44 protein-coding genes and 1 pseudogene (2 of these 45 only partly in view) are annotated in these 57,671 nt (G+C 66.0%); 14 read left to right on the top strand and 31 right to left on the bottom strand.

Translation table 11 applies throughout. The annotated features are described in order from the left end of the window. Both creD and AC1G9C_RS02390 read right to left on the bottom strand, forming a co-directional pair. On the bottom strand, positions 1-1,290 hold the 5' portion of the coding sequence (gene creD / locus AC1G9C_RS02395) for a cell envelope integrity protein CreD (RefSeq protein WP_480409351.1). It extends 54 nt beyond the left edge of the window; 1,290 of the gene's 1,344 nt are visible here — the first part of the coding sequence; its start codon is at positions 1,288-1,290; its stop codon lies beyond the left edge, outside the window. Positions 1,291-1,472: 182 nt separating this feature from the next. After that, positions 1,473-2,048 (bottom strand): phage infection protein, encoded by a 576-nt coding sequence (locus AC1G9C_RS02390; protein ID WP_480409350.1) that lies wholly within the window; start codon positions 2,046-2,048, stop codon positions 1,473-1,475. Positions 2,049-2,284: 236 nt separating this feature from the next. Here AC1G9C_RS02390 and AC1G9C_RS02385 point away from each other — a divergent pair, with 236 nt between their 5' ends. Together AC1G9C_RS02385 and AC1G9C_RS02380 are read left to right on the top strand one after the other, a co-directional pair. Then, positions 2,285-3,916 carry a VRR-NUC domain-containing protein gene (locus AC1G9C_RS02385; RefSeq protein ID WP_480409349.1) on the top strand — a complete coding sequence of 544 codons (1,632 nt, stop codon included), beginning with the start codon at positions 2,285-2,287 and terminating at the stop codon, positions 3,914-3,916. Beyond that, the gene (locus AC1G9C_RS02380) at positions 3,913-6,222 is read left to right on the top strand and encodes an ATP-dependent DNA helicase (protein ID WP_480409348.1); all 2,310 of its coding nucleotides are present in this window, start codon (positions 3,913-3,915) and stop codon (positions 6,220-6,222) included. Before AC1G9C_RS02385 ends, AC1G9C_RS02380 begins: the two co-directional genes overlap by 4 nt. An 11-nt stretch (positions 6,223-6,233) precedes the next feature. Here the strand turns inward: AC1G9C_RS02380 and AC1G9C_RS02375 are convergent, their stop codons facing one another. From AC1G9C_RS02375 to rloA2, 7 genes are all read right to left on the bottom strand, one after another. After that, positions 6,234-6,653, bottom strand: a complete 420-nt coding sequence (locus AC1G9C_RS02375; RefSeq protein WP_480409347.1) for a phage infection protein — start codon at positions 6,651-6,653, stop codon at positions 6,234-6,236. Between the two features lie 195 nt (positions 6,654-6,848). Continuing rightward, a complete protein-coding gene (locus AC1G9C_RS02370; RefSeq protein ID WP_480409346.1) occupies positions 6,849-7,346 on the bottom strand; it encodes a hypothetical protein in 498 nt (165 codons plus the stop codon). Positions 7,347-7,558: 212 nt separating this feature from the next. Beyond that, complete coding sequence (locus AC1G9C_RS02365; protein ID WP_480409345.1) at positions 7,559-9,217, bottom strand: ATP-dependent nuclease; 1,659 nt, start codon at positions 9,215-9,217, stop codon at positions 7,559-7,561. Positions 9,218-9,533: 316 nt separating this feature from the next. Continuing rightward, the gene (gene creC, locus AC1G9C_RS02360; protein ID WP_480409344.1) at positions 9,534-10,958 is read right to left on the bottom strand and encodes a two-component system sensor histidine kinase CreC; all 1,425 of its coding nucleotides are present in this window, start codon (positions 10,956-10,958) and stop codon (positions 9,534-9,536) included. A gap of 3 nt (positions 10,959-10,961) precedes the next feature. Continuing rightward, positions 10,962-11,648 (bottom strand): two-component system response regulator CreB, encoded by a 687-nt coding sequence (gene creB / locus AC1G9C_RS02355; RefSeq protein WP_445582195.1) that lies wholly within the window; start codon positions 11,646-11,648, stop codon positions 10,962-10,964. 498 nt (positions 11,649-12,146) lie between these two features. Then, positions 12,147-14,177: a methyl-accepting chemotaxis protein gene (locus tag AC1G9C_RS02350; RefSeq protein WP_480409343.1), complete on the bottom strand. Its 2,031-nt coding sequence runs from the start codon at positions 14,175-14,177 to the stop codon at positions 12,147-12,149. A gap of 275 nt (positions 14,178-14,452) precedes the next feature. Continuing rightward, positions 14,453-14,965 (bottom strand): retropepsin-like aspartic peptidase RloA2, encoded by a 513-nt coding sequence (gene rloA2, locus AC1G9C_RS02345; RefSeq protein ID WP_480409342.1) that lies wholly within the window; start codon positions 14,963-14,965, stop codon positions 14,453-14,455. A 165-nt stretch (positions 14,966-15,130) separates the two neighbouring features. Here rloA2 and AC1G9C_RS02340 point away from each other — a divergent pair, with 165 nt between their 5' ends. Continuing rightward, the gene (locus AC1G9C_RS02340; RefSeq protein WP_480409341.1) at positions 15,131-16,021 is read left to right on the top strand and encodes an acyltransferase; all 891 of its coding nucleotides are present in this window, start codon (positions 15,131-15,133) and stop codon (positions 16,019-16,021) included. 128 nt (positions 16,022-16,149) lie between these two features. Here AC1G9C_RS02340 and fdhA read toward each other — a convergent pair whose 3' ends face one another. The 7 genes from fdhA to glyA form a co-directional block, all read right to left on the bottom strand. Then, the gene (gene fdhA / locus AC1G9C_RS02335; protein ID WP_457788169.1) at positions 16,150-17,349 is read right to left on the bottom strand and encodes a formaldehyde dehydrogenase, glutathione-independent; all 1,200 of its coding nucleotides are present in this window, start codon (positions 17,347-17,349) and stop codon (positions 16,150-16,152) included. A 198-nt stretch (positions 17,350-17,547) separates the two neighbouring features. Next, positions 17,548-18,411, bottom strand: coding sequence for a formyltetrahydrofolate deformylase (gene purU, locus AC1G9C_RS02330; RefSeq protein WP_122110102.1), 864 nt, complete (start codon positions 18,409-18,411; stop codon positions 17,548-17,550). 145 nt (positions 18,412-18,556) lie between these two features. After that, positions 18,557-19,186, bottom strand: coding sequence for a sarcosine oxidase subunit gamma (locus AC1G9C_RS02325; protein WP_122110103.1), 630 nt, complete (start codon positions 19,184-19,186; stop codon positions 18,557-18,559). After that, a complete protein-coding gene (locus AC1G9C_RS02320; protein ID WP_480409340.1) occupies positions 19,179-22,196 on the bottom strand; it encodes a sarcosine oxidase subunit alpha in 3,018 nt (1,005 codons plus the stop codon). Before AC1G9C_RS02320 ends, AC1G9C_RS02325 begins: the two co-directional genes overlap by 8 nt. Then, the gene (locus AC1G9C_RS02315) at positions 22,193-22,519 is read right to left on the bottom strand and encodes a sarcosine oxidase subunit delta (RefSeq protein ID WP_021445212.1); all 327 of its coding nucleotides are present in this window, start codon (positions 22,517-22,519) and stop codon (positions 22,193-22,195) included. Before AC1G9C_RS02315 ends, AC1G9C_RS02320 begins: the two co-directional genes overlap by 4 nt. Positions 22,520-22,574: 55 nt before the next feature. Further along, positions 22,575-23,825: a sarcosine oxidase subunit beta family protein gene (locus AC1G9C_RS02310; protein ID WP_122110105.1), complete on the bottom strand. Its 1,251-nt coding sequence runs from the start codon at positions 23,823-23,825 to the stop codon at positions 22,575-22,577. Between the two features lie 66 nt (positions 23,826-23,891). Then, positions 23,892-25,145, bottom strand: a complete 1,254-nt coding sequence (gene glyA / locus AC1G9C_RS02305; protein ID WP_480409339.1) for a serine hydroxymethyltransferase — start codon at positions 25,143-25,145, stop codon at positions 23,892-23,894. Positions 25,146-25,502: 357 nt separating this feature from the next. On the opposite strand from glyA, the gene AC1G9C_RS02300 reads away from it, so the two are divergent. After that, the gene (locus tag AC1G9C_RS02300) at positions 25,503-26,501 is read left to right on the top strand and encodes a GlxA family transcriptional regulator (protein ID WP_122110257.1); all 999 of its coding nucleotides are present in this window, start codon (positions 25,503-25,505) and stop codon (positions 26,499-26,501) included. Positions 26,502-26,598: 97 nt separating this feature from the next. Here AC1G9C_RS02300 and AC1G9C_RS02295 read toward each other — a convergent pair whose 3' ends face one another. The 8 genes and pseudogenes from AC1G9C_RS02295 to AC1G9C_RS02260 form a co-directional block, all read right to left on the bottom strand. Then, positions 26,599-27,303, bottom strand: coding sequence for a methyl-accepting chemotaxis protein (locus AC1G9C_RS02295; RefSeq protein WP_480410381.1), 705 nt, complete (start codon positions 27,301-27,303; stop codon positions 26,599-26,601). A 201-nt stretch (positions 27,304-27,504) separates the two neighbouring features. Next, positions 27,505-28,482, bottom strand: a pseudogene (locus AC1G9C_RS02290) (cache domain-containing protein); the annotation flags it as partial. A 106-nt stretch (positions 28,483-28,588) separates the two neighbouring features. Beyond that, complete coding sequence (locus AC1G9C_RS02285) at positions 28,589-30,046, bottom strand: sodium:solute symporter family protein (protein WP_122110259.1); 1,458 nt, start codon at positions 30,044-30,046, stop codon at positions 28,589-28,591. Positions 30,047-30,283: 237 nt separating this feature from the next. After that, the gene (locus AC1G9C_RS02280; protein ID WP_158603111.1) at positions 30,284-30,430 is read right to left on the bottom strand and encodes a hypothetical protein; all 147 of its coding nucleotides are present in this window, start codon (positions 30,428-30,430) and stop codon (positions 30,284-30,286) included. Between the two features lie 75 nt (positions 30,431-30,505). Next, on the bottom strand, positions 30,506-31,717 hold the full coding sequence (locus tag AC1G9C_RS02275; RefSeq protein ID WP_480409338.1) for a M24 family metallopeptidase: 1,212 nt from the start codon (positions 31,715-31,717) through the stop codon (positions 30,506-30,508). 235 nt (positions 31,718-31,952) lie between these two features. Then, on the bottom strand, positions 31,953-32,942 hold the full coding sequence (locus AC1G9C_RS02270) for a GlxA family transcriptional regulator (RefSeq protein ID WP_122110261.1): 990 nt from the start codon (positions 32,940-32,942) through the stop codon (positions 31,953-31,955). A 36-nt stretch (positions 32,943-32,978) separates the two neighbouring features. After that, entirely contained in the window at positions 32,979-34,355 is a 1,377-nt protein-coding gene (locus tag AC1G9C_RS02265) for an L-serine ammonia-lyase (RefSeq protein WP_480409337.1), read from the bottom strand. A 794-nt stretch (positions 34,356-35,149) separates the two neighbouring features. Then, on the bottom strand, positions 35,150-35,449 hold the full coding sequence (locus AC1G9C_RS02260; RefSeq protein WP_480409336.1) for a hypothetical protein: 300 nt from the start codon (positions 35,447-35,449) through the stop codon (positions 35,150-35,152). 230 nt (positions 35,450-35,679) lie between these two features. Between AC1G9C_RS02260 and AC1G9C_RS02255 the strand changes: the two genes are divergently transcribed. Beyond that, a complete protein-coding gene (locus AC1G9C_RS02255; RefSeq protein WP_480409335.1) occupies positions 35,680-36,720 on the top strand; it encodes a threonine aldolase family protein in 1,041 nt (346 codons plus the stop codon). A 105-nt stretch (positions 36,721-36,825) separates the two neighbouring features. Here the strand turns inward: AC1G9C_RS02255 and AC1G9C_RS02250 are convergent, their stop codons facing one another. Further along, entirely contained in the window at positions 36,826-39,639 is a 2,814-nt protein-coding gene (locus AC1G9C_RS02250; RefSeq protein ID WP_480409334.1) for an autotransporter family protein, read from the bottom strand. Between the two features lie 260 nt (positions 39,640-39,899). Further along, positions 39,900-41,003 carry a glycine-betaine demethylase subunit GbcB gene (gene gbcB / locus AC1G9C_RS02245; protein WP_480409333.1) on the bottom strand — a complete coding sequence of 368 codons (1,104 nt, stop codon included), beginning with the start codon at positions 41,001-41,003 and terminating at the stop codon, positions 39,900-39,902. A gap of 324 nt (positions 41,004-41,327) precedes the next feature. Between gbcB and gbcA the strand changes: the two genes are divergently transcribed. Continuing rightward, entirely contained in the window at positions 41,328-42,617 is a 1,290-nt protein-coding gene (gene gbcA, locus AC1G9C_RS02240) for a glycine-betaine demethylase subunit GbcA (RefSeq protein ID WP_021443787.1), read from the top strand. Positions 42,618-42,968: 351 nt separating this feature from the next. Here the strand turns inward: gbcA and typA are convergent, their stop codons facing one another. Further along, positions 42,969-44,792: a translational GTPase TypA gene (typA, locus tag AC1G9C_RS02235; protein WP_021443786.1), complete on the bottom strand. Its 1,824-nt coding sequence runs from the start codon at positions 44,790-44,792 to the stop codon at positions 42,969-42,971. A gap of 129 nt (positions 44,793-44,921) precedes the next feature. Further along, on the bottom strand, positions 44,922-46,376 hold the full coding sequence (gene thiI / locus AC1G9C_RS02230) for a tRNA uracil 4-sulfurtransferase ThiI (protein ID WP_480409332.1): 1,455 nt from the start codon (positions 46,374-46,376) through the stop codon (positions 44,922-44,924). Between the two features lie 329 nt (positions 46,377-46,705). Here thiI and glnA point away from each other — a divergent pair, with 329 nt between their 5' ends. The 5 genes from glnA to ntrC all read left to right on the top strand — a co-directional run bounded on the left by glnA (position 46,706) and on the right by ntrC (position 52,245). After that, positions 46,706-48,112, top strand: a complete 1,407-nt coding sequence (glnA, locus tag AC1G9C_RS02225; RefSeq protein WP_480409331.1) for a glutamate--ammonia ligase — start codon at positions 46,706-46,708, stop codon at positions 48,110-48,112. A gap of 238 nt (positions 48,113-48,350) precedes the next feature. Continuing rightward, positions 48,351-48,917, top strand: a complete 567-nt coding sequence (locus AC1G9C_RS02220) for a DUF4124 domain-containing protein (protein ID WP_397497719.1) — start codon at positions 48,351-48,353, stop codon at positions 48,915-48,917. A 3-nt stretch (positions 48,918-48,920) separates the two neighbouring features. Further along, positions 48,921-49,538, top strand: coding sequence for a DUF4124 domain-containing protein (locus tag AC1G9C_RS02215; protein WP_480409330.1), 618 nt, complete (start codon positions 48,921-48,923; stop codon positions 49,536-49,538). 188 nt (positions 49,539-49,726) lie between these two features. Continuing rightward, complete coding sequence (gene glnL / locus AC1G9C_RS02210; protein WP_021443781.1) at positions 49,727-50,815, top strand: nitrogen regulation protein NR(II); 1,089 nt, start codon at positions 49,727-49,729, stop codon at positions 50,813-50,815. After that, positions 50,812-52,245 carry a nitrogen regulation protein NR(I) gene (gene ntrC / locus AC1G9C_RS02205; RefSeq protein WP_480409329.1) on the top strand — a complete coding sequence of 478 codons (1,434 nt, stop codon included), beginning with the start codon at positions 50,812-50,814 and terminating at the stop codon, positions 52,243-52,245. The genes glnL and ntrC overlap by 4 nt, the downstream gene beginning before the upstream one ends. Before the next feature lie 74 nt (positions 52,246-52,319). On the opposite strand, the gene AC1G9C_RS02200 is transcribed toward ntrC, so the two are convergent. Next, the gene (locus AC1G9C_RS02200; RefSeq protein ID WP_021443779.1) at positions 52,320-52,718 is read right to left on the bottom strand and encodes a TM2 domain-containing protein; all 399 of its coding nucleotides are present in this window, start codon (positions 52,716-52,718) and stop codon (positions 52,320-52,322) included. 136 nt (positions 52,719-52,854) lie between these two features. On the opposite strand from AC1G9C_RS02200, the gene AC1G9C_RS02195 reads away from it, so the two are divergent. After that, a complete protein-coding gene (locus tag AC1G9C_RS02195; RefSeq protein WP_480409328.1) occupies positions 52,855-54,066 on the top strand; it encodes a putative DNA modification/repair radical SAM protein in 1,212 nt (403 codons plus the stop codon). After that, on the top strand, positions 54,066-54,953 hold the full coding sequence (locus AC1G9C_RS02190) for a TIGR03915 family putative DNA repair protein (RefSeq protein WP_480409327.1): 888 nt from the start codon (positions 54,066-54,068) through the stop codon (positions 54,951-54,953). The genes AC1G9C_RS02195 and AC1G9C_RS02190 overlap by 1 nt, the downstream gene beginning before the upstream one ends. On the opposite strand, the gene AC1G9C_RS02185 is transcribed toward AC1G9C_RS02190, so the two are convergent. Then, complete coding sequence (locus AC1G9C_RS02185; RefSeq protein WP_021443776.1) at positions 54,919-56,064, bottom strand: PilT/PilU family type 4a pilus ATPase; 1,146 nt, start codon at positions 56,062-56,064, stop codon at positions 54,919-54,921. The two genes, AC1G9C_RS02190 and AC1G9C_RS02185, sit on opposite strands and share 35 nt — an antisense overlap. Before the next feature lie 127 nt (positions 56,065-56,191). After that, positions 56,192-57,226, bottom strand: a complete 1,035-nt coding sequence (pilT, locus tag AC1G9C_RS02180; protein ID WP_021443775.1) for a type IV pilus twitching motility protein PilT — start codon at positions 57,224-57,226, stop codon at positions 56,192-56,194. A gap of 74 nt (positions 57,227-57,300) precedes the next feature. Between pilT and AC1G9C_RS02175 the strand changes: the two genes are divergently transcribed. Beyond that, positions 57,301-57,671, top strand: partial view of a YggS family pyridoxal phosphate-dependent enzyme gene (locus AC1G9C_RS02175; RefSeq protein WP_480409326.1) — the 5' portion only. 325 nt of this gene lie beyond the right edge of the window; only the first 371 of its 696 coding nucleotides appear in the window; its start codon is at positions 57,301-57,303; its stop codon lies off the right edge, out of view.

The raw sequence follows: 57,671 nt of genomic DNA, 5'->3' as shown, positions 1-57,671 counted from the left end.
CACCATGACGCTGGCGAGCACACCGAACACCAGCAGCGAGCCCATCAGCAGGGCATGGTCCTCGGCGCTGAGCAGGCCGTAGAGCATGGCGTACAGCGCCGCCAGCAAGGCGCCAAAGCCCAGGCCACGCCGCCAGCTGTGCAGCACGAAGCTGACGTAGAAGCCGATCAGGCCGACGCAGGCACTGGCGGACAGGCCATAGGCCAGGGCGAACGCCAGGTGCTCGGACAGCGACAGGAGCAGCAGGTAGAACAGCGCCAGCGCCAGGCCCACCAGGGCGTACTGCACCGGGTGCACCGCCAGGCGTTTGAGCACCTCGAAGAGGAAGAAGGTGGCGAAGGTCAGGGCGATGAACAGCAGCGCGTATTTGATCGCGCGGTCGGTCTTCAGGTACTGGTCCACCGGGTCGACGAAACTGACCCCGAAGTTGCGGCCGAGCAGCGCGTGACACTGCTCGCGGCCCACGCAGTCGGCCAGCGCCTCCTCCAGGTTGGTGGCGAAGAAGCTGGTCTGCCACTGCGCGCTGAAGCCCTGCGCGTTCACCTCGCGCTGGCTCGGCAGGTACTCGCCGACGAAGCTCGGGTGCGGCCAGTCGGAACTCAGGCTGACCCGGCTGTCGCGCCCCACCGGCACCACGGCGAGCTGCTCGGTGCCCTGCAGCTTGAGGTCGAAGGCGAACTCCAGCAGCTGCCCGCCCTGCGCGTCGAGCGCCGGCAGCGGCGCATGCACGCCGGCGCCGAAACTGGCGTCGCCGCTGCCCGGGGCGAAGCCCAGGGTCTGGCCGTTGAGGCGCAGCTGCAGGTCGTTGCCGATGCCACGGATATCGCTGATGCCGACGGAAAGGAAGGGCTTGTCGAAGCGATAGAAACCCAGCTCGTCGCCCAGCCCCAGGCGCGGCGGCAGGCGGAACTGGCCGCTGACCTGGCTATCGCTGCGGTACAAGCGCGCCTGGTAGATGCCGCGCGCGCGCAGCTCGGTGCTCACCTGGCCGTCGAGCACGAAGCGCTCCGGCAGAAAATACAGGCGCCCGCGCTGCTGGCGCTCCTGCTGGTAACGCTCGCCGGTCTTGTCGTGGGTCTTCCATTCGTGGGTGGTCTTGACGTAGGGCAGCACCAGGATCGGCCCGGTGATCTGCTGGCGGTAGCTGGAGCTGCGGGCGATGTCCTGCAGCACCTGGTGGCGCAGGTTCTGACGTTCGTCGACCAGGCCGCCGATCATCAGCAGGGGAATCAGCAACAGCAGGATCAACAGGGCGATGGCGCCCAGCTTGAAGCTCAGGGTGCGGCTCATGGCGCGGCTCTCCGTAGCGAGTGAAGGTACGGCAGAGTCTGGGCAGCGCAGGTGGGGGCTTTATGGGGGGAACGTGGAGATTGCGTGGAGAAAGCGGAAAAGCATCAGGGCGCCGATTGCGGGCGCCCTGATTAACTGCTGCTGTGCGGCATCGAACTGCTCCCGCCAGAAGGGTTGGCGGGTCAGGCGATGCGGTTGATGCCTACGCGGTCGGCGCCATCGGCGGCGATGCGGTTGACGCCTACGCGGTCGGCACCGTCGGCGGCGATGCGGTTGATGCCTACGCGGTCGGCGCCGTCGGCGGCGATGCGGTTGATGCCTACGCGGTCGGCACCGTCGGCAGCGATGCGGTTGACGCCTACGCGGTCGGCACCATCGGCGGCAATGCGGTTGACGCCTACGCGGTCGGCGCCATCGGCGGCGATGCGGTTGACGCCTACTCGGTCGGCGCCGTCGGCGGCGATGCGGTTGACGCCTACGCGGTCGGCCCCGTCGGCAGCGATGCGGTTGACGCCTACGCGGTCGGCGCCGTCGGCAGCGATGCGGTTGGTGCCTACGCGGTCGGCGCCGTCAGCGGCGATGCGGTTGATGCCTACGCGGTCGGAGCCATCGGCGGCGATGCGGTTGGTGCCTACGCGGTCGGCGCCGTCAGCGGCAACCGCCGGGGCGTTGGACTGCTCGACGGAGACCTGCGGCAGGGCGAACGCACCGGCGGACAGGCTGGCAATAACGAGGCTGGCGAGGATTTGCTTTTTCATGATCGGGCTCCTGGGTGGGGCTGGAAAGTGGCTACGGGGCCCATGTTACGCACGCCCCAATTTGGCAAAAGGGACATGTCTCGATAGCGACCATCGACGCCATCGATACCCGGAAAATTTCTTATCGATCATGGACATAGTAGTGATAGGCGGGAGCCGCCCATCCGTCCCGCCGCCGTTGCGCGACAGGGCGCACCCTGGTATCTGTACAAAAAACCAGTACCCAGCAGCGCGCCATGCCCGCCCTCGACGCCCCCGAACTCTATTACCTGGCCAACTTCCGCAAGGCCCTCGACTGGCTCGACGCCCATCACCGCGAGCTGATGGACGAGGCCGAGCAGGCCTTCATCGCCAGCTTCATCCAGCTGCCGCTGCCGGCCCAGGCCCTGCTGGTACGCCTGGTGATGCGCAAGGGCGTGCACTTTCGCGCGAGCAAACTGCGCTACGCCGAGATCGGCGACATCGCGACCGCCGCCGCGCCGCTGCTGGCGCAGGGCTGGCTGATCGACGACGCCGCGCTGACCTTCGACGAGCTCGGCGCCCTGCTGCTCAAGGACGAGCTGGCCGCGCATTTCGCCGCCGACCTGCCGGGCGGCGTGCTGAAGAAGAGCGAACTGCTGGAGCACCTGCGCGAGCGGCATGTCGAGCCGCGCAGCCTGGCCGACTGGTGCCCGCGCCTGGACGACCGTCTGCTGAGCCTGGCCATCGGGCCGCTGTGCGACCGCCTGCGACTGATGTTCTTCGGCAACCTGGCGCAGGACTGGTCGGAATTCGTCCTGGCCGACCTGGGCATCTTCCGCTACGAGCAGGTGCCGATCACCCCAGGCTCGCGCGGCTTCCGCAGCCGCCAGGATGTGGACCACTACCTGCATCTGCGCGCCTGCCGCGACGCCTTCGACGCGGGCATGGCGGTAACCGAGGTGCTGCAACTGCTCGGTGATTTTGCCACCGACAACCCGCATATCGGCGAGCGCCACCAGCGCCTGCTGCTGCGCCTGGCCCAGCAGCTGGAACGCGCCGGCGAACTGAAGTCGGCGTTGGCGCTGTACCGCGACACCGCCGCGCTCGGCTCACGGCAGCGGCAGATCCGCGTGCTGGAGCGCCTGGACCGCGATGCCGAGGCGCTGGCCCTGGCCGAACGGGTCATCCATGCGCCGCACAACGGCGAGGAGGCGCAGCTGGCCGAACGGGCGCGCACCCGGCTGCGCAGGCGCCTCGGCCTGCCGCCAGCGGCCAAGGCGGCGAAGCCGATCGAGGATCGCCTCGACCTGCGCCTGCCACGCGCCGCCAGCGTCGAGCTGGCCGTGGCCGCATACCTGGCCGAACCCGATGCCCCGGTGCATTACGTGGAGAACACGCTGATCTGCGGGCTGTTCGGCCTGCTCTGCTGGGAGGCGATCTTCGCCCCGCTGCCCGGCGCCTTCTTCCACCCCTTCCATACCGGCCCGGTGGACCTGCACCGCGCCGACTTCCACGCCCGGCGCAGCGAGCTGTTCGCCGCCTGCCTGGCACGCCTGGACGACGGCAGCTACGTCGAGGCCATGCGCCGCACCCATGCCGAGAAGTTCGGCATCCAGTCGCCCTTCGTGTTCTGGGAGCTGCTCGACGCCGAGCGCCTGGAGCAGGCGCTGGCCTGCCTGCCGCCGGCGCACCTGGGCGCCTGGTTCCGTCGCCTGCTCGCCGACATCCGCGAGAACCGCGCCGGCATGCCCGACCTGATCCAGTTCTGGCCGGCCGAGCGGCGCTACCGAATGATCGAGGTGAAAGGCCCCGGCGACCGCCTGCAGGACAACCAGAAACGCTGGCTGGCGTTCTGCGCCGAGCACGGCATGCCGGTCAGCGTCTGCTACGTGGAGTGGAGCGATTGAGCCTGCGCATCGCCGTGCGCGAGCTGTGCGAGTTCACCGCCAAGGAGGGCGACCTCGACCTGCGCTTCACCCCCTCGCCCACCGCCGCCGAAGGCATCGCCGGCCACGCCACGGTGGTCGCCCGGCGCGGCCCCGACTATATGTCCGAGTTGGCCGTAAGTGGCGAGTTCGAGGAACTGAGGGTCAGCGGCCGCATCGACGGCTTCGATCCGCAGTTTCGCCTGCTGGAGGAGATCAAGACCCACCGCGGCGACGTCGCGCGCATCCCGGCCAACCATCGCCTGCTGCACTGGGCGCAGGTCAAGGTCTACGGCTGGCTGCTGTGCCAGGCGCTGGAACTCGATGAGCTGGACCTGGCGGTGGTGTACTTCAACGTCATCAGCCAGAAGGAAACGGTGTTTCGCGAGCGCCATAGCGCTGAGGCATTGCGCGAGTTCTTCGAACTGCAATGCCGCCGCTATATCCACTGGGCGCGCCAGGAGCAGGCCCATCGCCTGGCGCGCGACGCGGCGCTGACCACGCTGCGCTTTCCCTACGACGAGTTCCGCCATGGCCAGCGGCAACTGGCCGAGGCCGTGTACCGCGCCGCGCGCGACGGCCATTACCTGCTGGCGCAGGCCACCACCGGCATCGGCAAGACCCTCGGCACCCTGTTCCCGCAGCTCAAGGCCATGCCCGGCCAGCAGCTCGACCGCCTGTTTTTCCTCAGCGCCAAGACCCCGGGCCGGCGCCTGGCGCTGGATGCCCTGCAGCGCCTGCGCCAGCCCGAGACGCCGCTGCGGGTGCTGGAACACGTGGCCCGCGACAAGGCCTGCGAACACCCGAGCAAGGCCTGCCATGGCGACTCCTGCCCGCTGGCCAAGGGCTTCTACGACCGCCTGCCGGCGGCGCGCAGCGCGGCGCTGAAGGAACGCTGGCTGGATCAGCAGGCGGTGCGCGCCATCGCCCTCGCCCACGGCATCTGCCCCTACTACCTGAGCCAGGAGCTGTGCCGCTGGAGCGACGTGGTGGTGGGCGACTACAACTACTACTTCGACCTCGGCGCCCTGCTGCACAGCCTGACCCTGGTCAACCAGTGGCGCGTCTGCCTGCTGGTGGACGAGGCGCACAACCTGGTCGAACGCGGCCGCAGCATGTACAGCGCCGAGCTGGACCAGGCGCGCTTCAAGGCCATGCGCCGCGACGCGCCGGCCAAACTGAAAGGCGTGCTGGAGCGGGTCGACCGCCACTGGAACCAGCTGCACCGCGAGCAGCAGGTGCCCTATCAGGTCCATCCGCTGGCGCCGGACCTGCTGCTGGCCGCGCTGGGCAAGGCGGTCAGCGCCATCACCGATCTGCTCACCGACCAGCCCGAGGGCAACGCCGGCGAGCTGCTCAGCTTCTACCTCGACGCCATGCTGTTCTGCCGCCTGGCCGAGAGCTTCGGCCCGCACTCGCTGTTCGACATCAGCCGCGTCGAGGCCGGCAACGGCCGCAGCTACTCCACCCTGTGCATCCGCAACGTCCTGCCGGCGCCCTTCCTCGGCCCGCGCTTCGAGGACGCGCACAGCGCCACGCTGTTCTCCGCCACCCTCAGCCCCAGCCACTACTACCTCGACCTGCTCGGCCTGCCGGAGGAGACCCAGTGCCTGGACGTCGCCTCGCCCTTTACCGCCGCGCAGCTGCAGGTGCGCGCGGTGCGCAACCTGTCGACCCGCTACCGCGACCGCGAGGCCTCGCTGGCGCCGATCTGCCGGCTGATCGCCCGCCAGTACCGCGAACGGCCGGGTAACTACCTGGCCTTCTTCAGCAGCTACCAGTACCTGCAACAGGTGCTGGACCTGCTGGCTCGCGAGCATCCCGAGATTCCTGTCTGGGTGCAGTCGCGGCAGATGGACGAAGCGGCGCGCCAGGGCTTTCTCGAACGCTTCCAGGTGGGCGGCCGCGGCATCGGCTTCGCCGTGCTCGGCGGGGTGTTCGGCGAGGGCGTCGACCTGCCCGGCGACCGCCTGATCGGCGCCTTCGTCGCCACCCTCGGCCTGGCCCAGGTCAACCCGATCAACGAGGAGATCCGCCAGCGCATGCACGCGCTGTTCGGCAACGGCTACGACTACACCTACCTCTACCCCGGCCTGCAGAAGGTGGTGCAGGCCGCCGGCCGGGTGATCCGTACGCCGGAGGACGAGGGCGTGCTCTACCTGATCGACGACCGCTTCGCCCGCCCGCAAGTGCGCGACCTGCTGCCGAGCTGGTGGCAGGTCGAGGCCATGCGCCTGCCAGCAGAAACGACGAAGGCGCCCGAGCGGGCGCCTTCAGTCGAAACCTGAGCGAGGCGACATCAGCCGATACGGCTGGCCCCGACGCGGTCGGCGCCATCGGCGGCGATGCGGTTGATACCGACGCGATCCGCACCATCGGCGGCAACGCGATTGGCACCGACGCGATCCGCACCGTCGGCGGCGATACGGTTGACGCCGACACGATCCGCGCCATCGGCGGCGACGCGATTGGCACCGACACGATCCGCACCATCGGCGGCGACGCGGTTGGTGCCGACACGGTCCGCGCCATCGGCAGCGATACGATTGGCCCCGACGCGATCCGCACCATCGGCGGCGACGCGATTGACGCCTACGCGGTCGGCGCCGCCTTCGGCCACCAGCGGCGCAGCGCCGGATTGAACGGAAGACTGCGCCGCGGCGAAGGCACTGGCAGACAGGGCGGCGATAACGAGGCTGGCGAGGATGTGCTTTTTCATGGTCAGGCTCCGGGGCGGGCTGGAAGGTGGCTACGGAACCTATGCTACTCGCACAGAATTGATAAAAAAGCGCAAATAAACAATCTAAACAATCGAATAAGTAGATACAAAGCTGAAACAAAACCCCGCGCCAAGGTTTCAGTCAGGTAATTCGACGGGCGGGAAGCGCAGGGCCAGGCCGCGCTCGCCACGTGGCTAGACGCGGCTGCCCGGGGTGCGGCGAGCGTGCTTCTGCTGCAGGATCAGCGAGGCTTCGTTGTAGGCCGTCTGGAAGGCGTCGCTGCCGATCCATTCCACCGCCGCGTCCTCGTCTTCATCGTGGAAGATCCCGCGATAGACGATCAGCAGACCCATCATAAAGTCGGTGGCCGCATCTTCCGCTTCCTCGGCGACCACCAGCTCCAGCACCGGGTACTGCAGGAACACCAGACACAGCGCCAGCAGGCTGATGCCCTCGCCGACCCGCATCGCCTGGAACAGGTCGTCGAAGTCCGCCGGATCGAAACCGTTCTCCTCGATGTCCTTGAAGTCGAAGGTGCTCAGGTCGATGGCGACATCGTCGAACGGCTCGTCGATCAGCGGATTGGCCAGCAGCGGATGCACCACATTGGCTTTGGGCTTGCCCACGCGGTTCTGCTTGGCCTTGGCTTTGGCCCGCTGGGCGCGCTTTTTCTGTTTATCCGGGGAGGCCATAGGGGCGGGTTCCTTGTTCGGTGCAGCCATATGCATGGCCCAGGGTGATCGGGGGCGTATTGTAGGCGGTGGAACGTCGGGAGAAGGGGGGTTCTCCTTTTTAACGTTCACTGTCGAGCAGAGCCGGACCGCCTACCCTTATAAATAAATCTTCCCTCTTTCCCGTAGCTTCACATGCAGCTGATATTCGTGGCGGAAATGGCTCAAAGGCGTCAAGCATTCCAGCGCCTTACCGTCTCCACGATGCCTGTTATCTCTTTGTCTAACTCAGGGCGAAAGGCCAGATTTTTCATAGTGAAGTACTCTGAATACTGAACTGCTTTCTGATGTTTCCCCGTATACTCTTGCGCCGTGGAAATACCGTTCCTCCTCAAATACTCCTGAATATACTCATACTCGCCAATTTGTGGTAATCCAGCTTTCCCATGAACCGCACTGAAAGCTTCGACAGGAATGTAGTTCTCGATTTCCTTACACCGAGTAACCCACACTCTAGACGCATCGCCTGCAAGCTCAGATAGCAATTTTGTGACGCGACTCTTCAGCACTCCCCGACTATGATTTCTATCACTATCACAAACAAACAAGAAATTCCGGTTTATGCGAAACGCGCTGATTGCCTCTTCAAGATCACTATCCGGCACAGAGGCATCTATATTTGCAAGAACACTCCCACCATAAAAAACAAACTGGTAATGTAGTCCTTCCTTGAGCGCCCCTCCGCTCCACAACTCAATGAAACGATTAAGATAAACCCTATCAGAAGGCCCTTCAATCCAAATTATTCCATTTGCCTGCAATATATCGCTAGCCTTAGCACCGATATCATCCAACACACCATACCCATGGCTATACTCTTCGAGCACACGACCAACAACCTCCTCCCCCTCCTTTCGAACATGAATTATCTGGGCATCTTCCTCCCCATGATAAAGATCGATTGCCACTTGGGAGTGCGTAGTCAAAAATATATGACACCCATTAGCCTGAGCAAACCTCAAGAGAAACGCAAATAGGTTTCTCTGAAGCGCAGGGTGCAAATTATTCTCCAACTCCTCTAAGGAAAAAATATAATCCTTTAGACTCTTTCTCTCGAAATCCGGCCTAACAATTAGATTCACAAGGGTAAGCAGAATAGTTTTCAGGCCACTACCAGAGGCAGACAATGGGTAGGGTTCCTTACCCTCTTCAGTCAAAAAAACCTCCCAAGTTTGGGCATCCTTGTGAAATTGAACAATAATCTCAGCGAATCTAACATCAGGATAAAATATTTCATTCAAAGCAATCAAAAGCCTTGACTGGACTATAGAACGATCAAGCTCAGCATGATTAATGTACATCTGTATTACATTTGTTGCACCAACACCATTACTATCTATAGCTGGTTTATCCGATGCCTTCTCAGGCACAAGGTCACGATCAGCTGCCAAGCGAATCGAGCAATACCGCGCACCAAACGGTGCCCGCCCACTTACAAATGGATTTAAGTATCGAGAGTAAACCTCGTTAACCAGATTACTTAGCAACACCTGTGACCGTGTACCTTTGTAGTCCCATTCAACCCTCACACCTACAAAATTCTTACCATGATTATTCCAATGATTACCCGACAAATCACCGCCCGAGATATTCCTACGAAAAACAGACTGGAGCTCACTCTCAGAGAAACTATCCGTCAGGGTCAGAGAGTTCGCTAGGGCTGGCACAGCCTTTGTTCCATCTGCCAAATAGTCGACAACATCCACAAAACTGGATTTACCGATATTATTTTTCCCAACAATAAGATTGACGAATTTAATACAACCAACCCCACCACCAACCTGCTTAAAGCTTTTATAATTACGAACCCAGAATCCCGTTGATATAGTCACTCAGCGATCCCTCTAAATTTTCTCTGTTGGCCTTACGCCGCAATCATACTCTGACACTTCTCCCTCAATACCACATCCACCGGCCTGAGTGACTGCCGTTCCAGCCTGTCGCGCAGTGCTGGGGAGTCGCGCACCAGGACGAAAACAGCCTAACTTGGGGAAACAGGGACAGACCACGACAACTGGAAAATCTTGGTCTGCCCCCCGAATGTCCTTGAAAGTTTCCCCGTTGGGCTTCGCAAGCTCAGCGCTAACCTACGCCAGCCTGGTGGCCCGGATGCAGTCCGGGCTACGGGTGACGCCTTGATCTTCCAACTCATGCGCCAGGCAAGCTGAGGCACACCTCCACCCCACCCTCGACATTGCCGATGTGCAGCTCGCCGCCATGCAGCTCGGTCACTTCCTGGACGAAGTTGAGGCCCAGGCCGGTGCTTTTGCGGCCGCTGCCGGGGCGCGGCAGGGAGTAGAAGCGTTCGGTCAGGCGCGCCAGGGCGTAGTCGGGGATCGCCTGGCCCTGGTTGAACAGGCGCAGCGTCACCCGCTGGCCCTGGCGTTCGGCGCTGATGCGGATCGTGCCGCCGGGCGGGGTGAAGTCCAGGGCGTTGTCGAGCAGGTTGGCCAGCGCCTGGCGCAGCAGAAAACGTTCGCCGCGCAGGCTCAGGTGCGCCGGCACGGCCTGCTCGACCCGCAGGTCGGCGGCGAGGATGCGCGCCTGCTGCGCCTGCAGCAGTTCGTCCACCAGCGGCGCCAGCGGCACCGCCACCCGCTCCTCCAGGCCCTGGCGCTGTTCCACCTGGGCCAGGTGCAACAGGCGTTCGATCAGTTGCTGCAGGCGCGCGCTTTCCTGCTGGATATTGGCCACGAAACGCTGGCGCTGCACGGCCGGCATCTCGCCATCGAGCAGTTCGGCGGCGCCGCGGATGGCCGCCAGCGGGCTCTTCAGCTCGTGGGTCAGGGTGTGCACGTAGCGCTCGACGTAGGCCTTGCCCTCCAGTTCGGTGCGCATGCGCTCCACCGCCACGGCCAGCTGGCCCAGCTCGCCGCCGCGCACCCGTGGCGCCTCGGCGCGACGGCCCTCGCTGACCGCCTGGGCGTAGCGGGTCAGCTTGCCCAGCGCGGCGCCGAGCCACCAGGACAGCGCCGCGCCAATCAGCAGACCGAGGCCGATCAGGCCGGCGCCGAGCCAGCCCAGGCGGGTCTGCGAGCGCTCGATATAGGGCTGCAGGCTGCGGTTGGGCTTGGCCACCGAGACCACGCCGATGATCCGCTCGCCGTCCTTGATCGGCGCCGCCACGTACATCACCGAGGAATCCGGATCGCTGGGGTCTTCCCTGGTCGAGCGCGCGCCGTACTCGCCGCGCAGGGTCAGCAGCACGTCGTTCCAGCGCGAGTAGTCCTGGCCGACGGCCTGGCCGCTGGAGTCGAGCAGGACGATGCCCCGGGCGTCGGTGACGTAGATGCGGTGGTTGACCTGGGCCTTGCTCACGCCCCAGATATTCGCTCCGGGCTGGCGCCGGCCGTAGGCCTCCAGCGCCTCGGGCAGGCGGCTGTGCTGCAGGCTGCCGGCCTTGACCTCGTCGCGCAGGATCTCGGCCAGCAGGTTGGCGGTGTCGACCAGGGTTTCCTCGGTGCTCTGGCGCACGCCGGGGCGGATCTCGTCCATCACCGTGCTCAGCACGAACCAGCCGGCCAGGCCGACGAAGAGGAAATAGACGAGAAAGATGCGAACGCCCAAGGGCATGGTTCAGCCCTCCGGATCGTAGCTGTAGCCCAGGCCGCGGTGGGTCTGGATCGGCTCGGCGGCGGCCGCCACCGCGCGCAGCTTGGCGCGCAGGCTCTTGATATGGCTGTCGATATTGCGCTCGTAGCCGGCCTCGCTGGCCACGCCGAGGGCGTCGAGCAACTGCTCGCGGGAGAATACCCGCCGCGGCTGGCCGAGCAGGGTCTGCAGCAGGCGGAACTCGTGGCGGGTCAGGGCCAGGGGCTGGCCGTGGAAGGCGATCTGGTAGCGCGCCAGGTCGAGGCGAAAGGGCCCGGTCGCGGCGTTATCCACAGGCGCGGCGGCGCGTGGCGCCACCCGTTTGAGGATGGCCTTGACCCTGGCGGCCACCTCGCGCGGGCTGAACGGCTTGACCACGTAGTCGTCGGCGCCGATCTCCAGGCCGACCACGCGGTCGATCTCCTCGCTGCGCGCGGTGAGGAAGATCACCGGCACCTCGGAGAAGCGCCGCAGCCGCTTGCAGGCCTCGAAGCCGCTGATGTCCGGCAGGCCGACATCGAGTATCGCCAGGTCGAAGGCCTGGTCTTCCAGCAATGCCAGCGCCTCGCCGGCGAGCGTCACCCAGCGGGTGGCGAAGCCTTCGGCCTGCAGCGCGTAGACCAGGGTGTCGGCAATCGCGGCTTCGTCTTCGACTATCAGTATCTGCGGCATCGGGCGTCCTGCTCGGCGGGGCGGTCACGGCCGGCAGACTGCGCCAGCCCGAACAGCCCGTCAAGGCGGCGCAATCGATGCACAGAAACTGGGGATGGCGCTGTGGATAAGCTTGGAGCAGTTGGCGCCGGGCCAGGCGGCGTCTGGTTCTGCGGCGGTTGGCTGATTTCTGCGCGGCGCCGAGCATTCAGGCGACACAGCGGTGCGCATCGCGCCCTCAGGGACGTTCACAAACCCACAGAAGCTGGGGGCCAAGTTGTTGATAACCTTGGAGTAATGCGCTGCAGGCGGTGCTGGCCGGGGGCTGCGGGCGATTGTGCGATTTGTGTACGGCGAGGGTGGCGCAGGGTTAGTCACAGCTGCTGCGTGCGGCGCCCCTCAGGAGCCCTGGCTATGCACAGATACTGGGAACGGCGCTGTGGATAAGCTCGGGATGCTCGCCGCCAGGCCCGGCGCCGCGGGGGCTGCGCCGGGTTGGCGGTTTTCTGCGCAACGGCGCTAGCCGAGCTGGAAACGCCCGGTGTTCTGCGCCAATCCCTCGCTGCCGCGGCGCAGCTGTTCGGCGGCGCTGCTCACCGCCTGGGCGCCGTCGAGCAGCTGGCCGGCGGCCTGGTCGACCTGCTGGATATTGCCGCTGACCTCGTCGGCGGTGGCGGCCTGCTGTTCGGCGGCGGTGGCGATCTGCGCCAGGCGGTCGCTGACCCGCTGCACCGACTCGACTATGGCCTGCAGGTCGTCGCCCATGGCCAGCACGCTGCCGATATCGCCGTCGGCCTGGCTGCAGGCCTCCTCCATCAGGCTCACCGACTGGCCGACCACGCGCTGCAGGTTGTCCACCGTCTGGGCGATTTCCTGGGTGGAATCCTGGGTGCGTTTGGACAGCGAGCGCACCTCGTCGGCGACCACGGCGAAACCGCGCCCGGCCTCGCCGGCGCGCGCCGCCTCGATCGCCGCGTTGAGCGCGAGCAGGTTGGTCTGCTCGGCGATGCCCTTGATCACCTCCACCACCCGATTGATCTGCTGGGTCTGCTCGCGCAGCTGCTGCAGCGCCGCGGCGCTGTCGCCCAGACGGCTGCTGAGTTGGCGCATGCTGGCGCTGGTGCGGGCGCTGCGCTGGTTGCTGCCCAGTGCCACCTCGCGGGTCTGCTGCGCCTCCACCGCGGCCTGCTCGCAGCTCTGCGCCACGCTCTGCGCGGTGGCGGCCATCTGCGTGGCGGCGGTGGCGATCTGGCTCATCTGCGCCTGCTGCTGCTCCACCGCATCCAGCGCGTCGCGGGCCTGGCCGCCGAGCAGCTGCACCGTGTCGTCGAGCTGACGGCTCTCGCGGCCGACGCCCTGCAGCGAGTCGCGCAGCTGCGCCACGGCGCTGTTCAGCGCCTGGGCGATGGAGGCCAGGTCGTCGGCGCCATGCACCTGCATGCGCACGCGCAGGTCGCCGTCGCGCAGGCTTTCCGCCGCTTCGATGATGCCGGCGGTGCTACGCCGGATCGAGGCGTTGAGGCACAGCAGCACGTACAGCGCCAGCAGGGTGAGCAGGACGAAGGCGCCGATCACCTCGACCATGGTCAGCAGCGCGCGCTGGCGATGCTGCCCCAGGCTCGCGGCGAACTGGTCGTAGACCGCCTGCTGCAGCCCCTGCAACTGCGCCTCCAGGGCCTCGACGCGCTGCACGAATTGCTCCGGGGTCAGCGCCATGGGGCTGGCCTCGAACATGTCGCGGTCGATCTGCGCGAGGAACTGGTCGAAGCCGGCCAGCGCCGCCTCGAACGGCCCGGCCAGCTGGCGCATGGCCTGCGACGCCTCGCGCTGTAGGGTGCTCTGCGCCTTGATCAGCTGCGCGCGCTGCTCGTCGAGGCCGCGGCGCAGGTCGCGAATCAGCACCCGGCTCTGCAGGGTGAAATGCTGCGACACCACCGCGCCATGGCCCTGGGCGGCGAAGGTGCCGAGCTGTTCGAGCAGGCGCGGCAGGATGTAGGTGAGCTGCTCCATCATCAGGTAGGTGGCCAGGCGCGGATCGAGGATCAGGCCGCTGTCGGTGGCCACCTGTTCGCGCAGGGCGAGCAGGTGCAGCAGGGTCTTCTGGTAACGCTCCAGCGCATCCGGTAACGCCACAGGGGCCAGGGCCTGCGCCTGGATGCCCGGGCGTTCGGCCTGCAGCGCCTGGAAATGTTCGCGCGCCTGGGCGCCGATCAGCGCACTTTGCAGTGGCACGGCGGCCTGCTGCAGGGCCTCGTCGAGCTGCGCCTCGCGCTGGCGCAGCAGCCCCTCGGCGGCGTTATCGGTGCCCTTCCAGCGCGCCAGCAGGGTGCGCTGGGCGATCAGCTCGCGCTGCACCAGGGCCATGGACTGCAGCGCCTGCGCGCCTTCCAGCTCGTGGTCGATGGCCTGCAGGCGACCCAGGTAGTCGCTGCCGATCACCCACAGGGCGTAGCCCAGCGGCAGGGCGAACAGCAGAAACACCAGCTGAAACTTGCGCGCGAAGCTGAACCGCTCCAGCAGCCGCACACCCGGTTTGAGTACTCCAGTCATCGCGACACCTCAACGAGTTCCACGGGCCCTCGCGGGCCAGGTAAGAAACTGCATCAAGCAAGAAACAGGCCGCCATCCTGGAGCACTCGGCGACCGCGGGCAGGGGCCGTGGCCCCGTGCCCGCAGTCTAGGTTCTGCACGAAAAGTGCCTGCGCTCGGTGATGCTTCGTTAAAAATCGGTTCGGAATGCTCATGTACAGCTCGTACACTCCGCTTCCTCACCGATTTTTGCCTTGCCTGACCTTCGCTCGACGACTTTTCGTACTGAACCTAGTTCAGCACTGCGGCCGCTCGCGGGTGTAGCGTTCGGCGGGGTTCACCGCCGCGCCGAAATCGCGCAGGGCGCTGGCGCCGATCAGCAGGGGGTAGTTGAAGGTGCTGCGGTCGGTGAGGTTGACCTCGATGGTGCGCTGCTGCTCGCCCAGGCACACCGGCAGCTCGATCACCGGGCGCTGCGAGGCCGCCGCCGTCTTCAGCGGCTGGCCGGCCAGCTCCTCGCTGCGCGTCTTGATCTCGGCGATGCGCACCAGCGGATGCTCATGCACACGCTGCTCGGCGCCGTCCACCGCCAGGCGAAAGCGCACCCAGTCCTCGCCGTCGCGCTCGAAACGCTGGATGTCCTTGGCCGACAGCGAGGCGGTCATGGCGCCGGTGTCCATCTTGGCCTTGAGGGTCTGGCCCAGCTCGGGCAGTTCGATCAGCTCGTAACGGCCGTACAGCGTGGGTTGCTGAGCGGCCAGGGCCGGCAGGCTGAGCAGCGCGGCCAGCAGGATCAGGACATGGTTCAAGGTCGGTACTCCTGTAAGGGGATAGACCGGATTTCCGACCGCCCCCGGCGCCGCCCTGTTCCCCGGGCGGCGTGACAAGGTGTTACCAAGCGGCCCGCCGCCGCCCTTGGAGGCCGCGCCGCGCCTTGCTTATCATGGCCGGCCACCGCCCATCATGGAGTCGATATGCGCCCGCTGCTGACCGGCCTTGCCAACCTCGTGCTGTTGCTCACCAACACCCTGATCCTGATCGGCCCGCTGCTGCTGATCGCCCTGGCCAAGTTCGTCCTGCCCGGCCAGACGGCGCGCGACGCCTGCTCGCGCGGGGTGATGTGGGTGGCCGAGTTCTGGGCGGAGAACTGCAAGCGCATCTTCGCCCTGACCACCCCGACCCACTGGGACATCCGCGGCAACGCCGAGCTGCGCCGCGACCGCTCCTACCTGGTGATCAGCAACCATCAGTCCTGGGTCGACATCCCGGCGCTGGTGCAGGCGTTCAACCGCAAGACGCCCTACTTCAAGTTCTTCCTCAAGCAGCAGCTGATCTGGGTGCCGCTGCTCGGCCTGGCCTTCTGGGCGCTCGACTACCCCTTTATGAAGCGCTATTCGAAAGCGTTTCTGGAGAAGAATCCGCAGATGAAGGGCAAGGACCTGGAGATCACCAGGGCCGCTTGCGAGAAGTTCAAGCGCCTGCCGGTGACCGTGGTCAACTACCTCGAAGGCACCCGCTTCACCCCGGCCAAGCAGGCGCAGCAGGGCTCGCCCTACCAGCATCTGCTCAAGCCCAAGGCCGGCGGCGTGGCCTTCGTCCTCGCCACCCTGGGCGAGCAGATCGACGCCGTGCTGGACGTCACCCTGGTCTATCCGGGCCAAGGCGTGCCGGGCTTCTGGGCACTGCTCAGCGGTCAGGTGGCGAAGGTCATAGTGGATATCCAGACCCGCGAGCTGGACCCGGCGCTGTGGCAGGGCGACTACGAGAACGACGGCGAATTTCGCCAGTACCTGCAGGGCTGGGTGACGCAGCTGTGGCAGGACAAGGACGCGCGCATCGCGCAGATTCGCGCCGAGGGCGCGTGACGCCGGCACGAAAAAAGGGAGCCCGCAGGCTCCCGAAAAAAGGCGCGGACCAATGCGCCTGGCCGTAGCACCAACATTGAATCGGGGCGGACGGGCACGCGGCCCGTCCACCGTGCAGCGCAGCGCGATCAGGCCGCGCTGAAGGTCTTGTGCGGGTCGATGACGAATTTCTTCGGCACCCCGGCATCGAACTCGTGGTAGCCGTTGGGGGCCTGGTCCAGGCTGATGACCTGCACGCCGACCACCTCGGCGATGTTGATGCGATCCCACATGATGGCCTGCATCAGCGCACGGTTGTACTTCATCACCGGGGTCTGGCCGGTGTGGAAGCTGTGCGACTTGGCCCAGCCGAGGCCGAAGCGGATGCTCAGGGCGCCGATCTTCGCCGCCGCGTCCACCGCGCCCGGGTCTTCGGTGACGTAGAGGCCGGGAATGCCGATCTTGCCGGCCACGCGGGTGACCTGCATCAGCGAGTTGAGCACGGTGGCCGGGGCCTCGTGCTGCACGCCGTCATGGCCGTGACCGCGGGCCTCGAAGCCTACGCAGTCGATGGCGCAGTCGACTTCCGGCTCGCCGAGCAGCGCGGCGATCTGCTCATGCAGCGGGGTGTCCTTGGACAGGTCGGCGATCTCGAAGCCCACCGCCTTGGCATGGGCCAGACGCACCGGGTTGACGTCGCCGACTATGACCACGGCGGCGCCGAGCAGACGCGCCGAAGCGGCGGCGGCCAGGCCGACCGGGCCGGCGCCGGCGACGTAGACGGTGCTGCCCGGGCCGACGCCGGCGGTGACCGCGCCGTGGTAGCCGGTGGGCAGGATGTCGGACAGGCAGGTCAGGTCGCGGATCTTCTCCATGGCCTTGTCGCGATCCGGCAGCTTGAGCAGGTTGAAGTCGGCGTAGGGCACCAGCACGTATTCGGCCTGGCCGCCGGTCCAGTCGCCCATGTCGACGTAGCCGTAGGCGCCGCCGGCACGCGCCGGGTTGACCGTCAGGCAGACGCCAGTGTGTTGTTCCTTGCAGCTGCGGCAGCGGCCGCAGGCGACGTTGAACGGCACCGAGACCAGGTCGCCGATCTGCAGGCGCTCGACGTCGCGGCCCTTCTCGATCACCTCGCCGGTGATCTCGTGGCCCAGCACCAGGCCGACCTGGGCGGTGGTACGGCCGCGCACCATATGCTGGTCGGAGCCGCAGATATTGGTGGAAACCACTTTCAGGATGACCCCGTGCTCGATCTTCTTGCCGCGCGGGTCCTGCATTTTCGGGTAGTCGATCTTCTGCACTTCGACCTTGCCCGTACCGAGATAAACCACACCACGATTACCAGACATGCGTCACTCTCCTTTGTTGTTGTGGATACAAGACGCGACCGACGGGCCGCGCGGCCTTGCACTGGAGCTTTTCGTCTGTTGCCGGACACCGCCGGTGAAGCCTGGCAGAGCGGTGACCGCAGGGTGCGCCGTGCGCACCTATGTTTGTTGCATGCCCGTGGTGCGCGCGGCCTAGACGGCCCCGCGACAGGCGATGAGTCAGGGGTTGAGCACCACCGTGCGGTTGGCGTTGAGGAACACGCGGCGGTCGATGTGGTAGCCGACGGCGCGGGCCAGGGTCAGGCACTCGATGTCGCGGCCCTTGGCGATCAGGTCCTCGGGGTAGTGGGCGTGGTCCACCGCCTCCACGCCCTGGGCGATGATCGGCCCCTCGTCGAGGTGGTCGTTGACATAGTGGGCGGTGGCGCCGACCAGCTTGACCCCCTTCTGATAGGCCTGGTGGTAGGGCTTGGCGCCCTTGAAGCCGGGCAGCAGCGAGTGGTGGATATTGATCGCCCAGCCGTCCAGCTTGCGGCACAGCTCGGGCGACAGCACCTGCATGTAGCGGGCGAGCACCACCAGCTCGGCGCCGGTGTCCTCGACCACCTGCATGACCTTGCGCTCCTGCGCCGGCTTGTCGGCCGGGTCGAGCGGGAAGTGGTGATAGGGGATGCCGTGCCAGCGCGCCAGCGGTTCCAGATCCGGGTGGTTGGACACCACCGCCACCACGTCCATGGCCAGCTGGCCGATGCGCTGGCGGTAGAGCAGGTCGTTCAGGCAGTGGTCGGCCTTGGACACCATCAGCACCACCTTGGCCCGGTAGCCCGGCGGGGTCAGCTCCACCTGCATGGCGAAGGGCGCCAGACGCTCGGCCACGCCGGCGCGGAAGGCGGCCTCGTCGAAGCCGTCCGGCTGGCGGAACTCGACGCGGATAAAGAAGCGCGAGGACAGCCGGTCATCGAAACTGTGGTGCTCGGTGACGTAGCAGCGCTGCTCGAACAGAAAGCGCGTCACCGCGTCCACCGTGCCGAGCACGCTCGGGCAGTGGGCGGTGAGGATCCAGGTATCGGGGGTGCGGCTCATGTCGATCTCCAAAGCGCAACGACGTAGGTTGGGCTGAGCTTGCGAAGCCCAACAAGGGGCGCACGGCGCTCCCTGCGGCCTTCCGGGGCTCCCTGCGTTGGGCCTCGCTGCGCTCGGCACCAACCTACCCAGAGCCCCTTGTCGATCAGGCTTCTACCGCCAGCCCGTACTCGGCGCTGGCATCCTGCAGCCACAGCCAGAAGTAGTCGGAGAAGCTGCGGCGGATCAGCAGTTCCCAGGTTTCCTCGGCGGTATGACGGATGATCAGCTGCGACTTGGCGAACACCGTGCCCACCGCCTTGCCCACCGGGAAGTTGCTCGGGTGCACGTCGTAGCTGCTGGACTTCATCAGCAGCTCGCGCACCTTGGGCCCGGACAGTTCCAGCAGGGTCTGCCCGCCGCTGACGTTGACCACCGAGATGTGCTGGCCGGCCAGCGCCTCGCGCAGCTTGGCCTCGACCTCGAACTCGCTGCCGCCGGGCACGATCAGCAGCCACTCGTCCGGCCCCAGCCACTGCAGCGAGCTGTCGCCGCTGGCCACCAGGGTCAGCGCCACCGGCAGCTCCAGGCCCAGGGCCTTGTGCACGCCGCCGGCGAACTCGGCATCGTCGGCGTCGCCACGCAGGATCAGGTGACCCAGCAGCTTCTTCTCGCGCAGGGTCACCCCGGCGCGCTTGGGGCCCTTGCCGGCCAGCTCGTGCAGGCCGGCGTGGTGCAGCGGCGATTGCCCGGCGATGTCGGCGGGGCGTTGCTGGTAAACGTTCACGTTAGACATTCTGGCGATCCCCTTTCGGGTCATAGAACACGGGGCTGACGATTTCGGCTTCGATCACGCTGCCATCGGCCAGCGGCGCGAACACGCGCTCGCCGATCCGCGAGAGGCCGCCCCGCACCAGGGCCATGGCGAAGCTGTAACCCATGGCCGCGCTCATGTAGCTGGAGGTGACGTGACCGACCATGGTCATCGGCACCGGCTGCTTGGGGTCGAATACCAGCTGCGCGCCTTCCGGCAGGACCTTTTTCGGGTCCAGGGGCTTGAGGCCGATCAGCTGCTTGCGGTTTTCCTTGAGGCAGTCCTCGCGGTTCATGCCGCGCCAGCCGATCCAGGAGAACGGCTTGGTGCGACCGACACACCAGCCCATGCCCAGATCGTCCGGGGTGACCGAGCCGTCGGTGTCCTGGCCGATGATGATGAAACCCTTCTCGGCACGCAGCACGTGCATGGTCTCGGTGCCGTAGGGGGTCAGGCCGTGCTTCTGGCCGGCGGCGATGATCTTCTCCCACACGCCGAGGGCGTAGTTGGCCTGCACGTTGACCTCGTAGGACAGCTCGCCGGTGAAGGAGATGCGGAACACCCGCGCCGGTACACCGCCGACCTTGCCTTCCTTCCAGCTCATGAAGGGGAAGGCGTCCTTATCGAGATCGATATCCGTCACTTCCGCCAGCAGCTTGCGGCTATTGGGGCCGGACAGGGTCATGGTCGCCCAGTGGTCGGTGACCGAGGTGAAGTACACCTTCAGCTCCGGCCACTCGGTCTGGTGGTAGATCTCCAGCCACTCCATCACCCGGGCGGCGCCGCCGGTGGTGGTGGTCATGACGAAATGGTTGTCGGCCAGACAGGCGGTGACGCCGTCGTCGAAGACCATGCCGTCTTCCTTGCACATCAGGCCGTAGCGGGCCTTACCCACGTCCAGCTTGGTCCAGGCGTTGGTGTAGACGCGGTTGAGGAACTCGCGCGCATCCGGGCCCTGGATGTCGATCTTGCCCAGGGTCGAGGCGTCGAGGATGCCCACCGCGTTGCGCACCGCCAGGCACTCGCGGGCCACCGCGGCGTGCATGTCTTCGCCGTTCTTGGGGAAGTACCAGGGACGCTTCCACTGGCCGACGTCCTCGAACTCGGCGCCGTTCTCCAGGTGCCACTTGTGCATGGCGGTGTAGCGCTTGGGCTCGAACAGCTCGCCGCAGTGACGGCCGGCGATGGCGCCGAAGGTCACCGGGGTGTAGTTCGGGCGGAACATGGTGGTGCCCATCTCGGCGATGCTGATGCCCAGCGAACGCGCGGCGATGGCCAGGCCGTTGATGTTGCCCAGCTTGCCCTGGTCGGTGCCGAAGCCCAGCGCGGTGTAGCGCTTGACGTGCTCGACCGACTCGAAGCCCTCGCGGGTGGCCAGCTCGATGCCGGCGGCGGTGACGTCGTTCTGCTGGTCGACGAACTGCTTCGGCGCCCGCGCGGTGCCCTTGTCGTGCGGCACCTGGAACAGCGCGACCGCGGCTTCCTCGATGCGCTTCTCGGCCTTCGGCAGGCTGCCGGCGACGGCCTTGAAGCCGGCTTCGGCGGCGGCCTTGGCGCCGGCCTCGAAGCCGTCGGCGAGGCTGTCGCCGAGGCCGAACACGCCGTTGACCGCACCGGCGCAATAGCGCTTCTGGAAGCCTTCGCCGGGGACGAAGGCGAGGATGTCTTCGCGCCACAGCGGACGGCCGCCGAGGTGCGAGGCCAGGTGCACCACCGGGCTGTAGCCGCCGGAGCTGGCGATCAGGTCGCAGTCGAGCATTTCGCCGGGGCTGCTGACCTTGTGCTTGGCCAGGTCGATGGCGCAGATGCGCGCACCGGTGACGCGCTTGCTGCCGCGCGCCTCGACCACCGCACTGCCGGTGAGCACGCGCACGCCACGCCGGCGCGCTTCCTCGACCCAGCTGCCGCGCGGGTTGCTACGCGCATCGGCGACCGCCACCACCTGCAGGCCGGCGTCCAGCCAGTCGAGCACCACGCGGTAGGCGTAATCGTTGTTGGTCGACAGCACCAGCTTCTGCCCGGGCGCCACGCCGTAGCGGCGCACGTAGGTGGATACCGCATCGGCCAGCATGTTGCCGGGCACGTCGTTGCCGGCGTACACCAGCGGCCGCTCATGGGCGCCGGTGGCCAGCACCACGCGACCGGCACGCACACGGTGCATGCGCTGACGCACCTGGCCCATGGGCGCGACTTCGCCGAGGTGATCGGTGAGACGCTGATGGATGGTGAGGAAGTTGTGGTCGTGGTAGCCGTTGACCGTGGCGCGCGGCAGCAGGGTCACTTCCGGCATCTTTTCCAGCTCGGCGATGGCCTTGGCGGCCCATTCGGCGGCCGGCTTGCCGTCGAGGGTCTCGCGGGTGGAGAGCAGGCTGCCGCCGAACTCTTCCTGTTCGTCGGCGAGGATCACCCGCGCACCGCTGCGCCCGGCGGCCAGAGCCGCAGCCAGACCGGCGGGGCCGGCGCCGACCACCAGCACGTCGCAGTGCTGGTTCATGTAGTCGTAGATGTCCGGGTCGTTTTCCTTCGGCGCACGGCCCAGGCCTGCGGCCTTACGGATGTACTTCTCGTAGGTCAGCCAGAGGTTCTGCGGGTACATGAAGGTCTTGTAGTAGAAACCGGGCGGCATCATGCCGCCGCCGACCTTGCCGAGAATGCCCATCAGGTCGGTGTTGACGCTCGGCCAGCCGTTGGTGCTGGCGGCCGTCAGGCCCTGGTACAGCGCCTGCTGGGTGGCGCGCACGTTGGGGATCTGGGTGGCCTCGCTGGAGCCGATCTGCAGCACGGCATTGGGCTCTTCGGCACCGGCGGCGACTATGCCGCGCGGACGCGAGTACTTGAAGCTGCGGCCGACCACGTCGACGCCGTTGGCCAGCAGGGCAGCGGCCAGGGTATCGCCGGCGTAACCCTGAAAGGTCTGACCGTTGAAGCTGAAAGTCAGGGGCTGGCTGCGGTCGATGCGGCCGCCCTGGGCAAGACGATTGACCTGGCTCATGCCGTTACTCCTTGGTCGACGGCCTTCTTCGCGGCGAGGGAGGCCTCAGTCACGCTGGGGCGTTCGCCGATCTTGTAGGTTTCGAGGATTTCGTAGCTCACCGTGTGACGGGTGACGTTGAAGTACTGGCGGCAGCCCGCCGCGTGGATCCACAACTCGTGGTGGATGCCGCGCGGGTTGTCGCGGAAGAACAGGTACTCGCCCCACTCCTCGTCGGTGCAGGCGTTCGGGTCCAGCGGGCGGGCGATGTGCGCCTGGCCGCCGGCGTGGAACTCTTCTTCGGAACGCAGTTCGCCACAGTGAGGGCAGAAGATATGCAACATGCTCGGTACCTCCAGAAAACCATCGTCCCTCTCTCAGCGAGAGAGGGCGCCAAAATCAGTGCGCGACACCCGCCGCGCCGTGTTCGTCGATCAGCGCGCCGTTGTGGAAGCGCTCGATGGAGAACGCCTTGGCCAGCGGGTGCATCTCGCCCTTGGCCAGGCTGGCGGCGAACACGTGGCCCGAACCCGGGGTGGCCTTGAAGCCGCCGGTGCCCCAGCCGCAGTTGAAGAACAGGTTCTTCACCGGGGTCTTGGCGATGATCGGGCAGGCGTCCGGGGTGGTGTCGACGATGCCGCCCCACTGGCGGTTCATGCGCACCCGCGACAGCACCGGGAACATCTCGACGATGGCCTGCAGGGTGTGTTCGATGGTCGGGTAGGAGCCGCGCTGACCGTAGCCGTTGTAGCCGTCGATGCCGGCGCCGATGACCAGGTCGCCCTTGTCCGACTGACTGATGTAGCCGTGCACGGCGTTGGACATGATCACGGTGTCGATGATCGGCTTGATCGGCTCGGAGACCAGCGCCTGCAGCGGGTGCGACTCCAGCGGCAGGCGGAAACCGGCGAGCTTGGCCATATGCCCGGAGTTACCGGCGGTGACCACGCCGACGCGCTTGGCGCCGATAAAGCCCTTGCTGGTTTCCACGCCAATCACCGCGCCGTTTTCCTTGCGAAAACCGATCACCTCGGTCTGCTGGATCAGGTCGACGCCCAAGGCGTCGGCGGCGCGGGCGAAGCCCCAGGCCACCGCGTCGTGACGGGCGACGCCGCCGCGACGCTGCAGCGAGGCGCCGAGCACCGGGTAACGGGTGTTCTTCGAGCAGTCCAGGTAGGGAATCATCTCCGCCACTTGCTTGGCATCGACCACTTCGCCGTCGATGCCGTTGAGGCGGTTGGCGCTGACCCGGCGCTCGATGTCGCGCATGTCCTGCAGGGTGTGGCCGAGGTTGAACACGCCGCGCTGGGAGAACATGACGTTGTAGTTGAGGTCCTGCGACAGGCCCTCCCACAGCTTCATGGCGTGCTCGTAGAGCTGCGCCGATTCGTCCCACAGGTAGTTGGAGCGCACGATGGTGGTGTTGCGCGCGGTGTTGCCGCCGCCCAGCCAGCCCTTCTCGACCACGGCGACGTTCTTCACGCCGAACTCCTTGGCCAGGTAATAGGCGGTGGCCAGGCCGTGGCCGCCACCGCCGACGATGATCACGTCGTAGACCGGCTTGGGCGTCGGGTTGCGCCACATGCGCTGCCAATTCTCATGGTGGCTGAACGAGTGCTTGAACAGGCCGAAGCCGGAATAACGTTGCATGGGCATGCTCCAGGGTTCTACTCCCCTCTCCCGCTTGCGGGAGAGGGGCCGGGGGAGAGGGTTGGCTTAGCGATACACCGGGTAATCCGCGCACAGCCCGGCCACCAGCTTGGCCACCTGCGCCTCGACGTCGGCATCGCCGAGGTGGTCGAGGATGTCGCAGATCCAGCCGGCCAGCGCCTGGCACTGGGCGACCTTGAAGCCGCGGGTGGTGACCGCCGGGGTGCCGATGCGGATGCCCGAGGTGACGAACGGCGACTGCGGGTCGTTCGGCACCGCGTTCTTGTTCACCGTGATGCCGGCGCGACCGAGGGCGGCATCGGCCTCCTTGCCGGTCAGGCCCTGCTTGATCAGGCTGAGCAGGAACAGGTGGTTGTCGGTACCGCCGGAGACCACTTCGAAGCCGCGCTCGACGAACACCCGCGCCATGGCCTGGGCGTTGTCGATCACCTGCTGCTGGTAGGCCTTGAACTCGGGCTCCATGGCTTCCTTGAAGCACACCGCCTTGGCCGCGATCACGTGCATCAGCGGGCCGCCCTGGGCGCCGGGGAACACCGCGGAGTTGAGCTTCTTCTCGATCTCCTCGTTGGCCTTGGCCAGGATCAGGCCGCCGCGCGGGCCGCGCAGGGTCTTGTGAGTGGTGGTGGTGACCACGTCGGCGAAGGGGATCGGATTGGGGTACAGGCCGGCGGCGACCAGGCCGGCGACGTGAGCCATGTCGACGAACAGGTAGGCCCCGACCTTGTCGGCGATGGCGCGGAAACGCGGGAAGTCGAGGGTCTTGGAGTAGGCGGAGAAGCCGGCGACTATCATCTTCGGCTTGTGCTCGACCGCCAGGCGCTCGACTTCGTCGTAGTCGATCAGCCCGGTGGCGGTATCCAGGCCGTACTGCACGGCGTTGTACAGCTTGCCCGAGGACGACACCTTGGCGCCGTGGGTCAGGTGGCCGCCGTGGGCCAGGCTCATGCCGAGGAGGGTATCGCCGGCATTGAGCAGGGCCAGGTACACCGCGCTGTTGGCCGAGGAACCGGAGTGCGGCTGGACGTTGGCGTAGTCGGCGCCGAACAGCGCCTTGGCGCGGTCGATGGCCAGTTGCTCGACCTTGTCGACGTACTCGCAACCGCCGTAGTAGCGCTTGCCCGGGTAGCCCTCGGCGTACTTATTGGTCAGCCCGCTGCCCTGGGCTTCCATCACGCGCTGGCTGCAGTAGTTTTCCGAGGCGATCAGCTCGATATGGTCTTCCTGACGACGCTCTTCCTGGCCGATGGCGGCGAGCAATTCATCGTCGTAACCCTGGATCTGATCCTGCTTGCTGAACATCTCGATCTCCCGGCAACCCGTCAGGGCCGCATCTGTGTTGGCGAAGCGCCCACCGCGGTGGCCCACGGAGCCATCGGCAGGGCGTCTGTTGGGATCGATTGTGCGAAATAGCCTGGGGGGTCATTTGCCTAATTACGACGTCAAAATGCTCAAACTGACCTACCCCGAACGGCGCGACGGGCGGTGACCACGGCGCCTGGCGGCCCAATGCCGGGAATGTCGCGCAGAGACAGGTGGCGGCCTGGGCCACGGCGCCGGGCAGCGGGGAAATGGGTGTAAGATCGGCACAGGCCCGCCTGGGTGCCGACCGGGGCGGTCTCCGCGGTCGCGCAGGCAACGACCGGACAGGAGCACCAGATGAACTACGCCGAGTATCTGCAACCGCAAGCGCCTGCCTGCGGCACGCTGAAGACCTTCGGCTTCCTGCTGATCCCCAACTTCACCGCCATCGGCTTCGCCTCGGCCATCGAGACCCTGCGCATGGCCGGCCTGGCCGCCAGACGGCCGCTGTACCGTACCCTGCTGATCGCCGCCGGCAACGAGCCGGTGCCGGCCAGCAACGGCATGCGCGTGCTGGCGGACACCAGCTTCGAGCAGGCGCCGCCGCTGGACGCCCTGTTCGTCGTCGGCGCCAACCCGATCCCGCAGAAGTACGACCGGACGCTGCTCGCCTGGCTGCGCCGGCTGGCCGAACAGGGCGTGCCGCTGGGCGGCATCTGCACCGGCAGCCACCTGCTGGCCTGCGCCGGCCTGCTCAAGGGTTATCGCTGCACCCTGCACTGGGAAGACATCGAGCAGGTCAAGGAGAAGTTCCCGGGAATCATCATCTCCAACCAGCTGTATGAGCTGGATCGCGATCGCTACACCTGCTCGGGCGGCACCGCCGCGATGGACATGACCCTGCAGCTGGTCAGCCGCGAGCCCGGCGGCGCCGAGATCGCCAGCCGCGCCGCCGAGCTGCTGCTGTGCGACCGGGTGCGCAGCGCCCGCGACCAGCAGCGCATCCCGTTGCGGCAGAAGATCGGCAACGCCCAGCCCAAGCTGAGCCAGATCGTGGCGATCATGGAGTCGAATCTGGAGGAACCGCTGGAGCTGGAGGAGCTGGCGCAGCTCAACGAGGTGTCGGTGCGCCAGCTGGAGCGGTTGTTCCACAAATACCTGGGGCGCAAGCCCAGCCAGTACTACCTGGAGCTGCGCCTGAACCGGGCGCGCGAGCTGCTGCTGCGCAGCGATGCCCAGGTGCGCGACGTCGCCCTGGCCTGCGGCTTCGCCTCGCCGGCGCACTTTTCCAAGTGCTACAGCCGCCAGTTCGGCCTGTCGCCGCGCGGCGAGCGCAAGCAGAGCCCCTTGGGCTGAGCGCTGCTGCACGAACGCTCGCGAGCCCCCGGAGACCGTCTCGCCAGGGTGCTTGCCGTCTTCACCACAGCCGAGCGCCCTCCTCCGCGCGGCAGGCTCACACGTTGAAACGACCCAGCAACTGATCCTGTTGGACCACCTGCTCGACCATCAGCCCACATTGCCGGACCTGCTGTTGAGCGCCGGCGGCGACCAGCTGGCTGATGTCGCGGATGTTGCAGGTATTGCGGTTGATCTCCTCGGTAGTGGCGCTCTGCTGCTCGGCCGCGGCGGCGATCTGCAGGTTCATGTCGCTGATCCGAGCGATCGCCTCACCAACACTCTCGAGCAGCCGATTGGCGTCGCCGGCATCTTCGGCGGTCCAGCTGGCGCTGTCGCGACTCTGCCGCATGCGCGCCTCCACCTCCTTCACCCCGCTCTGGAGATGGTCGATCATCTGGCGGATCTCCTCGGTCGATTGCTGGGTACGCGAGGCCAGCGAGCGAACCTCGTCAGCCACCACGGCGAAACCTCGCCCAGACTCCCCGGCACGGGCCGCCTCGATGGCCGCGTTGAGGGCCAGCAGGTTGGTCTGCTCGGCAATACTGACGATCACCGCAAGAATCGACTCGATGTCATGGCTGAGCCCGACCAGCCGATTGATTGCCTGGCCGGTGTCATCCATATCGGCGGCCAACTGCTTGATCGCCCGGCTGGTGCGCGCAACCACGACGAGTCCGCTTGCAGTTTCCAGGTTGGCGCCGGTCGCCGTCTGGGCGGCGGCCTGGGCGTTGCGCGCGACCTCCTCGGCAGTGGACGCCATTTCCTGCATCGCCGTGGCCAGTTGGTCGAGTTCCTGTAATTGCGCCTGCAAACGCTCGGCGGACACCTCGGCTTCGTTGCAGGTCAGAGCAGTACTGGCACGCACCCGCTGCGAGCCACCGACCATCTCGCCGATCAAACCCTGCAGGTACTGCAGAAAGCCGTTGAACTCGCGCGAGACCAGGGCGATCTCATCGCTACCGCTGGCCGGCAGACGACGCGTGAGATCGCCCTGACCGCTGTTGACCTCGCGCAAAGAAGCCCTGAGCCGATCGAGGGGCTCGAGCAGCCGCCTCATCAACAACCCCAGCAGCACCAGGCTGACGACCACCCCGAGCAGGGTGCCGAGCACGGCACGTTGACTGAGGGCATCGACCTCGGCCATGACCAAGCGCTTGTCCAACACCACACCGATGTACCAATCCATATCCGCAAGATCGCTCAGGGGCGTGAAGGAAAGCAGCAGACGCCCATCGTCACCGCCCTCCTGCAGCCCCTTGTCCAGCGCAGGCGTCTGGCCGTCGAACAGGTCGCTGTAGGCCTTGCCGTTCATGCGGGTATCGGGGTGGGAAATGATGGTGCCACTGCGGCTCAACAGGAAGGCATAACCAGCCCCGTTGAAATCCAGGGTGTTGATCGCGTCGGCCACCGTCTGCAAGCGGATGTCGCCACCGAATGCTCCCTTGAACGCCCCGGCGTCGCTGACCCGAGCCACTGCGGATATCAGGACCTCACCGGTCCCGGCTACCGCGTAGGGTTCGGTTAGCACGGCTCGCGCGGCGTCCCGGGCCTGCGCATACCAGGGCCGCTGGCGGGCATCCCAATCGGCGGGAGGATGCCAGCCCGGATCGTTGCTGAGAGCTCGCCCTCCGGTCGCCTCCAGCCCGCCGAACATGGAGAGAAACTGCTCCTTGAGCACGGCTGATGCGAAAACCTGTTCTATCTGCGACTCGCTGAAATTGAGATCTATCTGCTGCGCAGCCATGTCGATCAGTTGCAACTTGGCGTTCAGCCAGGCCTCGATCCGGCGCGCCAGCGCCGTGCTCGATTCGTTGATGCTGGTTTCGACCTGCTGGCGCAAGGTGCCGCGCACCTGGCTGATCAGAGTCAGCGACAACAGGCTGGTGGTCAACAGCAGAACCAATGCTGCGGCTAACGCCACCTTGGTGCTGATCCTCATCGTGTTCGAACTCCTGTAGAAACCTTGCGCCCGCCACCGGCGGGCTACGGATAGCAAAAGGCCACGGACTCCGGAAAGACCGTGGCCTTGCTCAACAGAGCAGGACTCAGAGCCCGCGCTGCAACACCGGCAGTCGGCTGCGGGTCAGGACGGATACCGCCACGTAGCAGAGGGATGAGGCCAGGCAACCGAGCAACGGTCCTTCCACCCAGCCGATATCGGTGCTCAGCAACAGACCGCCGCTGGTGAAGAAGCCGACCAGCATGGCCGTCAGCGCGCCGGCGACGTTGCCACGCCAGAAGGTGGAGATGAACACCGGGCCGATCATCGCCGCCAGCAGGGTGCCGGAGCCGAGGATGCCGAGCCAGGACAGCATGAACGGCGGCGCGTACATCATCATCAGCAAGCCGAGCAGCCCCAGCGCCACCACCGCGACACGGTTGACGATCAGCGCACGCGGCGAATCCGTCTCGGCATGCTTGTTCAGTGCCAGGCGCAGGTCGTGCGAGGTCGCCGAGGCCACGGTATGCAGCATGGAGTTGGCGGTGGACTTCATGGCGAAGATGATGAACAGGGTGATCAAGCCCTGCAGCGCCGGGTGCATGAAGGTCTGCAGGTACATCGGCATGGCGTTGTCAGGATCGGCCAGTTGCGGGCCGAAGGCGCGCATGTACAGGCCGACGATGGGGATCAGGCTGAGCAGGCCGCCGAGAATGGCCACGTAGATCCCGACCTTGTGCATCTTCACCTTGGGCCTGAAGGCCAGAAAGCGGATGGCCATATAGGGCAACACCGCGGCGAACAGGAAGGCGTAGGGCAGCACCAGGAACACCGAAGCCTTGCTTTCGCCGTAGGGCGCCGCGGTGACCGGGTTGAGCAGCTTCGGGTCGATGCTGTTGAGGTTGGCCTCCCACAGCCCCAGGTCGACGCTGGTGAACATCTGCACCATGATCACCACCGCGGCCAGGGCCATGCCGCAGACCATCACGGTGTCGGTCCAGGCCACCGCGGCCAGGCCGCCGAGCATGGTGTAGAGGATGATCACCGAGATCATCAGCCAGGCGCTGCTGGTCATATCGATGTTCAGCCAGGACGCGCCGAGCATGCCCACCGCCTTGATCTGGCTGACCAGAAAGACCATCAGCAGGACGATGGTCATGACCGCCGCCACCCCCTGCAGCAGGCGCCCGCCGGCGCCGCCGCCATGGATCTGGCCGATGTACTCGGGGATGGTGTTGCTGCCCATGCACAGGGCGCGCTTCTGCATGTGATTGGCGAAGAACAGCACGGCGATCATCATCGCCGGGGCGAAGAAGAAGTTACCCAGCAACTCGATGGCGCCGAACTCGTAGGCCACCGCCGGCGAGCCCATGAAGCCCCAGCCGCTGAAGCCGGTGGCGACTATGGTGCTGGCGCCGACGAAGGCGCCCAGGCTTCGGCCGGCGAGCAGAAAGCCGCCTTCGTCGCTGTCCCTGACTTTGCGCGAGGAGAGAAAACCTATTCCGATCATTACCGCGAAGGTGACGATCAGCAGAGCCCAGTTGAACAGTTCATAGAAGTCCATTGCGCTTACTCCGCCGGTCGGGAGGTTTCGTGGGCGGCACGGCACACATAGGTGGCGGCCGCGATCAGGAACATGAGGATGTTGAGCGCTACGAAGAGCGTGAGTACCCAGGAGCTCATTGGTGTGGCCTCTTGTTGTCGTTATGGGCGCCCCGCAGGGCGGGTCAAAGGGCCGAGCGCGCAAGGCGTTCGGCGATAGCTCAGGCGTTCGGCGGCGCGAGGGTTGCGCCACCGCTCGTCAGGGAGGTGAATCGTCGGATGCCGGCGATGCCAATCCATCGCCATGGGCAACGGCGCGCAGGCTGAGCGCCCGCGCCGACGGCATCCACTCGCGAACCGCGGACAGCAGCCCGCCGGCTTTGCCGCTCGACTCGAAATCATTCATCTGCTGGCCTCCCGGTCGCCCACCCGAGGTGGGCGACGCTGCTTGGGCCATGCTCTGGCGAGCACGGCACGGGGACTACTTGCGAACGATGTTGCGCTCCGGGCCGTAGGGGAACTTGGTGATGTTCTCCGCGCCCTGCTCGTTGACGATCAGGATGTCGTGCTCGCGATAGCCGCCGGCGCCAGGCAGGCCTTCGGGCAGCATGATCATCGGCTCCATCGACACCACCATGCCCGGCTCCAGCACGGTGTCGATGTCCTCGCGCAGCTCCAGGCCGGCCTCGCGACCGTAGTAGTGGCTGAGGGTGCCGAAGGAGTGGCCGTAGCCGAAGGTGCGGTACTGCAGCAGGTCGTGGCTGAGGAAGATCTCGTTGAGTTCCTTGGCGATGTCGCTGCAGCGTGCGCCGGGCTTGATCAGCTTGAGACCGGCCTCGTGCACCTCGACGTTGGCCAGCCACAGGCGCAGGTGGTCGTCGGAGCAGTGGTCGAGGAACAGGGTGCGCTCCAGCGCGGTGTAGTAGCCGGCGATCATCGGGAAGCAGTTGAGGCTGAGGATGTCGCCCTTGTTCACCTTGCGGGTGGTCACCGGGTTGTGCGCGCCGTCGGTGTTGATGCCGGACTGGAACCAGGTCCAGGTGTCCATCAGCTCGACCTCGCCGAAGGTCTCGGCGATGGCGCGGACCATGGCCTGGGTGGCGTGCAGGGCCACCTCGTACTCCGGCACCTGGTCGCGCAGGGCCTCGACCACCGCCGCGCCGCCGATGTCGGCGATGCGTGCGCCGTGGCGGATCATCACGTGCTCCTCGGCGGACTTGATCATGCGCATGCGCATGCAGGGCGCGGCGACGTCGACCAGCTCGGCGTCCGGATAGCGGGCGGCCAGCTTGTCGCGGTTCTGCAGGTTCAGGTGGTCGAACTCGATGCCGATGCGGCGCGCGCGCGGCAGCGCCTGCTGGATGGCGACGAAGTAGTTGTCGCGCTGCCAGTCGGTGTAGACGATGTTGTCGGTGCCGACGGTGCGGCGCCAGGGCTGGCCGCCGTCGATATTGGCGCTGATGCTGACCACGTCGTCCTGGGTCACCACCAGGGCGTAGGGGCGGCCGAAGGAGCAGTAGAGGAAGTCCGAGTAGTAGTTGATGTTGTGGTACGAGGTGAAGACCGCCGCGTCGATGTTCTCGGCCGCCAGGTGGGCGCGCAGCTTGGCATGACGGTTGGCGTATTCCTGGGCGGTGAACGTCGATTTGACCTTTTCGCCGTTCCGGATTCGGAGCGTTTGGGGCATCTGCATGGCGTGAATCCCTCTGCTGTCTGGGGTAAGGCGACCGGCCGGATTGGCGGGTCGTTGAGAAGATTGCAACAGATGCCCGGCGCGGATTTTTGTACGGTTCCGACCCGAAGTTGGTCAGATCCGCTGCGGCCTATGCCCTGCCGCGCGGGCAATTTCCGTGCGCAAAAAAAAGAGGCCCGTACCGCGCTGCCAGCACGGACGGGCCTCGAAAGGGTGACAGCCGGAGGGACGGCGGTCAGTGCAGCGCCACCTGCGGCGTACGCCGCTCGTCGCTGGGACAGAGTGCGAAGTGCTCGCGGTAGCAGCGCGAGAAGGTCTGCGCCGAGAGGAAGCCGCAAGCGGCTGCCACCTCGACCACGCTGAGGCGGGTACGGCGCAGCAACTGGCGCGCGCGCACCAGGCGCAGCCGCAGGTAGTAGCGCGCCGGCGAGCACTGCAGATGGCGCTCGAACAGGCGCTCCAACTGGCGCCGCGACAGCGCAACGAACCCCGCCAGCTGGCCGAGTTCGAGCGGCTCCTCAAGGTTGCTCTCCATCAGGCTGATCACCTCGCGCAGCTTGGGGCTGGGCTCGTCGCCGCACAGGTGCAAGGGCATCTGCGCCGGCAGCGGCTCGCAGCGGACCAGCTCGAACGCCAGGGTCTCGGCGATCGCCCTGACCAGCGGCTGGCCATGCCGACCGGCGATCAGCTGCAGCATCAGTTCCAGCCCCGCCGCGCCGCCGGCGGCGGTACCGCGGTCGCGGTCGACGACGAAGGGCTGGGCGCTCAGCGCCACGCCGGGAAACGCGCGCTGCAGATCGACCCGGCAGCGCCAGCTGGTGCTGCACTGGTGGCCCTCCAGCAGACCGGCGCGCGCCAGCGTCCAGCTGCCGCTGCCGAGCGCGCCGAGAAACCGCCCGGGCTGCGCCTGCTGCCGCAGGTAGCGCTCCAGTTCGGGCCGCTCGCGCGCCTGCGCGGCATCGCTGCCACAGAGGATCAGCCCGTGCAGCTCGCCCGCCGCGTCGGCGGCGCCATCCGGGGTGATCCACATGCCGTTGCTGGCGCGCAGCGGCCGGCCCTGCAGGCTGAGCGTCTGCCAGCGGTACAGGCTGCGCCCGGCCAGCTGGTTGGCCAGGCGCAGTGGCTCCAGCGCGGCGGCCAGGGCTACCAGGCTGAACTGGTCATCCAGCAGAAAGCCGATGGACTCCACGGCGGCAAGGGTCGGCAGTTTCTCGAAACGGGTCATTGCGGCAGTCCTCGACAAAACCAGCGGGCAGGAGAATCAGCACTCGACCTGGCTCACCGCCAGGCCGCCGCGCGAGGTTTCCTTGTACTTGTCGTGCATGTCGGCGCCGGTGTCGCGCATGGTGCGGATCACCCGGTCCAGCGAGATGTGGTGCTCGCCGTCGCCGCGCAGGGCCATCTGCGCCGCGTTGATCGCCTTCACCGCGGCGATCGCGTTGCGCTCGATGCACGGCACCTGCACCAGGCCTCCGACCGGGTCGCAGGTCAGCCCCAGGTTGTGCTCCAGGCCGATCTCGGCGGCGTTCTCCAGCTGCTCGGGGCTGGCGCCGAGCACTTCGGCCAAACCCGCCGCGGCCATGGCGCAGGCCGAGCCCACCTCGCCCTGGCAGCCGACTTCGGCGCCGGAGATCGAGGCGTTCTTCTTGCACAGGATGCCCACCGCCGCCGCGGCCAGCAGGAAGTCGACCACATCGGCGTCGCTGGCATCCGGATTGAAGCGCATGTAGTAGTGCAGCACCGCCGGGATGATGCCCGCCGCGCCGTTGGTCGGCGCGGTGACCATGCGCCCGCCGGCGGCGTTTTCCTCGTTGACCGCCAGGGCGTAGAGGTTGACCCATTCCATGGCGCTCATGGTGCTGCCGATCACGTTGGGCTTGCCCAGCTCCTGCAGGCTGCGGTGCAGCTTGGCCGCGCGCCGGCGCACATTCAGCCCGCCGGGGAGGATGCCTTCCTCGCGCAGGCCGTTGGCCACACAGTCCTGCATGGCCTGCCACAGCCCGAGCAGGCCGGCGCGGATCTCGGCCTCGCTGCGCCAGGCCTTTTCGTTGGCCAGCATCAGCTGCGACACGCGCAGGCCATGCTGGCGGCACAGGCGCAGCAGCTCGGCGCCGCTGGAGAAATCGTAGGGCAGCGCGGTGTGGTCCTGGTCCAGCGCGCCGGTGGCGGCCTGCGCAGCATCGACGACGAAACCGCCGCCCACCGAGTAGTAGGTGTCGGCATGCAGCTCGCCGCCCTCGCCCTCGGCCACCAGGGTCATGGCGTTGGGGTGGTAGGGCAGGTTCTCCTCCAGCAGGCGCATGTCGCGCGCCCAGTCGAAGGCGACCGGCAGGCGGCCGTCGAGCAGCAGCTCGCCGCGCTCGAGCAGCGTGGCGATGCGCGGGGCGATCTGCGCCGGATCGATGCGATCCGGCCACTCCCCCATCAGGCCCATGATCACCGCACGGTCGCTGCCGTGGCCGACGCCGGTGGCCGACAGCGAGCCGTACAGGCGCACTTCGATGCGCCACACCCGCGCCAGCAGCTGGCGCTCGCGCAGCGCCTCGACGAACAGCGCGGCGGCGCGCATCGGCCCCACGGTGTGCGAGCTGGACGGCCCGATGCCGATCTTGAACAGGTCGAATACGCTGATGGCCACGAGAGGACTCCTTAGCTCGGATGCGCCACGGGGCGCAGTGCGGCAGATTGTCCGATGTCGCTAGGCAGCAAATTTGCTCAACTTCGACGCGAAAGTGTTCAGAGTCGCCCCCCCCCTGCCGCTATGCACAGGATGGCTGGATCAAGCTGTGGATAAGCCGTGCGCAGAAGCCGCCGGGCCAGGCCCATCAAGGCCTGCCGGCAATCGTGTATTTATTGAACGATATCAAGCAGTTAATAGATCAGACCATGCACAGATACTGTGCACCAGGTTGTGCATAAGCTGTGATCAGTCGGCGCCAGCCCCTGCCGGCACTGGACTTGCCGCGGCTGGCCGAGAAACAGCCAGGCGCGGCGGCGCGGCGACTTATCCACCCGCGACAGCCGGCGCCAGGCTGCGGCGCGGTGGACTATGCACAGATGCTGTGGAGCAAACTGTGCATAGGCTGTTCGGTCCAGGCTGCAGCCCAGGCTGCGCAAGGCCTTCCGGCAATCGAGCAAAAATCGAGCAGAATCAATCAGATAGAAGATGCTTGTGCACAAATGCTGTGCGCCGTTCTGTGCACAGCCTGTGGGCAGGCGGCGCCAGGCCAGGCCCTGTGGGGCCTGGACCCGGGCGCGCGTTATTTGCTCAATCAAGCGGCAGAACCTGGAGTAGCCGCGGGGATGCCTGACTCCTGCCGGCAACCGCGGCACAGGCTCGCCGGCAAGACGGTTCCTCCAGGGCCAATCACGCCGCACTACCGTCAGCGCACCAGGCCACCCCGCAAGGCATCGCCAGCCATGCGCTTCGGCTTAGGGCTTGAGCTTGCCGGCGCAGCTGCCGCTGGCGTCGACCAGACGCTGCTGCAGCGCCGCATCGGGCGGCGACTGGCGACTGATCGCCTGCACTTCGGCCTCGCTGAACTCCCGACTGACCTTGTCGGCGGCGCAGTCGCAATAGGCCTGCAGCTGCGGCTGCTCGTAGCCGGCCGGCGCGCCGTTGATGCAGTGCTGGACGAATTCGGTTTTCGCCTGCGCCGTCCACTCGGCCGCGGACAACGGCAGGGCAACGGCCAGCGGCAGGGCGAAGGCGAGCAGGTGGCGATGGTTCATAAGACACTCCTTTTCGATGACAGGCGGCAAACCGCCGCCCTGGGGTTGTGAACCCCCGGCGTCGCCATGAGTTCCGCCGAATGGTCGAACGGTGGTCCGGATAGCGACCCTGCAGTACGCATGAACACAACAAGTTGTCGCCCTGGCGGCCCCAGGCCAGGGCCCGCGCGGAGTAAAGTAGCGCCATCCGCCGGTGCTCCCTGCCGGCCCCGCTCGAGAAGGAACGCCCCATGCCCGACAACGCCCAGCAATTTGCCAGCGACAACTATTCCGGCATCTGCCCCGAGGCCTGGGCCGCCATGGCCGAGGCCAACCAGGGCCACCAGCGCGCCTATGGCGACGACGAATGGACGGCGCGCGCCGCCGACCACTTCCGCCGCCTGTTCGAGACCGACTGCGAGGTGTTCTTCGCCTTCAACGGCACCGCAGCCAACTCCCTGGCCCTGGCCTCGCTGTGCCAGAGCTACCACAGCGTGATCTGCTCGGAGACCGCCCACGTCGAGACCGACGAATGCGGCGCCCCGGAATTCTTCTCCAACGGTTCCAAGCTGCTGCTGGCGCGCACCGAGAACGGCAAGCTGACGCCCGCAGCGATCCGCGAAGTGGCGCTCAAGCGCCAGGATATTCACTACCCCAAGCCGCGCGTGGTGACCCTGACCCAGGCCACCGAGGTCGGCACCGTGTACCGACCGGAAGAAGTCCGCGCGATCAGCCAGACCTGTAAGGAGCTGGGGCTGAACCTGCACATGGACGGCGCGCGCTTCTCCAACGCCTGCGCCTCCCTCGGCTGCAGCCCGGCCGAGCTGACCTGGAAGGCCGGCGTCGATGTGCTGTGCTTCGGCGGCACCAAGAACGGCATGGCGGTGGGCGAGGCCATCCTGTTCTTCAACAAGGCCCTGGCCGAGGACTTCGACTACCGCTGCAAGCAGGCCGGCCAGCTGGCCTCGAAGATGCGCTACCTGTCGGCGCCCTGGGTCGGCATCCTGCAGGACGACGCCTGGCTGCGCTACGCCGGCCACGCCAACCGCTGCGCCCAGTTGCTGGCCTCGCTGGTCGAAGACGTGCCCGGCGTCAGCCTGATGTTCCCGGTTGAGGCCAACGGCGTGTTCCTGCAGCTGTCGGAACCGGCGCTCGCCGCCCTCACCGCCCGCGGCTGGCGCTTCTACACCTTCATCGGCGCCGGCGGCGCGCGCTTCATGTGCAGCTGGGACACCGACGAGACGCGGGTGCGCCAGCTGGCGGCCGATATCCGCGAGGTGATGAGCGCCTGAGTGCAGGCCCCCCCTCCACCTAGGCGCTTACGGCTGGCGCCGCGGCGCGACGCCAGTAAGTCCGGTACGCGCGGCGCCCCTGCGGAGCGGCCGCGGCGCACCGACCTACATCTTCCAGCGCAGGTTGAAGGCGATATTGTTGGCTTCGCTGCTGTCGCTGAACACGCCGTTGTAATCGACGTCGAGGACGATGTTCGGGGTGATCGAGTAGTCGAGGTTGAGCTCGACCAGGAAGCTGTTGCGCGGCAACTCGGTACCCAACACGCGAAACTTGTCGCCGCCCTCCAATTGCAGGTCCAGTTCCGGGCGCAGGTCGCCGTTGATCTGCCGCCAGGTGAACGAGCCGTTGAGCAGCAGATCGCGCTCGGCCAGCTGGAACAGCTGCTGGCCGCGCACACCGAGGCTGGTGCTGAGCAGCTCGTTGCGCTGGCTGTCCGCAGACAGTGCGGCGGCCCCGCCCTTCTCGCTGAAGCTGTCGCTGCGCTGGTCGATCAGCAGCAGGCCGACGAAGGGCTCGACATAGGCCGGCTCGTCGAACTTCAGGTGCCAGGCCAGCTCGCCGAAGCCCTGCGCGGTGTTGACGTCGTACTGGCGGGTCAGGCGCTCCGGGCCGTCGATCAGGCGCACGTCGCGCTGGCTGTCGATCTGGTGCTGGCTGTAGCCGCCACCGCCGAACAGCTTGAGCGTACCGCGCGACAGTTCGACATCGCGGCCGCCGTACAGCGCGTAGCGGTAGCTGTCGGAGTCGGCCTTGGCGTCACGCGAATCGACATCCAGCTGCTCCTGGCCGTAGCCGAAGGCGCCACCCAGGCGCCAGTCGCCGTATACCGGCCAGTCGCCACCAAACAGCATGCTCTCGTGATCCTGGATGATCTCGCCGGCGTTGCCGTCGTCGTCGATGCGCTGGCGCCCGCCGCCCACCTGCACCCAGTAGGGCAGCGCGCGCTCGGGCGAAGCGAGGTTGCGGCGCAGGTTGCCCAGCGGCGCACGCGACAGGTTGAGGTCGTCGAACATCACCGCCGAGGCGATGCTGGCATGGGCGTCGCCGGACAGCTTGTTGAAGGTGTCGGCCACCTCGTCCTCGCCCAGGTCGAGCAGGGTGCGGTAAACCTCATTGTCTTCGTCCAGGCTCTCGGCCGCTTGAGCGAAAGCCAGCTGGTTGGGGGTACGCGCCAGGCTGGAGAAGCTGGTGTCGTTGCGCGTCAGGGTCAGGGTCACGGCGTTGCCGGCGTAGCTCAGGCTGGGGTCGAGAAAGGCCAGGTTGGAGCTGACGCTGTCGAACTGGCCGCTCAACTGCCCGGCGCTGAGGATGTCGTAGCTGGTGGCCGGCGCGTAGGTGCCGTTTTCCGCCAGCACCTGCACGGTGCCGGCCAGGCTGGCCAGGCCGCTGACCAGCACCTGATCGGCATTGCCGGCGGCATCGGTCTCCACCTGGTAGACCGAGCCGGGGCTGAAGATCAGGTCGCCGGCGACGTTCAGCGTGCCGATGGAGTTGCCCGGCGCCAGGGTGCCACCGCTGTTGATCAGTACGTTACCGACGCTGCCGGCACCACCCAGGGTGCCGCCGCTCTGCACCTGGATAGCGGAAAGCAGCGAGCCATTGACCGCCAGGGTGCCGCCGCGGACTTCGGTGATGCCCGCGATGCCGTGGCTGCCGCTGAGGTCGAGCGTACCGGCGCCATCCTTGATGAAGGAACCCGAGCCGGAAAGTGCACCGGCGAAGCTGGTATCGCTCGCCTGGTTGACCGTCAGCGTGCTCATGATCTGGATGGTGCCGCCAGTGCCGGCCAGGCTGGACATCTGCAGATCGAAGCTGGACAGCTCCAGGGTGCCGCCGTTGACGGTATAGGCCGTGGCATTGGGCAGCGCCCCCTCCACCGTCCCGGCCAGGGCACCGCCCTCGAGCACAGTGCCGCCGCTGTAGCCGTTGGCCGCGGCGAGCAGCAACAGGCCGTCGCCGGTCTTGATCAGCGCCCCGCTGCCGCCGATGGCGCTGCCGAGGACGACGAGGTTGCCGTTGGTATCGAAGATGCCGCCATTGGGCCCCAGCGGCGCGAGCCGATCAGAGATGTCGAAGCCGTTGTCCACCGCCCACTGCAAGCCGCCGCCGTTGAGCGTCAGCGAGCCGCTGCCCAGGCTGCTGGGGTCGCCGAAGTTGACCAGCCCCTGCTCGACGATCAGCTCGCCAGTGAAGCTGGAGTTGAAGCCGCTGAGCGTCAGCACCCCGCTGCCGCGCTTGATCAGCGCCGAGTCCACCGCGCCCATGATCGAGCCCGACACCTCGGTGGACAGGTTGTTGCCGCCGACGCCGAGTCGTACCGAGCCCAGATCGAAGACACCATCGCCCTCGATGGAACCGGCCGAGAGAATGCCGTCGTCGTTCGGCCCACCGCCGGTGAAGGAGAAGAAGCCGCCGCTCTCGCTGATCAGGCGGGCATTGCCTGCGGTGCTGCGCTCGGCGAAGACCGCCACGCTGTTGGCACCGATCACTCGGATCTCGGCGTCGCCGGCGCTGCTCTGGCCGGCGAACAGGATGCTGCCGAAACCGACGCTGAGTCTGGCGTTGCCAGCCGTACTCTGGCCGAGAAACTGCACATCGCCGGCGATGGTCGAGTTGGCGGCGCTGCTGCGCCCGTCGAAGATGGTCAGGCCGCCATCGCTGTTGCTGATGCTGGCGGAGCCGGCGTTGCTGTCGTCGAGGAAAAAGGTGGCGAAACTGTCGCTGGGGTTGCTGATGCTGGCGCTGCCGGCGCTGCTGCTGTCGCGAAAGTTGATGTCCTGCTCCAGAGCGCCGCTGTCGAGCGTGCCCGAGGCCGTGTCATTGCCGGTGAAATCCAAGGCCCAGGCTGTCGCCGAGGCCAGCGGCGCGACTACAAGCAAAGCGCGACGCGCAACGCGTCCTGGCGTAACGGAATCCATTGCCGCTCCTCCCCATGCCAAATCGGGCAAATGGCTCACGCAGGGTGAGCCGAGTACTCAGGAGCGGACTGCAACCAGACTCGCGCGTGGGCACGGCGGCCGGCGCACGGTTGGTAACGTCCTGACAGTTGCAGCAAGACTAGCCAAACCCTGGCCAACCGCCAGCAAACTGGGGCGCTCGGAGCACGGAAATCCGAGCGCTCTGGCGGGCGCGTCTGCCTATCGGCGAGCCGATGGCCGCTGGAGACGCGGGAGGCGACTCAATAATCGATCACCACGTCACCCTTGGGCACGCTGCAGCAGGACAGGATGTAGCCCTCGGCAACGTCCTCGTCGGTGATCCCGCCGTTGTGCTCCATGTCCACCTCGCCGGCGGTCTTCATCACCTTGCAGGTGCCGCAGATGCCCATGCCGCACGCCTTGGGGATGTGCAGGCCGAGCTTGGCGGCGGCGGCGTGCACGGTTTCGCCGGGGGCGACGCGGATGCTCTTGCCGGTGCTGACGAACTCCACCTGGTTGAGGTCGGCCGCCGGTATCTCCGGCGCGTCGGCGGCCTCGGCGGCGTGCTCCAGGGCATCGGCCTTGGCCTCGGGCGGCGTCGCGCCAAAGGATTCCTCGTGGTAACGACGCATGTCGAAGCCGTTGGCCTCGAGCAGGCGCTTGACCGCACTCATATAGGGCGTCGGGCCGCAGCAGAACACCTCACGCTCCATGAAGTCCGGGGCGATCAGCTCCAGCATCTTCTGGTTGAGGTAGCCGCGGTAGCCGGACCAGGTTTCGCCGATCTCGTACTTCTCGCAGATCAGGTGCAGCTTAAAGTTGCTGATGCGCGAGGCCATGTGGCGCAATTCGCGGTGGTAGATGATGTCCTTGGGCGTGCGCGCGCTGTGCACGAAGCACATGTCCACCGCACCGTTGGTGTCGAAGAACCAGCGCGCCATCGACATCACCGGGGTGATGCCGACGCCGCCGGACAGCAGCAGCACCTTGTCGGAGGGGAAATCGATGGCGTTGAACAGCCCCACCGGGCCGTGCACCGGCAGTTGGTCGCCCTCGTTGAGGTTGTCGTGCAGCCAGTTCGACACCTTGCCGCCCGGCACCCGCTTGACGGTGATGGAGAAGCTGTAGGGCACCGACGGCGAGCTGGAGATGGTGTAGGAGCGCATGATCGGCGCACCCTCGATCTCCAGTTCGAGGGTGACGAACTGTCCCGGCTTGAAGAAGAACAGTACCGGCTGATCGGCCATGAAACAGAAGGTGCGCACGTCCCAGGTTTCCTGGATCACCTTGACGCAACGCACCAGGTGGCGGCCGTTGCTCCAGGTCTGGGTGGTAACCGGGTTGAGGAAGGCGTTGGTGGTCATGAACGGCTCTCCACGCGGCCGGACATCGGCCTATATGGCATCGATTGTGCGAAACGCCGCGGGCCCTCATTTATCTGCCAGCGACATCGGCATGCTCATCGCGACCTGCCGCTTGGCACGGGGCCTGGCGCGTCGGAAACGCATTCGGCCATGTCGCCCATGGATAAGGTTTCGCGGCGCGGCGAATCCACACTCAGCCTCAGAGCGAACCCGACAACGCGCGGCCGCCGAACCGCTCGCAGCAGCCGCCACAACGCCTTGCGTCACCACCGTATCAGCCACTTTTGCGGCTGCCGCCCCCGCGCCAGCCATGAGGAGTCACCGATGGACTGCACCCACACCCTGAGCCTGGGCGACCCGCTGGAGCCCGCACGCAAGGCCACCGCCGGCATGCTGCGCGAGCGCGAGCGCACCTTTTCGCTGCCGCAACCCTTCTACAACGACGAGCGGCTGTTCCAGATCGACATGCAGGAGATCTTCCACAAGGAGTGGTTGATCGCCGGCATGACCTGCGAAATCCCGGCCAAGGGCAACTTCCTCACCCTGCAGCTCGGCGACAACCCGATTCTCGTGGTCCGCGGCGCCGAGGGGCAGATCCATGCCTTCCACAACGTCTGCCGCCACCGCGGCTCGCGCCTGTGCGTGAGCGACAAGGGCAAGGTGGCCAAGCTGGTCTGCCCCTACCACCAGTGGACCTACGAACTGGACGGCCGCCTGCTGTTCGCCGGCACCGAGATGGGCGCCGACTTCGACCTCAAGGACTACAGCCTCAAGCCGGTGCACTGCAAGAGCGCCGGTGGCTTCATCTTCATCAGCCTGGCGGAAAACCCGCCGGCGATCGACGAGTTCCTCGCCACCCTGGCTCACTACATGGAGCCGTACGACATGGAGAACACCAAGGTCGCGGTGCAGAGCACCATGAAGGAGAAAGCCAACTGGAAGCTGGTGATCGAGAACAACCGCGAGTGCTACCACTGCAACGGCTCGCACCCGGAGCTGCTCAACACCCTGCTGGAGTGGGACGACACCAACGACCCGCGCGCGACCCAGGAATTCAAGGATCACGTCGCCGAATGCGCCGCCGCCTGGGACGCGGAGAAGATTCCCTACGCGCATGCCGGCTTCGGCCTGCGTAACCGCATCGTACGCATGCCGCTGCTCAAGGGCACCGTGTCCATGACCATGGACGGCAAGCAGGGCTGCAAGAAGCTGATGGGGCGGATCAAGAACCCGGACCTGGGCTCCATGCGCATCCTCCACCTGCCCCATTCGTGGAACCACTGCATGGGCGACCACCTGATCAACTTCACCGTGTGGCCGATCAGCGCCCAGGAAACGGTGGTGATCACCAAGTGGCTGGTGCACAAGGACGCGGTGGAAGGCGTCGATTACGACGTCGAGCGCCTGCGCCAGGTGTGGGACGCCACCAACGACCAGGACCGTCGCCTCGGCGAGGAAAACCAGCGCGGCATCAACTCCACCGCCTACCAGCCCGGCCCCTACTCGAAGACCTACGAGTTCGGCGTGGTCAACTTCATCGACTGGTACAGCGAGCGCATGCTCAACAACCTCGGCGAAGCCCCGGCGCAGCTGCGCCAGGTAGCCGGCGAGTGATGACGCTGAGCCTGCTGCTGGTGATCGGCTTGGCGGCCTACGGGCTGCTGGCCTGTCGGCCGCAGCGCGGCTGAATCAGCCTGCAGGCCCCGGCATCCTGGCGGATGCCGGGGCTTTCTTTTGGCGGCGCCACGCCCAACCGCTAGGAGCGGCGGACGGCGAACCGATTTAGTCGCGAGAATCCCTGCCCCCAACAAAACAGGAAGAGCGGGAGAGCAAGGCCGCGCAGGAGCTTCGCGGCCGAAGCCGCTCCGACAGGGGCCCAACGACTAACGGTGCCCCCAACAAAAAGCCCCGCCAGATCGCTCTGGCGGGGCTTTTTATTTACCGCTCAAGGCTAGCCGCTATGGGTCAGGCCTTGTTGGCTTTCTTGGCAGCGCGGGTGCGCTCGCCTTCGTCGAGGATCTTCTTGCGCAGACGGATCGACTTCGGCGTCACTTCGCACAGCTCGTCGTCCTGGATGAATTCCAGAGCCTGCTCCAGGGTGAAGCGCACTGGCGGCACCAGGGCAATGGTTTCGTCCTTGCCCGAAGCGCGCATGTTGTCGAGCTTCTTGCCCTTGGTGGGGTTGACGCCCAGGTCGTTGTCGCGGCTGTTCAGGCCGACGATCTGACCGTTGTAGATTTCCTGGCCGTGCTCGACGAACAGCTTGCCGCGCGCCTGCAGGGTTTCCAGGGAGTAGGTCAGCGCCTTGCCGGTATCGATCGACACCAGGACGCCGTTCTGACGGCCAGACATGCTGCCCGGCTTGACGGTGTCATAACGGTCGAAGATCGAGGTCAGGATACCCGCGCCGTTGGTCAGGGTCAGGAACTGGTTACGGAAACCGATCAGACCGCGAGCCGGGATGTTGTATTCCAGACGCACGCGACCTTTGCCGTCCGGCGACATGTTGGTCAGGTCGCCCTTACGCAGGCCCATTTCTTCCATGACCTTGCCCTGGGATTCTTCAGGGATGTCGATGGTGACGTTCTCGAACGGCTCCTGCTTGACGCCGTTCACTTCGCGGATGATCACTTCCGGACGGCCAACGCCCATTTCGAAGCCTTCGCGGCGCATGGTTTCGATCAGTACCGACAGGTGCAGCTCGCCACGACCGGAGACCTTGAACTTGTCGGCGCTGTCGCCTTCCTCGACACGCAGGGCCACGTTGTACAGCAGCTCCTTGTCCAGACGCTCCTTGATGTTGCGGCTGGTGACGAACTTGCCTTCCTTGCCGCAGAACGGCGAGTCGTTGACCTGGAAGGTCATGGATACGGTCGGCTCGTCGACGGTCAGCGGCTTCATCGCTTCGACGTGGTTGATGTCGCACAGGGTGTCGGAGATGAACAGCTGATCCATACCGCTGACGCAGACGATGTCGCCGGCGGTGGCTTCTTCGACGTCGACGCGGTGCAGGCCGTGGTGGCCCATCAGCTTGAGGATACGGCCGTTACGCTTCTTGCCGTCGACGTCGATGGCAGTCACCGGGGTGTTCGGCTTGATCTTGCCACGGGCAATACGGCCGACGCCGATGATGCCGAGGAAGCTGTTGTAGTCCAGCGCGGAAATCTGCATCTGGAACGGGCCGTCGAGGTCGACGTTCGGCGCCGGCACGTGGTCGACGATGGCCTGGTACAGCGGGGTCAGGTCTTCGGCCATGGCGGTGTGGTCGAGGCCGGCGATGCCGTTCAGGGCGCTGGCGTAGACGACCTGGAAGTCGAGCTGCTCATCGGTGGCGCCGAGGTTGTCGAACAGGTCGAAGATCTGGTCCATGACCCAGTCCGGACGCGCGCCGGGACGGTCGATCTTGTTGATCACGACGATCGGCTTGAGGCCGGCTTCGAAGGCCTTCTTGGTCACGAAGCGGGTTTGCGGCATCGGGCCGTCCTGGGCGTCGACCACCAGCAGCACCGAGTCGACCATCGACATCACGCGCTCGACTTCACCACCGAAGTCGGCGTGGCCGGGGGTGTCGACGATGTTGATGCGGTAGTCGTTCCACTTGATGGCGGTGTTCTTGGCCAGAATGGTGATGCCGCGCTCTTTTTCCTGGTCGTTGCTGTCCATCACGCGCTCGTCGTTGAGCTCGTTGCGTTCCAGGGTGCCGGACTGACGCAGCAGGGCGTCGACGAGGGTGGTTTTGCCATGGTCGACGTGGGCGATGATGGCGATGTTGCGCAGATTTTCGATCACTGTGTGTATCTCGATCAGAGGATGCGGTGTGTCGCCCAGTGTGGACGACGAATATGAAGAAAACGGGATCAGCAGGCAGAGCGGTCGGGAGGGCGGTGGCGGATACTGCCGCCGTTCAGCCCGGGCGTCTTATGCCGGACGATAAACGCGCACATTGGCATGCCCCTCGCTCAGCAGGTGGTGGGCATGCAGGCGGCTCATCACGCCCTTGTCGCAATACAGCAGGTACTGGCGGTTCTCATCCAGTTCCTTGAACTTGTTGTTCAGCGCGTAGAACGGCAGCGCCTGCACCTCGATGCCGGGCAGCTCGAGCGGCTCGTCCTCGGCGACATCGGGGTGGCGGATGTCGAGGACGATCTGCCCGGCCAGCGCCTCGCGTACCTCCTCGACCTGCACGTCCTTGCCCAGCTCGTCGATCACCCGGTCGATGGGCAGCAGGGTAGCGCGCTCCAGGGCACGCTCGAGGATGGCCATGTCGAACTGCGCTTCTTCGCGCTCGATGCGATAACCGCGGGCCTTGGTGGTCGGGTTGACCGAAATCACCCCGCAATACTCGGGCATGTGCTTGGCGAACTCGGCGGTGCCGATGGCGGTGGCGGTGTCGATGATGTCCTGCTTGTGGCTGGCGATCAGCGGGCGCATCACCAGCATGTCGGTGGCCGCGTCGATCACCGCCAGGTTGGTCAGGGTCTGGCTGGAGACCTGGCTGATCGCCTCGCCGGTGACCAGCGCCTCGATCTCCAGGCGCTCGGCCATACGGGTGGCGGCGCGCAGCATCATGCGCTTGAGGATCACGCCCATCTGGCTGTTGTCGACCTTGCCGAGGATCTCGCCGACCACTTCCTCGAACGGCACGCTGATAAACAGCACACGCTGCGAACGGCCGAACTTCTGCCACAGGTAGTGGGCCACTTCCATCACGCCCAGCTCGTGGGCGCGACCGCCGAGGTTGAAGAAGCAGAAGTGGCTGACCAGGCCGCGGCGCATCATCTGGTAGGCCGCCACGGTGGAGTCGAAGCCGCCGCTCATCAGCACCAGGGTCTGCTCCAGCGAGCCCAGCGGGTAGCCGCCGAGGCCTTCGTGGCGATGATGGACGACGAACAGACGCTGATCGCGAATCTCCATGCGCACTTCGACTTCCGGCTTCTTCAGGTCGATGCCAGCCGCATTGCACTCCTGGCGCAGGCGCGAGCCGACGTGACGCTCGACGTCGATGGAGCTGAAGGCGTGCTTGCCGCCGCGCTTGCAGCGCACGGCGAAGATCTTGCCCGGCAACTGGTCGGCGTAGTGGCGCTTGCAGTGCTCGGTGATGTCGTCCAGATCGCCCAGCGGGTACTCGTTGACCTCGAGGAACAGGCCGATGCCCGGCGTGCAGCGCAGGCGCTCGGTCATCTCGGCCAGCAGGCGCGGATCGTCCAGGTCGGTCTCGACCTCCAGGTTGTCCCACACACCGGTGACCTTCAACTCGGGGTCGAGGTCGCGCAGCACGGTGCGGATGTTCTTCCCCAACTGGCGGATGAACTGCTTGCGCACCGGGCGGCTCTTGATGGTGATTTCCGGGAAAACTTTGACGATCAGCTTCATGAATTGGGCGCCTGCAGGGGCGACGGAAAAACAGGGGCGCGGATTATAGCGGAAATTGCTCAAGCTTTGACCAAAAATACTGCACGCCTCACTGATCGCACCAAAATAGAACATTGCGATATTTGGCAGCCCTCAAATGGTGCAAATATTCCTGCGCATGCCCCATGCAGGCCGCGCAGCGCCTGAGTTTTCGGGCCTCCGTCCATTCCGGGGCACTGGCATGCAATTTGCTCCCTTGTGAGGCAGGTCGCCCTGACGGACTATCCCGCCGGGCTTCACCGCACATATCGGGGCTCCACGAAGCGAGCCTTTTCCACCTGGAGGACAACATGTCTAAGGCTGTTCAACTGATCAAAGAACACGACGTGAAGTGGGTAGACCTGCGCTTCACCGATACCAAGGGCAAGCAGCACCACGTGACCATGCCGGCTCGCGACGCCCTGGACGACGATTTCTTCGAACACGGCAAGATGTTCGACGGCTCCTCCATTCATGGCTGGAAAGGCATCGAAGCCTCCGACATGATCCTGATGCCGGTCGACGACACCGCCGTGCTCGACCCCTTCACCGAAGAGCCGACCCTGATCCTGGTCTGCGACATCATCGAGCCGAGCACCATGCAAGGCTACGACCGCGACCCGCGCTCGATCGCCAAGCGCGCCGAAGAGTTCCTCAAGACCACCGGCATCGGCGACACCGTGTTCGTCGGCCCGGAGCCGGAGTTCTTCATCTTCGACGAAGTGAAGTTCAAGTCCGACATCTCCGGCTCGATGTTCAAGATCTACTCCGAGCAAGGCTCCTGGATGACCGACGGCGACGTCGAAGGCGGCAACAAGGGCCACCGCCCGGCCGTCAAGGGCGGTTACTTCCCGGTTCCGCCGTGCGACCACGACCACGAAATCCGTACCGCCATGTGCAACGCCATGGAAGAAATGGGCCTAGTCGTCGAAGTGCACCACCACGAAGTGGCCACTGCCGGTCAGAACGAGATCGGCGTGAAGTTCAACACCCTGGTCGCCAAGGCTGACGAAGTTCAGACCCTGAAGTACTGCGTGCACAACGTCGCCGATGCCTACGGCAAGACCGCGACCTTCATGCCGAAGCCGCTGTACGGCGACAACGGCTCGGGCATGCACGTGCACATGTCGATCTCCAAGGACGGCAAGAACACCTTCGCTGGCGAAGGCTATGCCGGTCTGTCCGAGACCGCCCTGTACTTCATCGGCGGCATCATCAAGCACGGTAAGGCCCTGAACGGCTTCACCAACCCGTCGACCAACTCCTACAAGCGCCTGGTTCCGGGCTTCGAAGCTCCGGTCATGCTGGCCTACTCGGCCCGTAACCGCTCCGCCTCGATCCGTATCCCCTACGTTGCCAGCCCGAAAGCCCGCCGCATCGAAGCGCGCTTCCCGGACCCGGCGGCCAACCCCTACCTGTGCTTCGCCGCGCTGCTGATGGCCGGCCTGGACGGCATCCAGAACAAGATCCACCCCGGCGATGCCGCCGACAAGAACCTGTACGATCTGCCGCCGGAAGAAGGCAAGCTGATCCCGCAGGTGTGCGGCAGCCTGAAGGAAGCCCTGGAAGAGCTGGACAAGGGTCGCGCATTCCTGACCAAGGGCGGCGTGTTCTCCGACGACTTCATCGATGCCTACATCGAGCTGAAGAGCGAAGAAGAAATCAAGGTGCGCACCTTCGTGCACCCGCTGGAATACGACCTGTACTACAGCGTCTAAGCCAGACTCGCGCCGCCCTGTGCGGCGCACTCGAAAGCCCCGCCCGGCCTTGCCTGGCGGGGCTTTTTTGCACCTGCACCGCACACACCAAAATACCCGCCTACGTTTTCGGATCCTCGGTGCCCCGGCGCACCCTGCCCCGCTTTCATCTTATGCATCACAACGCCACAGCACGGCACTTGCCAGGGCGCCTTGCCGGTGCAAGGCTTAGCCGCATCACCCAAGGAGGAAATGGCCCATGCGCCCGCTGCTCGCTTGCCTGCTGCTCGGCCTGGCCCTGCCGGCCGCCGCGCAGATCTACAAGTACACCGATGCCAACGGCAACACGGTGTTCACCAACCAGCCGCCGGACGGCACCGCCGCCGAGAGCGTCAGCCTGCCGCCGACCAACACGGTGGAAATGCAGGCGCCAAGCGCGCCGGCCGCCGGCAGCGAACCGACCGCGCAGGCCGAGGCGCCCTACTCGGTGCTGAGCCTGACCGGCATCCCCGACGATGAAGCCATGCGCGCCAACAACGGCACCTTCAGCGTCGGCGTCGACATCCAGCCGCGCCTGGCCGCCGGCCACCGCCTGCGCCTGCTGCTGGACGGCCAGCCGCACGGCCAGGCGAGCAACGTGCCGCGCCTGCAACTGGTCAACGTCGACCGCGGCGAACACAGCCTGGCAGTCGAGGTGCTCAGCGGCGACCGGGCGATCCAGCAGAGCGCCAGCGTCACCTTCACCGTGCAGCGGGTCAACACCAGCAGCCCGGCGCTGCGGCCGCCCCCCCCACCACCCAAACCCACTCCGAAACCGGCGAACTGACCCATGCGTCCACTGCTTCTCTGCCTGCTACTGATCGCTCAGGGCGCCCTGGCGCAGGTCTACACCTACATCGACGCCGAGGGTAACCGGGTGTTCACCGACAAGCCGCGCAGCAGCAGCGCGCAGCCGGTGATCCTCGCCCCATCCAACAGCGTGCAGCTCAACCAGCCGGGCAGCGCAGCGGCGCCCGCGGCCCCCACCGCGGTGAGCAAGATGGCCATCCACTACCAGCTGCTGCGCATCCTGGTGCCCGAGCCGGACGCCTCGGTGCACAACGCCTCGGGCGACCTGATCGTCACCGCCACCAGCGAACCCGGCCTGCTGCCCGGGCACAGCTACCGCCTGCTGCTCGACGGCCAGGTGCAGGGCGAACCGAGCCGCAGCCCGGTGTTTCCACTGCAGCACGTCGACCGCGGCACCCACCTGCTGGCCGTGGAGATCATCGACGCCGCCGGCCTGACCGTGGAGCGCACCCCGCCCCAGCCCTTCCACATGCACCGCATGTCGCTGGCACAGAAACGCAAGGTCAACCCCTGCCAGAAGGACGACTACGGCGTGCGCCCCGAGTGCCCGCTGAAGGACAAGCCCAAGGAAGAAGTCAGCATCCTGCCCTTCCTCTGAACGCCATTGCACCTTTGTGGTGCAATGGCGCGCACCACCTCCTAAGCTGTCCCTATTTTGGGTCGTAATTGCCCGCCCCACTGCGCCGCAACCCCGCGAAAACCCACCAGGGCGCAGAGAACATGCGTCTTTTCGGGGCTTTGGTTTGCTTCTTGCATTTTCCTGCCCATTGCCGGAACGCGCTGCCTATGACCATCAACGACGCTCTGCACCGCCTGCTACTCGACAACCTGACCACCGCCACCCTGCTGCTCGACAGCCAGCTGCGCCTCGAGTACATGAACCCGGCGGCGGAAATGCTCCTGGCCGTCAGCGGCCAGCGCAGCCATGGCCAGTTCATCAGCGAGCTGTTCACCGAATCGCCCGAGGCGCTGTCGTCGCTACGCCAGGCGGTGGAACAGGCGCACCCGTTCAACAAGCGCGAGGCGGTGCTGACCTCGGTCACCGGCCAGACCCTGACCGTCGACTACGCCGTCACCCCGCTGTTCAACCGCGGCCAGACCCTGCTGCTGCTGGAAGTGCACCCGCGCGACCGCCTGCTGCGCATCACCAAGGAAGAGGCGCAGCTGTCCAAGCAGGAAACCACCAAGCTGCTGGTGCGCGGCCTGGCCCACGAGATCAAGAACCCGCTCGGCGGCATCCGCGGCGCGGCCCAGCTGCTGGCGCGCGAGCTGCCGGAAGAGCACCTGAAGGACTACACCAACGTCATCATCGAGGAAGCCGACCGGCTGAGAAATCTCGTGGACCGTATGCTCGGCTCGAACAAGCTGCCGTCGCTGGCGATGACCAATATCCACGAGGTACTGGAGCGCGTCGCCAACCTGATCGAGGCGGAGAGCCAGGGCGGCATCACTTTGGTGCGTGACTACGACCCGAGCATCCCCGACCTGCTGATCGACCGCGAGCAGCTGATCCAGGCGGTGCTCAACATAGTGCGCAACGCCATGCAGGCCATCGCCGGGCAGAAGCACGACATGGGCCTGGGCCGCATCAGCCTGCGCACCCGCACCCTGCGCCAGTTCACCATCGGCCACACCCGCCACCGCCTAGTGGTCAAGGTGGAGATCATCGACAACGGCCCGGGCATCCCCGCCGAGCTGCAGGAAACCATCTTCTACCCCATGGTCAGCGGGCGGGCCGACGGCACCGGCCTGGGCCTGGCCATCACCCAGAACATCATCAGTCAGCACCAGGGCCTGATCGAATGCGAGAGCCACCCCGGCCACACCGTGTTCTCGATCTTCCTGCCGCTGGAACAAGGAGCAACCTCGCCATGAGCCGCAGTGAAACCGTCTGGATTGTCGACGACGATCGTTCCATCCGCTGGGTGCTGGAAAAGGCGCTGCAGCAGGAAGGCATGACCACCCAGAGCTTCGACAGTGCCGACGGTGTACTCGCCCGCCTGACCCGACAGCAACCGGACGTGATCATCTCCGACATCCGCATGCCCGGCGCCAGCGGCCTCGACCTGCTGGCACGCATCCGCGAGCTGTACCCGCGCCTGCCGGTGATCATCATGACCGCGCACTCGGACCTCGACAGCGCGGTGGCCAGCTACCAGGGCGGCGCCTTCGAGTACCTGCCCAAGCCGTTCGACGTCGACGAGGCGGTGTCCCTGGTCAAGCGCGCCTTCCAGCACGCCCAGGAGCAGCAGAGCCTGGCCGCCCCGGCCGCCCAGGCGCGCACCCCGGAGATCATCGGCGAGGCGCCGGCGATGCAGGAGGTGTTCCGCGCCATCGGCCGCCTGTCCCACTCCAATATCACCGTGCTGATCAACGGCGAGTCGGGCACCGGCAAGGAGCTGGTGGCCCATGCCCTGCACCGCCACAGCCCGCGCGCGGCGTCGCCCTTCATCGCGCTGAATATGGCGGCCATCCCCAAGGACCTGATGGAATCGGAGCTGTTCGGCCACGAGAAGGGCGCCTTCACCGGCGCCGCCAACCAGCGCCGCGGCCGCTTCGAGCAGGCCGACGGCGGCACCTTGTTCCTCGACGAGATCGGCGACATGCCAGCCGATACCCAGACGCGCCTGCTGCGCGTGCTGGCCGACGGCGAGTTCTACCGGGTCGGCGGGCATACCCCGGTCAAGGTGGACGTGCGCATCATCGCCGCCACCCACCAGAACCTGGAAACCCTGGTGCAGGCCGGCAAGTTCCGCGAAGACCTGTTCCACCGCCTCAACGTCATCCGCATCCATATCCCGCGCCTGGCCGACCGCCGCGAGGACATCCCCACCCTGGCCCACCACTTCCTCGCCCGCGCCGCGCAGGAGCTGGCGGTCGAGCCCAAGCTGCTCAAGGGCGAGACCGAGGACTACCTCAAGCACCTGCCCTGGCCGGGCAACGTGCGCCAGCTGGAGAACACCTGCCGCTGGATCACGGTGATGGCCTCGGGCCGCGAAGTGCACGTCGACGACCTGCCGCCGGAGCTGCTCAGCCAGCCGCAGGACGCCGCGCCAGTGACCAACTGGGAACAGGCCCTGCGCCTGTGGGCCGACCAGGCCCTGGCGCGCGGCCAATCCAACCTGCTCGACAGCGCCGTGCCGGCGTTCGAGCGGATCATGATCGAGACCGCGCTCAAGCACACCGCCGGCCGCCGCCGCGACGCCGCCCTGCTGCTGGGCTGGGGCCGCAACACCCTGACGCGCAAGATCAAGGAACTGGGCATGAAGGTCGACGGCGTCGACGAGGACGACGGCGACGATTGATCCGCCGCGCGCAACGAAAAAGGGCATCCCGCGGGATGCCCTTTTTCGTTGGGTGCGCCGTGCGCACCACGCGATCAACCGCGCTGCGCGTTCTTGATCGAGATCTGCGTATTCAGCGTCCAGAAGTCGTAGAGCACGCCGAGCAGGAACAGGCCGCCGGTCAGCAGATAGAGGATCCCGGTGAGCCACTTGCCCTGGTACATGCGGTGCACACCGAAGATGCCGAGGAAGGTCAGCAGGATCCAGGCGACGTTGTAGTCGGTATCGCCGCCGGTAAAGCGCAGGTCGGCCTCGCGGTCCATCGAAGGGATCAGGAACAGATCGATTATCCAGCCGATGAACAGCAGGCCGAGGGTGAAGAACCAGATGGTGCCGGTCACCGGCCTGCCGTAGTAGAAACGGTGCGAACCGAGGAAGCCGAAAATCCACAGCAGGTAGCCGATCAGCTTGCTGTGGGTGTCCTGTCGTTGCATGGCAATCTCCTTGTGCGATGGACAGTGTCAGACGCCCCACTCTACGCAAGGTTTCCCCCGCCCGCCCAGTGCCAATGACTTGATAGGGCTGCGACGCCCATATACTGTATATAAAAACAGTATTCGAGCGCCCGCCATGCAACTGATCGAGAAGCTCACCATCCTCGCCGACGCCGCCAAGTACGACGCCTCCTGCGCCAGCAGCGGCGCGCCCAAGCGCAGCTCCAAGGGCCAGGACGGCATCGGTTCGACCAACGGCATGGGCATCTGCCACAGCTACACGCCGGACGGCCGCTGCGTGGCGCTGCTGAAGATACTGCTGACCAATTTCTGCCTGTACGACTGCCAGTACTGCATCAACCGCCGCTCCAGCGACGTGCCGCGCGCCCGTTTCAACCCCGAAGAGGTGGTCAGGTTGACCCTGGATTTCTACAAGCGCAACTGCATCAGCGGCCTGTTCCTCAGCTCCGGCATCATCCGCTCGGCCGACTACACCATGGAGCAGCTGATCCGCGTCGCCCGCCTGCTGCGCCAGGAGCACCAGTTCCGCGGTTACATTCATCTGAAGACCATCCCCGACGCCGCACCGGAGCTGATCGCCGAGGCCGGCCTGTATGCCGACCGCCTCAGCGTCAATATCGAGCTGCCCAGCGCAACCAGCCTGATCCGCCTGGCGCCGGAAAAGAACGTCGCCAGCATCCACCAGGCCATGCACAGCATTCATCTCGGCGAGCGCGAGGCCCAGGAAGAACGCCGCGCGCCGCGCTTCGCTCCGGCCGGGCAGAGCACGCAGATGATAGTCGGCGCCGACGCCACCGACGACAGCACCATCCTGCACAACGCCCAGAGCCTCTATCACGACTACCGCCTGCGCCGCGTCTACTACTCGGCCTTCAGCCCGATTCCGCAGAGCCCGAAGACGGTGCCCTTCGAGGCGCCACCACTATTGCGCGAGCATCGCCTGTACCAGGCGGATTTCCTTATGCGCGGCTATGGCTTCAGCGCCAGCGAACTGCTGGCCGGCCCCGGCAACCTGGCGCTGGACATCGACCCTAAGCTGGCCTGGGCCCTGGCCAATCGCGAGCAGTTTCCGGTGGACCTGAACCGCGCCGACGAGTCGCTGATCGCCCGCGTGCCCGGCATCGGCGTGCTCAGCGCCAGGCGCCTGGGCGCACTGCGCCGCGAACGACGCATCCGCTACGAGGATCTGACCCGCCTGCGCTGCGTGCTGGAAAAGGCCAAGCCCTTTATCGTCACCCAGGACTACCGCCCGCCGCGGGCCGAACACGAATCCCTGGTGCTGCGCCAGCAACTGCGCGACACCCCGGCGCAGATGGCATTGTGGTGATGCACAGCCTGCGTTTCGACGGCAGCTTCGCCACCTGGCGCCAGGCCGCACGGCGCGCCCTGTTGCAGGGCCTTGCACCGCATCAGCTGCAATGGCTGGACGAAGAGGCGGCGCCTGGCCTGTTCGACCAGCCCGCCGAACGCGCGCCGCAGCCCAGCGGCCGTCTGCGTGTCTCCCCCGAATTGCTCGACTTGCTGGAAAGCGCTGCGCAGTACCGTGGCGAGGAGCGCTGGAGCCTGCTCTACCGCGTGCTCTGGCGCTTCGTGCAGGGCGAACGCAGCGCCGTGCTGGCCGGCGACCCCGACGGCAGCGAGCTACATCGCCGGCTCAAAGCGGTGCGCCGCGAGGCGCATCACCTGCATGCCTTCGTGCGTTTCCAGCCATGCAAGGCAACAGGCGCGCCGGACTTCGTCGCCTGGTTCGAACCAGCGCACGACATCCTCGCCGCGGCCAGCGGCCACTTCGCCGAGCGCCTGGGCAAACACAGCTGGCTGATCGCCACGCCGCGTGACGGCGTTTACTGGGATGGCCAGCGCCTGCAGCACGAGCGCCGCTGCCCGGCGCAGTGGCGGGCCTGGGCAGAGCAGCCCGAGGATGACGGCCAGGCCCTGTGGCGTGCCTATTACGGCAGCACCTTCAACCCGGCCCGGCTCAACCGTACGGTGCTGCAGCAGCACCTGCCGCTGAGATTCTGGAAGCACCTGCCTGAAGGGCCATTGATCCCGCAACTGATGAGCGAAGCGCGCGCCGGCGCGCAACGCGATGGCCAGGCATTGGTGCTGGCAGGTAGGAAGGGCAAACGCATTGGCGGAATAAACGAAGGGGACGCATCGCGTCCCCCGTCTGGCAGCGTCAGCGGAAGCGACGCCCCGGATCTTCCTCGCTGACTTCCAGCGCCAGGCCCTGGGACATGCTGGTCAGGTGGTCGCCGTCGGTTTCCGAGCCGAGCTTGATCATCAGGCGCAGGTCGTTGGCCGAGTCGGCGTAGAGCAGCGCGTCTTCGTAGGTGATCTCGCCCTGGGTGTAGAGGTTGTACAGTGCCTGGTCGAAGGTCTGCATACCCTGCTCGGTGGAGCGCTTCATCAGGCCCTTGAGCTCGTGCACCTCGCCCTTGCGGATCAGGTCGGCAGCCAGCGGGGTGTTGATCAGCACCTCGATCACCGCGCGGCGACCTTTGCCATCCGGGGTTGGAATCAGTTGCTGAGCGACGATGGCCTTGAGGTTGAGCGACAGGTCCATCCACACCTGGTTCTGCCGATCCGCCGGGAAGAAGTTGATGATGCGGTCCAGCGCCTGGTTGGCGTTGTTGGCATGCAGGGTGGCCAGACACAGGTGGCCGGTTTCGGCGAAAGCCACGGCGTGGTCCATGGTCTCGCGGGTGCGCACCTCGCCGATCAGGATCACGTCCGGCGCCTGGCGCAGGGTGTTCTTCAGCGCCACCTCGAAGGACTCGGTGTCGATGCCCACCTCGCGCTGGGTGACGATGCAGTTCTGGTGCTGGTGGATGTACTCGATCGGGTCTTCGATGGAGATGATGTGGCCGCTGCTGTTCTTGTTGCGGTAGCCGATCATCGCCGCCAGCGAGGTGGACTTACCGGTACCGGTGGCGCCGACGAACAGCACCAGGCCGCGCTTGGTCAGCGCCAGCTTCTTGAGGATTTCCGGCAGCTTGAGGTCGTCGATGGTGGGGATGTTGGTCTCGATGCGGCGCAGCACCATGCCCACCAGGTTGCGCTGATAGAAGGCGCTGACGCGGAAACGGCCGATGCCGCGGGCGCTGATGGCGAAGTTGCACTCGTGGTTCTCGGCAAAATCGCGGCGCTGCGCCTCGTTCATCACGCCGAGCACGGTCTCGCGGGTCTGCTCCGGCGACATGGCGTTCTTGGTCACCGGCATGATCTTGCCGTTGACCTTCATCGACGGCGGTACGCCAGCGGTGATGAACAGGTCGGAGCCGCCTTTTTCCACCATCAGGCGCAGCAGTTTTTCGAATTCCATGGTCGTTCTCGCAGCTTGGTGTGCAATGCCGTTCGGCAGCCATCTGCCGAATCGTAGGAGCGAGCTCTGCTCGCGAACAGGGTAACGCCAAAAGCTTCGCTCGCGATGCTCGCTCCTACACCAGTTCCTAGAGGCTTTCCGGACTCTTGGCCTTCTCGCGCGCGCTGTCGCGGCTGACCAGGCCCTTGGCCACCAGGGTCTTGAGGCAGGCGTCGAGGGTCTGCATGCCCAGCGAGCCACCAGTCTGGATCGCCGAGTACATCTGCGCCACCTTGTCCTCGCGGATCAGGTTACGGATCGCCGGGGTGCCGATCATGATCTCGTGGGCCGCCACCCGGCCGCCACCGATCTTCTTCAGCAGGGTCTGCGAGATCACCGCCTGCAGCGATTCCGAGAGCATGGAGCGGACCATGGATTTTTCTTCGGCGGGGAACACGTCGACCACCCGGTCGATGGTCTTCGCCGCGCTGGTGGTGTGCAGGGTGCCGAACACCAGGTGGCCGGTTTCCGCGGCGGTCAGCGCCAGGCGGATGGTTTCCAGGTCGCGCATCTCGCCGACCAGGATGATGTCCGGGTCTTCCCGCAGCGCCGAACGCAGGGCCTCGGAGAAGCCGTGGGTGTCGCGGTGCACCTCGCGCTGGTTGACCAGGCACTTCTTCGACTCGTGAACGAATTCGATCGGGTCTTCGATGGTGAGGATGTGGTGGTACTTGTTGCTGTTGAGGTAGTCGAGCATCGCCGCCAGGGTGGTCGACTTGCCCGAGCCGGTGGGACCGGTGACCAGCACCAGGCCGCGCGGCACGTCGGTGATCTTGCGGAATACCTCGCCCATGCCGAGGTCTTCCATGGTCAGCACCTTCGACGGAATGGTCCGGAACACCGCACCGGCGCCGCGGTTCTGGTTGAAGGCGTTGACCCGGAAACGCGCCACGCCCGGCACCTCGAAGGAGAAGTCGGTCTCGAGGAACTCTTCGAAGTCCTTGCGCTGCTTGTCGTTCATGATGTCGTAGATCAGCGCGTGCACCTGCTTGTGGTCCAGCGGCGGCAGGTTGATCCGGCGTACGTCGCCGTCGACGCGGATCATCGGCGGCAGACCGGCCGAGAGGTGCAAATCCGACGCGCCTTGCTTGGCGCTGAAGGCAAGCAGCTCGGTAATATCCATGGGACTCCCCAATTACAAGCAAGCAGGTAGAATGCCGCGAACCCTCAAACGGCCGGGCTGATAGAGCGCAGGTAATGTCCACGATAGCAGAGAATATTGCAAAGGTCGGAGCGCGCATCCGTGAGGCGGCGCAAGCCTCGCAGCGCAATCCGCTGGATATCGGCCTGCTCGCGGTGAGCAAGACCAAACCCGCCGCCGCCATCCGCGAAGCCCATGCCGCCGGCCTGCGCGACTTCGGCGAAAACTACCTGCAGGAAGCCCTGGACAAACAGGCCGAACTGACCGACCTGCCCTTGATCTGGCACTTCATCGGCCCCATTCAGTCGAACAAGACCCGGCCCATCGCCGAGCATTTCGCCTGGGTACACTCCGTGGATCGCCTGAAGATCGCCCAACGCCTGTCCGACCAGCGCCCGGCGCAGCTGCCGCCGCTGAATATCTGCCT

It is taken from the genome of Pseudomonas sp. ABa2 (assembly GCF_056676075.1).
Note: the sequence above shows the minus strand (reverse complement) of the source record. Positions and strands in the feature narration are given on the sequence as shown.

Coding starts and splice junctions, on each gene's coding strand:
- AC1G9C_RS02220 (WP_397497719.1), top strand. CDS start 48,351: ATGCGCCCGCTGCTCGCTTGCCTGCTGCTCGGCCTGGCCCTGCCGGCC.
- AC1G9C_RS02385 (WP_480409349.1), top strand. CDS start 2,285: ATGCCCGCCCTCGACGCCCCCGAACTCTATTACCTGGCCAACTTCCGC.
- AC1G9C_RS02195 (WP_480409328.1), top strand. CDS start 52,855: ATGCAACTGATCGAGAAGCTCACCATCCTCGCCGACGCCGCCAAGTAC.
- ntrC (WP_480409329.1), top strand. CDS start 50,812: ATGAGCCGCAGTGAAACCGTCTGGATTGTCGACGACGATCGTTCCATC.
- AC1G9C_RS02185 (WP_021443776.1), bottom strand. CDS start 56,064: ATGGAATTCGAAAAACTGCTGCGCCTGATGGTGGAAAAAGGCGGCTCC.
- AC1G9C_RS02200 (WP_021443779.1), bottom strand. CDS start 52,718: ATGCAACGACAGGACACCCACAGCAAGCTGATCGGCTACCTGCTGTGG.
- AC1G9C_RS02215 (WP_480409330.1), top strand. CDS start 48,921: ATGCGTCCACTGCTTCTCTGCCTGCTACTGATCGCTCAGGGCGCCCTG.
- gbcB (WP_480409333.1), bottom strand. CDS start 41,003: ATGACCACCAACGCCTTCCTCAACCCGGTTACCACCCAGACCTGGAGC.
- fdhA (WP_457788169.1), bottom strand. CDS start 17,349: ATGTCTGGTAATCGTGGTGTGGTTTATCTCGGTACGGGCAAGGTCGAA.
- AC1G9C_RS02375 (WP_480409347.1), bottom strand. CDS start 6,653: ATGAAAAAGCACATCCTCGCCAGCCTCGTTATCGCCGCCCTGTCTGCC.
- thiI (WP_480409332.1), bottom strand. CDS start 46,376: ATGAAGCTGATCGTCAAAGTTTTCCCGGAAATCACCATCAAGAGCCGC.
- pilT (WP_021443775.1), bottom strand. CDS start 57,226: ATGGATATTACCGAGCTGCTTGCCTTCAGCGCCAAGCAAGGCGCGTCG.
- AC1G9C_RS02260 (WP_480409336.1), bottom strand. CDS start 35,449: ATGAACCATCGCCACCTGCTCGCCTTCGCCCTGCCGCTGGCCGTTGCC.
- AC1G9C_RS02270 (WP_122110261.1), bottom strand. CDS start 32,942: ATGACCCGTTTCGAGAAACTGCCGACCCTTGCCGCCGTGGAGTCCATC.
- AC1G9C_RS02390 (WP_480409350.1), bottom strand. CDS start 2,048: ATGAAAAAGCAAATCCTCGCCAGCCTCGTTATTGCCAGCCTGTCCGCC.
- glnL (WP_021443781.1), top strand. CDS start 49,727: ATGACCATCAACGACGCTCTGCACCGCCTGCTACTCGACAACCTGACC.
- AC1G9C_RS02370 (WP_480409346.1), bottom strand. CDS start 7,346: ATGGCCTCCCCGGATAAACAGAAAAAGCGCGCCCAGCGGGCCAAAGCC.
- AC1G9C_RS02190 (WP_480409327.1), top strand. CDS start 54,066: ATGCACAGCCTGCGTTTCGACGGCAGCTTCGCCACCTGGCGCCAGGCC.
- AC1G9C_RS02310 (WP_122110105.1), bottom strand. CDS start 23,825: ATGCAACGTTATTCCGGCTTCGGCCTGTTCAAGCACTCGTTCAGCCAC.
- AC1G9C_RS02250 (WP_480409334.1), bottom strand. CDS start 39,639: ATGGATTCCGTTACGCCAGGACGCGTTGCGCGTCGCGCTTTGCTTGTA.
- AC1G9C_RS02315 (WP_021445212.1), bottom strand. CDS start 22,519: ATGTTGCATATCTTCTGCCCTCACTGTGGCGAACTGCGTTCCGAAGAA.
- AC1G9C_RS02295 (WP_480410381.1), bottom strand. CDS start 27,303: ATGGCGTCCACTGCCGAGGAGGTCGCGCGCAACGCCCAGGCCGCCGCC.
- glnA (WP_480409331.1), top strand. CDS start 46,706: ATGTCTAAGGCTGTTCAACTGATCAAAGAACACGACGTGAAGTGGGTA.
- AC1G9C_RS02275 (WP_480409338.1), bottom strand. CDS start 31,717: ATGCAGATGCCCCAAACGCTCCGAATCCGGAACGGCGAAAAGGTCAAA.
- creC (WP_480409344.1), bottom strand. CDS start 10,958: ATGCCCTTGGGCGTTCGCATCTTTCTCGTCTATTTCCTCTTCGTCGGC.
- glyA (WP_480409339.1), bottom strand. CDS start 25,145: ATGTTCAGCAAGCAGGATCAGATCCAGGGTTACGACGATGAATTGCTC.
- AC1G9C_RS02350 (WP_480409343.1), bottom strand. CDS start 14,177: ATGACTGGAGTACTCAAACCGGGTGTGCGGCTGCTGGAGCGGTTCAGC.
- purU (WP_122110102.1), bottom strand. CDS start 18,411: ATGAGCCGCACCCCCGATACCTGGATCCTCACCGCCCACTGCCCGAGC.
- AC1G9C_RS02300 (WP_122110257.1), top strand. CDS start 25,503: ATGAACTACGCCGAGTATCTGCAACCGCAAGCGCCTGCCTGCGGCACG.
- creB (WP_445582195.1), bottom strand. CDS start 11,648: ATGCCGCAGATACTGATAGTCGAAGACGAAGCCGCGATTGCCGACACC.
- gbcA (WP_021443787.1), top strand. CDS start 41,328: ATGGACTGCACCCACACCCTGAGCCTGGGCGACCCGCTGGAGCCCGCA.
- AC1G9C_RS02325 (WP_122110103.1), bottom strand. CDS start 19,186: ATGTCTAACGTGAACGTTTACCAGCAACGCCCCGCCGACATCGCCGGG.
- AC1G9C_RS02280 (WP_158603111.1), bottom strand. CDS start 30,430: ATGAATGATTTCGAGTCGAGCGGCAAAGCCGGCGGGCTGCTGTCCGCG.
- AC1G9C_RS02320 (WP_480409340.1), bottom strand. CDS start 22,196: ATGAGCCAGGTCAATCGTCTTGCCCAGGGCGGCCGCATCGACCGCAGC.
- AC1G9C_RS02285 (WP_122110259.1), bottom strand. CDS start 30,046: ATGGACTTCTATGAACTGTTCAACTGGGCTCTGCTGATCGTCACCTTC.
- AC1G9C_RS02255 (WP_480409335.1), top strand. CDS start 35,680: ATGCCCGACAACGCCCAGCAATTTGCCAGCGACAACTATTCCGGCATC.
- AC1G9C_RS02340 (WP_480409341.1), top strand. CDS start 15,131: ATGCGCCCGCTGCTGACCGGCCTTGCCAACCTCGTGCTGTTGCTCACC.